Raw genomic sequence first — 57,671 nt, forward strand, 5'->3', positions numbered from 1 at the left:
TCGTTGTTCAGACCTTCCCTAGCAGTTTCATGGAAGAGATCACCCGAAAGAGGAATGGTGCGTGCTGCCGGAGCGACGCGACGCGACGCGGCCGTTGCTGCGATAGCGGCGTGGCGGACTCTACGGAACAGCGCCTGCGTGCGCAGAAGGCGAGCGAACCGGACGCCGTGCCAACGAAGCGGCACTGCGCCGCTGTGTCGTCGTTGCAATGGCGTGCGCAAAACTAAAGCGCAATCTGCGGCGTTTTCATCGCAACGCCGCACCCACTGCGCTTACGCTGAAAAAATGTGCGCGTCATTGCTGACGCGTGGCATTCATCGCTGCGCGCTACACGCCGCGCCAATCAACACGCGTCAGTAACCGTGCACCGGGCGATGCGACTTCACCGCCATGACCAAGCCAAGGCCGGCCAGTAGCGACACCGCCGAGGTGCCGCCGTAACTCATCAGCGGCATCGGCACGCCCACCACCGGTAGCAGGCCGGAAATCATGCCGCCGTTGACCAGCACGTAGACGAAGAACGCCAGGCCGGTGGCGCCGGCAACCAGGCGCGAATAAGTGTCGCGCGCCTGCGAGGCGATCCACAGGCAGCGGCCGATGACGATCAGGTACAAGGTCAGCACGGTGGCGACGCCGATCCAGCCGAATTCTTCGCTGAGCACCGAGAACGCAAAGTCGGTGGTCTGTTCGGGAATGAAGTTCAGGTGCGATTGCGAGCCCAGGCCCCAGCCCTTGCCGTTCAACCCGCCCGAGCCAATCGCGATCTTGGACTGGATGATGTTCCAGCCCGCGCCAAGCGCGTCGTTCTCGGGGTTGAGGAACATCATGATGCGGTCCTTCTGGTACGGCCGCAGCAGCCAGAACCACGCCACCGGCGCAGCCGCAGACACACCGCCCACACCCACGGCCACCCACCACCACGGCAGGCCGGCCAGCAGCAGCACGAACACGCCGCTGGCAGCAATCAACACACCGGTGCCGAAGTCCGGCTGCAGCATGATCAACGCGGTGGGTACGCCGATAATCACGCCGGTCACCAGCACGGTGGAAATGCGCGGCGGCAGCGGCATGCGGTGCAGATACCAGGCCGCCATCATCGGCAAGCTGATCTTGAGCAGCTCGGCCGGCTGCAGGTAGAACACTTTCAGGTCCAGCCACTGCCGGCCGTACTTACCGGTGCCCAGCGCGAAGACCGCCAGCAGCGGCAGCATCGACAAGCCGTACACCCACGGCGTCCAGGCGCGCAGGCGCAGCACCGACATGCGCGAAATACCCCACATCGCCGCCGCCCCGATGATGAAGCGGATGCCCTGCGCCAGCATCAGATGCTCGCCATTGGCAGTGCCGCCGGCGCTCTTGAGCACCGACAGGCCGATGGCCATCAGCCCCCCCAGCGCCAGGCACAGCACCCAGTCCAGGCTGCGCGTAAAGCGCGCGGCCATGTCCACCAACCAGCGCAGGATGTCGCTCAATGGTCGGTCTCCTGCACCGCGTCCGGCACATCCGGCACGACCGGTTGCGCGGGGGTGTTGGGGTCCAGCGCAACGGCGCTGTGGCCGATCACCACCGGCAGTTCGTCCAGCGTGGCAGCGGCCGCGTCGCCGGCTGCGCGCGCGTCGGTGACGCCGGCTTCGAACTGGTTGACACCTACGGCGGTCATGCCGAGCTCGCTGTCCAGCGGCTCCAGACCGGCGGGCATCTTGCCCAGCAGCCAGGCATCGAAGATCTTGCGTGCGATCGGCGCTGCCGAGCTGGTGCCGAAACCGCCGCCTTCCACCGCCACCGCCACCGCGATGACTGGATTGTCGGCCGGCGCGAAACCGACGAACAGGCCGCGGTGACGCAGGTGCAACGGCAGGCTGCGCGGGTCCACCGCCGCCACGCCCTTGCGGCTGACCACCTGCGCGGTGCCGGTCTTGCCGGCCATCTGGTACGGCGCACCCGGGGTGATCGCATAGCCGGTACCGCCGGGCCGCATGGTGTCCATCATGCCCTCGCGTACCACCTGCAGATGCGCCAGGCTCTGGCTGATCGGCTTGCCGGGCGGCTGGATCATCGGCTCCCAGGGATGATCGAAACCGGTACGCTCTTCCAGCACCAGGTGCGGGCGCAGCAGCAGGCCACTGGCGATCGCCGAGACGCCGCGCACCAGTTGCAGCGGCGTGACCTTCCAGTCGCCCTGGCCGATGGCGATGTTGACGGTGTCGCCCGGATACCAGCGCTCCTTGCGCGTCTTGTACTTGTAGGCCGGCGACGGCAGGATGCCGCCGATTTCTCCCAGCAGGTCCACCCCGGTGGGCTGGCCGAAGCCGTATTCGCCCATGTAGTGGTCGAAGCGCTCGATGCCCATGTCCACCGCCAGGCGGTAGTAATAGGTGTTGACCGATTGGGCGATCGACTTGCGCAGGTCGGTCCAGCCGTGGCCGCCGCGGTGCGAGTCGCCCCAGCCGCGGCTGACGCCGGGAAGATAGAACATGCCGGTAGACAGCACCCGGTCTTCCGGCCGGCGCAGGCCGCTATCCAGGCCGGCCAACGCGATCAGCGGCTTGAGCGTGGACCCTGGCGCCACCCCGCCGAGCACCAGCCGGTTGAACTGCGGCCGCGACGGGTTGTCGTTGAGCATCTTGAAATCGGTATGCGAGATGCCGTTGACGAACAGGTTGGGGTCGTAGCTGGGCAGGCTGACCATGCCCAGGATCTCGCCGGTGCGCGGGTCCATCGCGATCGCCGCCCCTTCGTGCTCGCCAAAGGCGGCCACCATCGCGCGCTGCAGGTCGGCGTCTACCGACAGCCGCAGATCCGCACCGGACTGCGGCGCGACCCGGCCGACGGTGCGGATGGCACGGCCCTGGACATTGGTTTCGACCTGCTCGTAACCGACTTGCCCGCGCAGATCCTGCTCGTAGTAGCGCTCCAGTCCGGATTTGCCCATGTGGGTGAGCGCAGCATTGCCCTCGCCCAGCACCGCCAGGTCTTTTTCGTCGATGCGGCCCACATAGCCGATGATGTGCGCGAACAACGGCCCGTAGGGATAACGCCGGGTCAGGTACGGCTCCAGCTCCACGCCGGGAAAGCGCCAGCGCTCCACCGCGAACCGTGCCATTTCTTCATCGCTCATGCGCAGCTTGAGCGTCACCGGCAGGAAGCTGCGGCGCGCGCGGCGCTCGCGGTTGAAGCGCTCCAGATCCTCCGGCGCGATCGGGATCACCTTGCCCAGCGCGTCCAGCATGGCGTTCATGTCGGCGACCTTGTCGGGGGTCACGTCCAGACGAAACGCCGGCACGTTTTCGGCCAGCAGCCTGCCGGTGCGGTCGTAGATCATGCCGCGCCCGGGCACCACCGGTTTGGGCTTGATGCGGTTGGCCTCCGAGCGCGTGGCGTAGACCTCGTGGTCGAGCACCTGCAATTTGAAATACCAGCCGCCCAGGCCCACCAGGCAGATCACCACCATCGCAAAGCCCAGCACCGCGCGGCGGCGGAACTGTTCGGCCTCCGCATGCGGATTCTTGGGATGACGGCGCCCGTGCATGGCTTACTTTTTGCCCCGCTTGCCCAGCCGCACCGCATCCAGCACCACGAACAACGGAGGCCACAGCGCCATGCCCAGCAGCGGCGCCCACCAGTAGCTCCAGGGCAGGGTCGGCTCGCCTACGGCCAGGTGCACCGCCGAAGACACGATGCGGTCGTTGAGCAATAGCCCACCAATGGCCAGCGCCTGCTGCGAGACCGGGAAAAAACGCATGCGCGCGCGGAAGCGCTGCAGGATGAAGGTCATGATCACCAGCCGCAGCGCCTGTTCGCCGAGCAGCCCGCCATACAGCAGGTCGGCCAGCACGCCGGCCACGAAGGCCAGGCCCAGCCCGACCCGGTCCGGCTCCTCGATCACCCAGTACGCCAGCACCAACGCCAGCCAGTAAGGCCGCAGCGGCTGCACCACCATCGGCAACGGCAGCAGGCCCAGGACCAGCGCAATGAAGATGCTCGCTGGCAGGATCCAGGTGTTGCGCATGCGGGTCATAGGTCCGTCTCCTGCGGAGAAGGACGGGATTGGGGATGGGGGATGGGGGATTGGTTAGGAGCGGTGCTCTGCGGCTGTGGGGCGTTGCGGTTGCCGGTTCCCGATCCTGCGTTCCCTGACGCCCGTGAGCCCTGCGGTGACGCGGGGCGGGAATCGGAATTCCGGATGCTGGATGTGTTCGATGCGGGCGGACGGGAGGGCATGCTGGACGGGCGGCCGGGTGCGGGTGCGCTGGCCGGCTGTGTCGGCGCAGACTGGACACGCGGCGTGGTGCCGGCTGCGCTGGCAGCACCCGATGCCGCGCCCGCCGGCGTGCGCGGTGCTGCGGTCACCGGCATGTTCGCTGGCGCGGTGACGGCGGCAGGCGCGGCATTGCCGTTGCCGTTGCCGTTGCCGTTGCCGTTGCCGTTGCCAATCCCGTCTCCCGAATCCCCAATCCCGGCCCCAGGCACTACCCGCAACGGCTTGCCGGCACGCAGCAGCAACACATCGCGGCCGCGATCGAGCTTGGCGGCCGGGGTCAGTTCGCCGACCAGGAAGGCGTGGGTATCGTCGGGATGCAACTCGGAGACCTTGCCGACCGGGAAGCCGGCCGGGAAGCGGCCGCCCAGGCCCGAGGTGACGATTTCATCGCCCACCTGCACGCCGGCACTGAGCGGGATGTCGCGCAATTCCAGGCGGTCGCCGCGCCCGTAGACGATCAGCCGCACGCCATTGCGCGCCACGCTGACCGGCACTGCGTGGTCGGGGTCGGTGAGCAGCAACACGGTGGAATGCAGCGGGGTGACTTCGATCACCTGCCCCATCAGGCCGCCGGCATCGATCACCGCCTGGCCCAGCAGCACCCCTTCGCGGCTGCCGGCGTCCAGCAGCAAGCGTTGGCGCGTGGGATCCAGATCGATGTTCAGGATCGGCGCCAGTTGCACATCCAGACCGCGACGCTCGGCCACGTTGAGCAGTTCGCGCAGTTGCGCGTTATCCAGGGCCGCGGTTTGCAACCGGGTCAGGCGCGCATTGGCGACCAGCAGTTGGTTGCGCAGATCCCGGGTCTCTTCCACCAGCTGCGCATGCGTTGCGGCGTTGTCGCGCACCTGCGAACCGATGCGTCCCGGCAGCCCGGCCACCGCCCAGATCGGCTGGATCAGCAGATTGGCCTGCATGCGCACCTGGCTCAGCCAACCACCGCGGCTATCGAGCGCAATCAGCACGATCGCCAGCACCAGATAGACCAGCAGGCGCAGCGTGGAGGTGACTTCGCCCGGACGGGAGGCGACGGGAGGACCGGCGTAGGAGGGCACTGTCAGGGCCGGGAATGGGGAGTCGGGAATAGGGAATCGGGGAGCAGGTGGCTGCCCACGCCACGGGTAAGGCGAAAACTCACATTGGCGGGACCGCGATGCAACCGCTCAGGGCCGTAGGCAGGAACCGCTCTCACGATTCCTCTTTCCCGATTCCCGATTCCCGAGCGCTTCACTCCGGCGCGAAGAACTCGTTGCCATGCATGTCCACCAGCTCCAGCGCCCGGCCGCCGCCGCGGGCCACGCAGGTGAGCGGGTCGTCGGCCACCTGTACGTGCAGGCCGGTTTCTTCGGAGATGAGCCGGTCCAGATCGCGCAGCAGCGCGCCGCCACCGGTAAGCACGATGCCGCGCTCGGCGACGTCGGCGCACAGTTCCGGCGGGGTCTGCTCCAGCGCCAGCTTCACTGCCGAGACGATGCCCGACAGCGGCTCGTGCAGCGCTTCGAGCACTTCGTTGGAATTGATCTTGATCATCTTCGGCACGCCCTCGGCGAGGTTGCGACCGGAGATTTCCATCTCCTGCACCTCGTCCTGCGGGTAGGCGCAACCGATCTGCAGCTTGATGCGCTCGGCCGTGGCCTCACCGATCAGCATGCCGTGGTTGCGGCGCACGTAATTGGTGATCGACTCGTCGAACCGGTCGCCACCCACACGCACCGACTGCGAATACACGATGCCGTTGAGCGAGATCACCGCCACTTCGGTGGTGCCGCCGCCGATGTCGATGACCATCGAACCGCGCGCCTCGGTCACCGGCATGCCGGCACCGATCGCTGCGGCCATCGGCTCTTCGATCAGATAGACATCGCGCGCACCGGCCTCTTCCGCAGATTCCTTGATGGCGCGGCGCTCGACCTGCGTGGAGCCTGCCGGCACGCACACCAGCACGCGCGGGCTGGGGCGCAGGAAGCGCGATTTGTGCACCTTCTTGATGAAGTGCTTCAGCATCGCTTCGGTGTAGGTGAAGTCGGCGATGACGCCGTCCTTCATCGGGCGAATGGTGGTGATGTGGCCGGGGGTACGGCCGAGCATCTGCTTGGCCTCCGCACCGACGGCAGCGACCGAGCGCGTGCCGCCGATCGCGCGATCCTGACGCACCGCAACCACCGACGGCTCGTTCAGCACGATGCCCTGTCCGCGCACGTAGATCAGCGTATTGGCCGTGCCCAAATCGATGGACAGGTCGTTGGAGAACATGCCGCGGAGTTTCTTGAACATCGAGGGAGTCGTTCCTGGGTAAGTCGCGTGCCCGCCGCCAGACTGGCGAAATTTTGGGCAGAAAACGAAGTCGGCTAGCCTAGCAATCCCCCCCCGGGGTGAGCAAGGAAAAATCGGCGATTTCGCCCCCGTTTTCATGTGGCGGTCACGCCGGCCATGGCATGCGGTTCTGGCTCTGATCGGCCGCAGCCGTTACCCTTTGCGCCGCGGCGCACGCGCCGTCCCGCTGCCATGCCCGGCAATTGGCGGGTTTTCCCAACGCAAAGGCCCGACTCGATGTCCGCACTGATCTGTGGTTCCCTCGCCTACGACACCATCATGGTGTTTCCGGACCAGTTCAAGAACCACATCCTGCCGGACAAGGTGCACATCCTGAATGTGTCGTTCCTGGTCCCGCGCATGCGCCGCGAGTTCGGCGGCTGCGCCGGCAACATCGCCTACAACCTGCATCTGCTCGGTGGCGCGCCGATCCCGATGGGCACCGTGGGCCAGGATTTCGGCCCGTACCGCGAACACTTCGAGACGCTGGGGATCGACCTGTCGCGGGTGAAGATCATCGACGACCTGTTTACCCCGCAGGCCTTCATCACCACCGACCACGACAACAACCAGATCACCGCCTTCCATCCGGGCGCGATGATGCGCAGCTACGAAAACCACGTGAAGGATGTGCCGGGCGTGACCCTGGGCCTGGTCGGCCCGGACGGGCGCGAAGGCATGATCCAGAACGCGGAAGAGTTCGCTGCGGCTGGCATTCCTTTCATCTTCGACCCTGGCCAGGCGATGCCGCTGTTCAACGGCCCGGAGCTGCGCCAGTTCATCGAGCAGGCACAGTACGTGGTGGTCAACGACTACGAGTCGAACCTGTTGCAGGAACGCACCGGCTGGGACGAAAAAGACATCGTCTCGCGCGTGCAGGCCTACATCACCACGCAGGGCCCGAAGGGCGCGCTGGTGCATACCCCGGAAAAAACCTACGACATCCCGCCGGCGCACGAGCGGCGCGTGGTCGACCCGACCGGCTGCGGCGACGCGTTCCGCGCTGGCCTGATCTACGGCATCCAGGGTGGCTACGACTGGTTGACGATCGGCCGCATGGGCAACCTGATGGGCGCGCTGAAAGTGGAACACCCCGGCACCCAGAACCAGCGCTTCGACTTCGCCGAATTCAACGACCAGTTCAAGCAGCAGTTCGGCTATGCGTTGTAGCCGGGAGTGGAGATTCGGGATTCGGGAGTCGTAAAGGCTGGGTCCTGGCGCCTCAAGGCCACGAGAAACCGCGCGATGGCGCGGTTTTTTCGTTTTGGCCCAGGCGAACAAGCAGCCGCCCCCAGCCGAGCCGCTTCTGCCAATCGCCAATCCCGAAACCGCATCCCCGGCGTTTGCTGCACCGCGGTTTGAGCCTCGCCCCGGTTTATGCGTCACTGCCGCTCTGGCCCCGGGTAGGGACCGAGGAAGCGCCACGTGTCGGAAGTGACTGTCGCCAACCTCCTGCAGGCCACGGCTGGGCCCTCGTCCGCTGCCGAGGCGGAATCCGCGTTGCTGGCGCGGATGCGCCGCTTCCGCCAGATCGAACCGCTACCGCCGGCGCTGGCGCGCTCGTGGCAGCGCTGCCTGGACGAATACGGACTGAGTCCGGATGCGTCCCCTTCGCCGATGGTCCACGACGGCAGCGGGCTGCGCGAGCGCCAGCAGCGGCTCGAGGAAGTGCTGCGCATCGCCAAGGTGGAGATGGAGAACCTCTACGAGCAGATCGCCGGCGGCGGCTACGCCGTGGTGTTCGCCGACGCCGAGGCGACCTTGCTGCACAGCGTGCACGACCCGGCATTGCTGCGCGAATTCCGCCAGACCGGGTTGTTCTGCGGCGCCAGCTGGGCCGAGCGCTACCAGGGCACCAATGGGATCGGCACCTGCGCGGTAGAGCGCAGCGCGCTCGGCGTGCACCGCGGCGAGCATTACCTGGCCCGGCACCTGCCGCTGTCGTGCAGCGGTGCGCCAATCCTCGACCCGCACGGGCAATTGCTGGCGGTGCTGGATGCGTCCACACCGGATGCGCGCGACACCAGGCTGGTCCAACGCCACACCAGCGCGCTGGTGCGCATGTCGGCGGCACAGATCGCGCGTTCGTACTTCCTGGCGCAGTACCGGCACGCGTGGATCCTGCGCTTCCACAGCCGCCCGGAGTTCGCCGGCCTGTTGCACGAGGCGCTGATGGCGATCGGCGCCGACGGCTGCGTGCTGGCCGTCAACGAAGCGGCTCTGGAACAGCTCGGCAAGGGCGACCGCAGCCAGCTGGTCGGGCGCGACATCTCGCAGGTGATGCAGCTTGACTTCGACACCGTGGAACAGCGTGCGCGCAACGATGCCAGCACGCTGTGGTCGATCCGCTGCGCCTGCCACGGACGCCGCTTCTTCGCCCTGGCGCAGCCGCCGCGCCGCAACGTGGTTGCTGGCGGCGCGCAGGCCACCACCGCCGACGATGGCGAGGCGGCTTACGCACGCGAACACGTCGGCTCCGATCCGCGCATGCGCCACAACCTGGACAACGCGCTGAAGCTGGCCGCGCATCGCGTGTCGATCCTACTGTGTGGCGCCACCGGCACCGGCAAGGAGGAGTTCGCCAAGGCGGTGCACCGCGGCTCGCCATGGGCGGCGCGGCCGTTCGTGGCGGTGAACTGTGCGGCGATCCCCGAGGCGCTGATCGAGAGCGAACTGTTCGGCTACGCGCGCGGCGCGTTCACCGATGCCGCGCGCGAAGGCCGCCACGGCAAGCTGCTGCAGGCCAGCGGCGGCACCTTATTCCTGGACGAGATCGGCGACATGCCGCTGCCGCTGCAGACGCGGCTGCTGCGCGTGCTGGAAGAACAGAGCGTGACCCCGCTGGGCAGCGACCGCGCAATGCCGCTGGAACTGCACGTGATCAGCGCCAGCCACCGCGACCTGGCGCAGATGGTGGCCGCCGGCGAATTCCGCGAGGACCTGTACTACCGCCTCAACGGCGTGGTGCTGCACCTGCCGCCGCTGCGCGAACGCAGCGACAAGGCCGAGCTGATCCGCACCCTGCTGCGCGAGGAAAACAGCGAGCGCAGCGTGCGCATCAGCGAAGAGGCGCTGCACAAGCTGCTCAGCTACGCCTGGCCGGGCAACTTGCGCCAATTGCGCAATGTGCTGCGCACGGCGGCCGTGCTGTGCAGTGACGAGGTGATTCGCTTGCCGAATCTGCCGCAGGAGATCGTCGACGCGGGCAGCGCACCCTGCCTGGTCGATGGGCGTGCGGTCGCGGCCGACGACATGCCTGGCCGCGTGGCATTGGACCAGGCCGAGCGGCTGGTGCTGCAGCAACAACTCGAACGCCACCGCTGGAATGTCAGCCGCACCGCCGATGCCCTGGGTATCAGTCGCAACACGCTGTACCGCAAGCTGCGCAAGCACGGGCTGGAGACCGGGTGAATCGGGAATCGGGAATCGGGAATGGATAAAAGCAGTGCGCTGACGCTCTACGATTCCCCATTCCCCATTCCCCATTCCCGATTCCCGATTCCCGATTCCCCATTCCCGATTTCCCGCTTCAAAGCGCCCAGCGCACGCCGATCAGGTACTGCCGGGGCACTCCCGGTGCGAGAAAGCGTGCCGGGCCGGTTTCCACTGGCCGATCCTGCGGACGTGCGAGTTCGCCGTCGGGAAACACGTCTTCGGCCACAGCGGCATAGGTGGCGTAGTGGCGGTCGAAGACGTTGTCGATCCGGGCGAACAGCGACACCCGCGCATTGATGGTCCAGCGCGCCTGCAGGTCGACCAGGGCATAGCCGGCGCTGCCGATGTCGAGGCGCTCAGGCGCCGGTTCGCCGGCTTCGGCATTGTCGACCTGGCCGTCTTCGTTTCCGCTCGCCACACGCCCGGAGACTGCGCGCACGCCAGCACCCACGGTCAGCGCATCGCGCTGCCATTCCACACCGAGTTTGAGGTTGTGACGCGGCAACGCAGCGATGCGCAATCCCGGCCGTAGCGCGATCACACGCTCGCCGGAGAGCAGTTCGCCGTCGCTGCGGTACGTTGCATCCAGAAAACTGTAGCCGGCCCACCACTGCCAGTCGCCGCTGCGCAGGCGCAATGCCAGATCCACACCTTGATAGCGCGTGCGGCCGACATTGTCGAAGTAACCCAGCTGCGTATCGGGTGCGCGTAGAAACAGAATGTCATCGCGGTTGTCGGCGCGGTACACCGACAGCGTGGCGGTGCGGTCGGTCGACGGCGTCCAGCGCGCGCCCAGTTCGTAGGTGCGCGAGATGATCTGCTCCAGCCGCGGATCGGCCTGCAGGCCGGTCGGCAGCCGGCACGGCTGGGTGGGATCGGCGCAGCCCAATTCGATGGCGGTCGGTGCGCGGCTGTTCTGCGCGACCGAGCCGTACAGCGTCAGCCCCGAATCGAGCCGATGGGTCAGGCCCAACGACGGATTGGCCTTGGCATAGACGAAGCGCTCGCGCGGGCGATCGCCGTCGTCGGCCGTGGACAGGATGTTGTCCACCACCACCCGATTCCAGCGCACTGCAGCGGTGAGATGGGTCGCATTGCTCAGCGCCCAGGTGTCGGCGAGGAACACGCCCAGCGTCTCGGTGCTGCCGCGTACACCGGAGAAGAAGCCGCGTTCGGCGTCGGGATCGGCAACGACCGAGCGGTCGGATTGCACCCACCCGTCGCGGGCGAACTGCCGGTAACGCACATGGCCGCGATCGAAGGTGACCCCGGCCGTGAGCGCATGCGCGCTTCGCTGCGTGCTCAGGTTGAGCGCAATACCTTGTGCTTGCTGACGCATCTGGGTGGTGTTGAGCGCGCCGGTGGGCAACGTGTCGGCATCGGTGCGGGCGACATCGCAGTCGGCATCCAGCGCGCTGCCATCGGCGGCGTACCCGGACGCGCATTCTTCGACGAACGCTTCGTAGTCTTCGCCGATATCGCCATTGACGGTGTCGCGGCGCCCTACGCGCGAATAAGCGAGAGCGTGCAACGCGGTGTCCTCATCGAAACGATGGTCCAGCTGCACGGTCAATAACGTGTTGCGATTGCGGGTGAGATCGGGCGAGGTGTACACCGAACGCCGATCGGCGCGATACAAGCCGGGCTCCGGCCCCTCGTCGGTATATCGCGTGTCCGGCAGCAGGCCATTGCCGATCAGGCGGCTGCGCCCGTGCAGCAGCGACAGGCTCCAGTCGGTCCGCTCGCCTTGCTTACCGACCTTGCCGAACACGGTGCCGAGCCGGCCCTCGGAGGCATCGCGCCAGCCGTTTTCATCGAAGCCGGTGAGCGCAACAAAGCCATGCCAGCCGTCGGCGCTCGCGACGCCGTAACCGGCATCCAGCCGCTTGCGCGCGCCGCTGCCGATGCTCACTTCGCCCTGTAATCCCGGCGCGGTCAGCCCGGACGCGGTAGACAGCACCACCGCGCCGCCCAGCGTGTTCGGCCCGAACAACGGGTTGGAACCAGGCATCAACGTCACCGCAGTGATCGCCGCTTCGGGCAGCATGTCCCAGCTGACGATATCGGCGAACGGTTCGTTGAACCGTACGCCATCCAGATACACCGACACCCCTTGCGAAGCGCCCGGCAAGGCAGAGGCGCGAAAGCCATGGAAGGTGAGATCGTTCTGGAACGCACTGCCCTGCACGTCGTTGCCGTCCACGCCGACGAAGCGCCGCTGCAGCAGATCGCTCAGGTTGTTGCTGCGCCCTCGCGACAACTCGGCATTGCTTGCCGACTGCACCATGTACGGCAATTGCGCCGCATCGATGGTGGTGCCGGGGATCGGCGTGGCGGTGACCTCGATACGGTCCAACCAGGTGACTTGCGGCGCTTCCGCTGCAACGGCCAATGCGCTGCGTGCAAGCAAGACCATGGCGCATGCGCCTGCCAATCCCTTGCGATGCAGCGTCGCTGTCCTGCATCTGCCTGCTGCCATGTGCATCTCCTTCAATACGCCACGATGGATTTGATGCCGCGCGCCGCACGCAGGTCAGTCAACGCCTGGTTGATGTCATCCAGCGCCAGCGTGCGCGTGATCAACGGCGCCAGCTGGATATCGCCGTGCAGATAGCGTTCGACGTAACCGGGTAGCTCGCTGCGGCCTTTGACGCCGCCGAAGGCGCTGCCGCGCCACACCCGCCCGGTGACCAATTGGAACGGGCGCGTGCTGATTTCCTGCGCGTCGTCGGCCATGCCCAGGATGACGCTCTCGCCCCAGCCCTTGTGGCAACACTCCAGCGCCGCCCGCATCGCGCCGACATCGCCGACGCATTCGAAACTGTGGTCGGCGCCGCCATCGGTCAGGTCCACGATCACCTGCTGGATCGGCGCACCGTAGTCGTGCGGATCCAGGCAATCGGTGGCGCCCAGCGCGCGTGCCAGTGCGAATTTCGCAGGGTCGATATCCACGGCGATGATGCGGCCGGCCTGCGCCAGCAGCGCGCCCTGTATCACCGACAATCCGATGCCGCCCAGCCCGAACACCGCCACGCAATCGCCCGGCCGCACATGCGTGCTGTTGAGCACCGCACCGACGCCGGTGGTGACCGTGCAGCCGAGCAGGCAGGCCTGCTCCAGCGGCGCATCCGGATGGATGCGTGCGACTGCAATCTCCGGCAATACGGTGTATTCGGAAAACGTGCTGGTGCCCATGTGATGCAGGATCGGCCGCCCGTGCAACGAAAACCGGCTGCTGCCGTCAGGCATCAGGCCACGTTCCTGGCTGCTGCGAATCGCCTGGCACAAATTGGTACGGCCGGAACGGCAGAACTTGCACACGCCGCATTCGGGCATGTACAGCGGAATCACGTGATCGCCAGGCCGCACGCTGGTGACGCCGATCCCGACATCTTCGACAATGCCAGCGCCCTCCTGCCCCAGGATCGCCGGAAAGCTGCCGGCATGGCCGTGCGCCAACGCATGCGCATCGCCATGGCAAATGCCGGTGGCCACCAGGCGCACCAGCACCTCGCCGGGACGCGGCGGCTGCAGGTCGACTTCTTCGATGGTCAACGGCTGGTGCGGACCCCAGGCCACCGCAGCGCGTGTCTTCATCCGGCCTCCCTGACGCGCGTCGGCCTGCCGGCCGCTCAGCGCGCGATGATCACGCCCCACGGCAGCTCGCCGACGGGGATCTGGTTGAGTTCGCGCAAGCTGGCGGTGTCGATCACGCTCACGGTGTTGGAGCGCCCATTGGCGACGTAGAGCTTGTCGCCGGTCGGCGTCAGCGCCGGATTCCACGGGCGCTGCCCAACCGGAATCTCGGCCAGCGCGCGCGGTATTAAGATCGATCACGCTGACCGTGCCGGCGCCGCCGTTGGACGCATACAGCCGCGTGCCATCGGCCGACAGCGCGACGCCGGCGGTACGCACCCCGGCGGGCAGACTGGCGCGACGCTGACGCGTCTGCAGGTCGATCACGTCCACCACGTTGGCGGTTTCCTGCGCGATGTACACGCTGCGCCCGTCGGGTGCGAACGCCATGCCGCGCGGATGCCCGCTGGTGGCCACCACACCGCGCGATCGATGGGTGGCCAGCTCGATCATGTCCATGTCGTTGGAGCCTTCATTGCTGGTGAGCAACCACTTGCCATCCGGGGTGTAGGCGCAATGCTCCGGCGCCTGCCCGCGCGTGGCGATCACCTGCTGCACGGTAAATTGCGCCACGTCGATCAGCATCACCTGATTCTGGCCTTCCACGCATACCGCGAACTGCTTGCCGTCCGGCGACAACGCGATGCCTTCGGCGTTCTCGCCGATATCAACGCTGCGCAAGACCGCGTCTTTTTCGCTATCCAGTTCGACCAATCTGTGGTGCTCGGCGTCGATCAGGTACAGATGCCCGTGCGGGCCGGGCAATAGCTGCTGCAGGCGCTTGCCGAGCTGGCCCTGCGCGCTGAGCGTGCGCACCACCGTGTCGGTGTGCGTATCGATCACCGACACGGTGCCACTGCGTTGATTGGGCACATACGCAAGCACTGGCGGCGTTGCCAGCGCCGGTGTTGCGTTGCCGCCCGCCGCAGGTGCGGTGGTGGAGGCCGGTGTGACGGCATCGCGCTGGCAGCCCGCCAGCAGCAACGCACCCAGCATCCCTGCTGCACACATGCGCGACCAGCAAGCAGACGCTGACCTCATTGCGCCTTGCCCGCGGTCTTGTTGATCGAGTGGATGAAAGCGAGCAACTTTTCGGTATCGCCGGGCTTGAGTACCGGTGCGAACGGGGGCATCTGCCCAACCACCTTTTCGTGCCCGATACGGGTCTTGCCGTGGGTGATCATGGCCGCGGTGCCTTCGCTGATCAGCGTGCGCAAGGTGTCGTCGTCGCTGCCATACACCCAGATGTCGTTGGTCAACGGCGGGCACATGCCACCGCCACCGGTACCGCCGTGACAGGCATTGCAGCCGGCCGAAAAATAGATCTTCTTGCCTTCGGCGACCAGCTCGGGCGTGACCTTGACCTCCGGTCCCTTGGGAATCGGCACGATCGTGGCGGGTGGCGCGGCCGGCGTTGCCGGATCCGGGGCTGGCCCCGCTGCGGGGTTGGGCATTGCTGCGGGTGCAGCTGCAGTTGCGGCCGCAGGCGCTGCGCTGCCGGCGACTGGCGCTGGCGCTGGCGCCGGTGCGCTGGCGGCCGCCGGTGGCGGGGGCGGCGGTGCGTCCTTGCCGCATGCCGCCAGCACGACGCTGAACATCAACGCGCACAGCGGTGCGCGGACAGGACGATCGAAGCAACTCTTGGTGGACGTGCGCATGAACGAACCTTTCTGATCGGAGGGAACACCGCGCACCCCGTGCACGCGGCGGGTGACGCAGTCATTTGCGCGCCGGGCGCCTGGCCTGGGTGAGTAGCGTGGCCAGTGCGGTGTCGCCACGTGCCTGCGCCAGATCCGCGGCGGTCTTGCCGTCGCGGTTGCGCGCAGACGGGTCGGCACCTGCGGCCAGCAGGCGGTTGGCGACCGCTTCGCGCCCGGCCGCTGCGGCCAGCATCAGCGCGGTGACACCAGCCTGATTGGCGTGACCGACCTCGGCGCCGCGTGCGAGCACGGCATCGAAAATGGCCGGGTCGTCGCGCGCCACGGCAAACATCACCGGGGTGAATCCGGTGGGATTGGCGCGCCGCACATTCGCGCCCTTGTCCAGCAGCGCCTGCACCACCGCGACATCGGCATACGACACCGCAAGATCCAGTGCGCTCCAGCCATCGCTGGACACGGCATCCACCGGCGCGCGCTTGGCCAGCAGCCTGCTGAGGCTGTCCGCATCATTGGCCCACGCAGCTTTCATCAGCGCGGTCCAGCCGCTGGCATCGCGGGCATCCAGGCGTGCGCCGGCATCCAGCAGCAGGCCGACCAGATCCGGCGCCTGATTGCGGATGGCCTGGTGCAGCGGCGGCTCGCCCAGCAAGTTGGGGTGATTGGCGTCGGCACCATGCCGCAGCAGCCATGCCGCACGCACGGCATCGCCGGCATCCAGCGCATGCGCCAGTTCCTGATTGGGGTCGGCACCGTCGGCGATGCGCAATTGCAGCTGCGCCAGTTCCTGCGATGAGGCCGCCGGGCTGGGCGCAGTGGATGCCGGTGTGGGCGTGACATATGGACCATGCGATGCCAGCTCGCCGGCCACCACGCATTCGCTACAGCGCACCAGCGGCACGTGATAACTGCGCAGGATCTGGGCGATGTTTGCCGCGCTCTGCTGCAACGCCGTGTTCAACGCGTCACGCAGGTCGGCATTCCTGCGCGATACCGCCCAGGCCATCGAATACTCCAGCACCGCATCGTCGATGGTGTTCAAGGGCACCAGACCCAGGCCGCTGCGCTGCGCGTAATATCCGGCGACCGGACCCCAGGATTCGGCCGCATCCAGCGTGTTGGCGGCGACCCGTTCGACGAGCTTGCCGGGGTGTTCTTCCGGTGCGGTGGCCGAGTCGTAGAACAGGTACTGCACCTCACCGCTGATGCCGTGCTCGTACAGCGCCTGACGCGCAGGCGAGCTCTGGAACACGCCCAGGCGCAGCTTTTTCAACGCCGGGTCGTCCAGCGAGCCAGGCCTCAACGACAAGCCTTGACGTGTGACCAGCACATACGCCGAACGATAGACCGGGCGTGTGGTCAGCCCCTGCTCGAAATCGCTGTTGAGGTCCATCAGCACATCGCAGCGGCCCGCATTGATGGTGCTACGCGCCAGGCCGCGCTGGTAATAAGTGCGCCACTCGTATTCCAGGCGCCGGCCCATGGCATCGGCAACCACTTGCGCAATCTTGTTCTGGAAGCCTTCGCCGGCCTTGTTGGACAACGGCATGTTGCCCGGGTCTGCGCACACGCGCAGGACGTGCGGATCTGGCGTAGGTGGCGGCGCGGATGCCGCTGCAGGCGTGGTTGCCGGCGTAGCGGTGGATGCAGGCGCCGCAGCGGACGCCGCATCGGAATGAGAAGCGCGAGCCGTCGGTGAGGACGGCTCGCGTGTGCAGCCTGCGGCGACGAGTCCGAAGCTGCACAGCACCATCACCCGATGCAGGTGCCGGGTGATGCCGCGCACGCCGGCAGCGGATTGCCGTCGTGCGCTTCCAACGCCTTGCATGGATGTCATCGTGCCGTCTTCGCTGCTGCATTGGCGGTACCGCCGCCTGCGGTGGCGGTGGCGGTGGCGGTGGCGGTGGCGGTGGCGGTGGCGGTGGCAGTGGCAGTGGCAGTGGCAGTGGCAGTGGCAGTGGCGGTCACGGTCTTGCCGGCGCCATCGATACGGAAGCTGTGGACCATGCCGCCGAGCGGGATCTTGTCGAAGCCCGCACCGAACGCCAGCCCCGCCGCACCCAGTGCGCCATACGGATCGGACGGATCCAGGCCCGCAGTGACCGGCAAGCCGATCCACCCGCCGATACCGGAGAACACCGCCACGTACTGATGGCCGTTGGCCTTGTAGGCGATGGGGTTACCGATGATGCCGGACGGCAACTTGGTCTCCCACAGCTTCTTGCCGGTGTCCTTGTCCACCGCGCGGAACCACCCATCCAGCGTGCCGTAGAACACCAGCCCGCCGTCGGTGACCAGGGTGCCGCTCCACACCGGGTACTTCTCCTTGATCTCCCACTTGGACTTGCCTTCCACCACATCGAACGCCTTGACGATGCCCAGCGCGCCCGGCTCATTCGGCTTCATCATCACGTTGGCGAACACGTATGGCAGACCCATCATGGTGTTGCCGCGCTCCTGCGGTTCCAGTTCCATGTGCCAGTTATTGGTGCCGCAGAAGAACACCGCCGCATTGGCCGGATCCACCGAGCACGGCTGCTGGTCCTTGCCGCCCATCGCCGAGGGGAAGGCCTGCACCTTCTTGCCGCGTTCCAGCGGCGAATGCGCGGCCACCTTCACCGGGCGACCGGTCTTCATGTCGATGCGTTCGGCCCAGTTGGCCGGCACGAACTTGTGCGCGCGCAGCAGCGTGCCATCGCGCCGATCGAGTACGTAGGCAAAGCCGTTGCGATCGAACTGCACCACCGAAGGAACCTGCTTGCCATCGATGCTCAGGTCGACCAGGATCGGCTCGTTGATGCCGTCGTAATCCCACTGGTCGAACGGGGTCTTCTGGTAGCCCCACACCGCCTCGCCGGTATCGATCTTGCGGGCGAACAAGGTCATCGACCACTTGTTGTCATGCTCGCCGTTGTTGCATTCCTCCTGCGAGGTCTTGCCGCAACGGTACGACGGGCTCCACAGGCCGGGATTGCCGGTGCCGTAGTACACCAGCTTCAATTTCGGATCGTAGCTATACCACCCCCAGGCAGCGCCGCCACCGCGCTTCCATTCGTCGTTGGGAAAGGTCTTGACGCCCAGGTCGCCGAGCTGGCCATGCTGCGGATTGGCCTTGTTGAAATCCGGGCCCAGGCAGATCGCCTTGTCGGTACCGGCCGCATCGCAGGACCATGCCTGCTTACCATCGGCAAGGTTGTAGGCGGCCACGCGACCGAGCACGCCGAACTCGTTGCCGCTGATGCCGGCAACCACTTTGCCGTCGGCGATGATCGGCGCCATGGTGATGGTTTCGCCCTTGTCCGGGTGCGCGAGTTTTTGCTTCCACACTTCCTTGCCGGTCTTGGCGTCGAGCGCGATCACATCGCCGCTGAGGCTGCCGAAGACCAGCTTGCCGTCGGCATACGAGGCGCCGCGATTGACCGTATCGCAGCACGCCACCGCCACCGACCGTTCGTCCTGTTGCGGGGTGTATTTCCACAACACCTTGCCGCCGTCGTCCTGCGCCGCAAGATCGATGGCGAACACGTTGTTCGGATACGCACTGACCATATACATGATGCTGCCGATCACCAGCGGCTGGCCTTCGTGGCCGCGCGTGGCGTCGGTTTTCATCTCCCACGACATCTTCAGGTTCTTGACGTTGTCGCGATTGATCTCGGCCAGCGGGCTATGCCGGGTGAGTGCGAAGTCGCGCCCCACGCCGCCCCAGTTGTCCGCATTGCTGGCATTGGCGGTGAACTCGCTATCGGTGTCGACCACCGCCGCGGCGGCGGGTGCAGCGGCTGTTGCCGGTGCTGCAGTTTCGGTGGGTGTGTCTTTCTTGCAGCCAGACAGAACGGCGCTCAGCGCAAGCATGAGCAGCGCAGCGCTGCGTACGCTGCGACAGGAAGATTGGTGCATGTGCGTCTACCCCTCTCGTTTGAACAACCAGTCGGTTGAAACATCCCGCAGCGCAGGCGCTGTCACCGCCGTGGCGATGCGGACGTAGGAAACGTCGGGAGAGACCTGAGCAAACGGCATGCCAGCACACTGGTGCGCCGCACCACATCGCGTCAGCGAGGGTCGAGGGTGATGACGGCGCGCCGAGCATCTCGCGCTGTCACGGTTTTGGCACAGTTTGCGCCGCACGTGCTGTGACACAGGTGGTGCAGACGGTCCAGTGACGTCTCAGCAACGCCGAGCGTGTCCTGGACTCAGATCGCTGCGCCGCTGATGCAGTGCAATGCGCTATGGCAAGCAGCACTGCGCGATATCGCCAGGCATGCCGGTCGTCTGCCCGCTGGGAGAAGGCGTCAGAAAGGCGAATATGGAGACGGATGCGGCCAATAGACAGGTGCGCCGTTCGCGACGCGTCATCGCGTCGGCGGCTAGTCAACAGTTCCCATGCCCGCTCGGGTGCACGTTACCTCGTTGCACAGGCACAACGCGCCACCCTAGCTCTCCCATTGCGCGAGCAACTGCGTGCAATCGTGCAGGCGCCAGTCCGCAAAACCGGGCCAGGGGTCGCCGGGTGTATTGACCAAGACAGTGCACGCACCGACGGCGCGGCCGCAGGCCAGGTCATTGTGGTGATCGCCGACCATGACCAGCGCGCTGCCCTGCACCGACCAGCGCCGCGCGAAATACTGCAGCCCGTCGGGCGCAGGTTTCGGGGCAGCCTCGTCGCGGCCAACGATTTCGTCCCAGACGAATGCATCGTCCAGACCGATCGCCTGCAACGTGATCTTTGCCAGCTCGCGCGCGTTGCGGGTGAGCATGCCAAGCCGGCAACCGGCGGCATGCAGCGCGCGCACCAGCGCCACTGCGCCCGGCGCGGCGCGTGCGCCTTGGGCGAGCGCACGCTCGTGTTCGAGCAACCAGGCATGCTTGGCCGCCGCTTCGTCGGCCGGTAGCGCTGCCAGGTGATGCAGGATGTCCGCCGCTGGCGGAACGTCCAGCGCGCGGCGGATCAAGGCGAAATCGTGCGCAGCTTCGGTCAGCGTGCCGTCCATGTCGAAGACCCAATGGCGGTAGTCGGACAACGTGGGAGAGAGGCCGGCGCGTGTCATGCTGTCCATCCTTTGCAAAGACATCAAAGTGATCGATTCGGTGCGACAGGCGGCGGTGCGGCCAACCTGCAGCAGTGCGCAATCGGCGACCTCGCCCAAGGCGGTCGACCAGGCGTTTGCGCTCATTGCCAAGCAGGTGCGGGTGGCGCTCGCTCGACATGTCCCTGCGCGGACACGCCAACGCGCGCGCCCCTTCATCCGAACGAATGCGCGCCAGATCTGCTGACCATCCCGAGCGCTGAATGCCGATGCGCTGCACCGCCATCACACCGGGGTACTGTACTGTCGATCAAGCGTGGCAGTGCTGCACCAGCCCGCACACACGATCGGTGTACGCCAGCGCTCATCGCGAGCTCGCCTACTTCCACCCGGGCATCTGCGTGGTGTCCAGGCCGCCGACCTCGAACTCTGCGGTGCGCGTACCGCCGGCCTTGACCGGGAAGATAATGCCGATGCGCTTGGCGTTGCGTACGAGCTTCCACAACGCTTTGTCATCGTCGATGAACATGGCAATGGCTTCGTCGGTATCCGGGCGGTGCGCCGCCATCGGCCGCCACCTGCACCTTGCAGCCACCGTAGCAGTTGAAATCGCCGGCCTTGAGCACGAGGTAGCTGTGGCGCTTCCACTGCGGATGATCGCGAAACACCAGGCTGACCGGCTTGGGTCCGCTGCCATCCACATCCACACGCTGCTTGGCATCGATCATCGCCGAGCGCTGCGTACCGCCCTTGGCCGGCACCTGCGAGTATTGCCACAGCGCCTGCATGCGGCGCAGCTCGCGCGCCTGCTCGCCCTTGGCCTTGATATCGGCATAGTCTGGCTCGATGCGCGTGGCGGCCGCAGTGCCGGCGTAGCCTTCGATCAAGGCCGCGCCATGCGCACGCGCCATGTCCCAGTTCTGTGTCTTGACCGCCTCGTCGTACTGCTTGGCGAGCGCCTCGGCCTGGGTTTCCTTGGCCTGCGCCTGCGCGGTGGCCTGCGCCTGACGTTGCGCCTCGCGGTCGGTGCAGGCACTCAAGGTGGCGACGCACAAGGCCGCGCTCAGCAGGTACTTCATCGTCGACTCCGAAATGCATGAAAAGCAGCGGCAACGATACCAGCCTGCCAGCATGACCCGTGATCAACCGCCGTACACCGTAGGAGCGCACCTGGGCGCGACGGGGTTTCACCGGGAAAGCCCTGTCGCGCCCGGGTGCGCTCCTACGATGGTGGTTGCAGGCACGATGCGGCGATGGAAGCGGCGGGAGGGCGCTGCAACGCCCTCCGCTGCCATTACGGCTGCGCCGGCGGTGCCGCTTTCGCCTTGGCGATCATCTCGGCCACCGATGCGGTGGTGATCGGGTGATAGCTGGGCTTGGCCTTTTCGAAGGCCTGTTCAGCGAACGCGATGCCGTCCGGAGTCTTCAACAATTCGGCGTAGATCGGCAGCACCAGCTTGCGGCGGCCGACGCGTTCGATGAACTCGCCCGCGGCAGCGCGCGCGTCGGTGTAACCGCTGCGGATCGCCAGCGGATACCAGCGCATCGCGATCTCGCCATTCGGCGTGCCGGTGAAGTGATACGCCTCGTCCAGCTGCTTGAGCTGCTCGGGCTTGAGCGTGGCGCCCATGCCGCTGAGGAAGTGCACCCATTCCTGAGTGCCCCACTCGCTGGTGACCTGCTTGTTCGGCAAGGCGCCGCTGCCGCTCCAGGCGATGCGCGCGGTGTCCACGATCGAGAAGCTGCGCGAGCGCGCCTTGGCCGCAAACGCCGGAATGCCAGGCTGCTTCAGCCACGCATCCACGTCGGCCGCGCTCACCGTGTTGGGATGCTTGTCCAGCAGGTTCTTCTTCAGGTAATCGACGAACTGGTCGGTGGTGGCGCTCTGGAAGGCGTGATCGTCGAACCAGCCGCGCAGGAACGGGTCGAATACCTCGCGGCCGAAGCGCTGCTCCAGGAACTGCAGGAACCACGCACCCTTGACGTAGGCGACCTGGCTCAAGGCCTCGTCGGGGTCGCGCTGGGCCAGTGGCGGCAACTCCAGCACCTGGTCGGCCGCCGGCATGTCTTTGACTTCGGCCAGCAGATCGCCCTGGTCGATTTCGCGTTCCATCTCGGCCATCTCGGTACCGTACAGCGCCTCGGTGATGCGGCCCTGCACGTAGGTGGTGAACCCTTCGTTGAGCCAGATGTCCTTCCAGCTCGCATTGGTCACCAGGTTGCCCGACCAGCTATGCGCCAGTTCGTGCGCCACCAGCGACACCAGCGACTTGTCGCCGACGATCACGGTGGGCGTGGCGAAGGTCAGGCGCGGATTTTCCATGCCACCGAACGGGAACGACGGCGGCAGCACCAGCATGTCGTAACGGCCCCAGCGATACGGGCCGTAAAGTTTTTCGGCCGCACCGATCATCTTCTCGGTGTCTTCGAACTCCTTGGCGGCCTTGTCGGCCATGGCCGGCTCGGCCCACACGCCCGAGCGCGCGGAAATCGGCTTGAACACCACATCGCCGGCGGCGATCGCCAGCAGGTAGGACGGAATCGGCTCGGGCATCGTGAAGCTGTAATCGCCGTCTCGTGCCGCCTTGGGGTCGTTGTCGGCGCTCATCAGCACCATCACGTCCGGGCGCGAGGTGACATGTGCGCTGTAGGTGAAGCGCACGCTCGGGGTGTCTTGCAGCGGCACCCAGCTACGCGCGTGAATCGCCTGCGACTGACTGAACATGAAAGGCAGTTGCTTGCCTTCGGTCATCGACGGCTCCAGCCACTGCAGGCCCGAGGCCGTCGGCGCGGTGTGATAGGTGATCACGACCTTGGCCGGTTGATTCGGCGCTTCGATGGTGAGCTTGCTGCCGAAGGTCTTGTCGGCCGGCGCCAGGGCGAACTGCAGCGGCGACAGGCCGCCCTTGCCATCGTCTGCCTGTACCTGCGCGATGCTCAGCTCGCGCGTATCCAGCACCAGTTGCTTGGCGGCCTTGTCCTTCCACGCCAGCGTGTAGGTGGCAGTGCCGCCAATCTGCTTGGCATCGAAATCCAGCTTCAGGTCCAGCGCCAGGTCCTTGATGACCACCAGCTGCGGCTGGGCGTAGGAGCTTTCGTCGTGGTTGCGGGCGTCTGCTTTCACGGGAGCCTTGGCAGTGGCGGCCGGCGCGGTGGGGGATGCCGACGGCGTGGAGTCATTTGAACAGCCGGCCAGCGCGATGGACACGGCCAGGGACAGCGACAGGAACGGGAAGCGCATCGACGGCACCGCAGCAAGGAGAATTAGGCATTTTAGCGCCCTGCGCCGTAGCCTGCCCGTGCCATCGGTGGCCATACGCGCGATAACCTGCCACGCGGTGTCGCAACCGGCTTGCCCAGGTCAGATCACCGGATGGCCGCGCGGAGCGTCGTGCCCGTCGCGCACCAGACGCCGGCCACCGGAGAACTTGGCGCGATACATCGCCGCATCGGCGCGGCGATACAGTTCGGTGGCATCCAGCCCTTGTTCGCACACCGCACTGCCGGCGCTCACATGCAGCGGCGCATCGTCGGCATCCTCGCGCTCGAGCATCGAGAGCCATTGGTTGAGCTTGAGCGTGGCTTCGTCTTCGCTGGCATGGATGCCGATCAGGAATTCGTCGCCGCCCCAACGCCCGACCCAATCCTGCGCACCCAACCAGCCGTAGGCAGAGTCCACCAGGCGCACCAGCACGCGGTCGCCAGCCAGGTGGCCGAAACGGTCGTTGATCTGCTTGAGGTTGTCCATGTCCAGCACGAACAGCACGAACGGCCAGCCTTCGCGTTGCGAGGCGATCACCGAATCGCGCATCGCCTGTTCGCAACCGCGCCGGTTCAGCGCCTCGGTTAGCGGGTCGAACAAGGCGTGTTTCTTGAGATCGCGCATGCCGGCATCGATGCCACGCAGGCTGCGGTTGATGCCGCGCAACAGCCGGCCCAATTCGTCGTCGCCCTGTTCCGGAAGCGTGGGCAGGCGCTGATCGGCATAATACGAATCCAGCGCATCGGCGGCGATGCGCAGCGGCGCCAGCAGCCGATACAGCGCGACCAAGGTCAGCGCCGTGCCGGCCAGCGTGGCCAGCAATGCCACGATCACCACCGACCATAGCGGGCGCCCGTCCAGTTCGCTCTGCGATGCCAACCACGCGATCAATAGCAGCAACGGCAGATGGATGCCCAGAAAGGTCACCGCCAGCAGTTTGGCGCTGAAGGAGCGAGGAAACACGCGCGAGAGCCCGGCGTACAAGCGCATCCAACACTCCGGCAAAAGAGCGCTTAGTGTCGCCGAGAGCGTGTGGAGCCAACGCGACGGAAGTCTCAGAACTTCGCTGGTTGTACACATGTGCGGCACCGGTTCGCCTCAACAAGCGATCCCATGCACGCGGTGGGCGAGCGCCAGCGCACGCTACATGCGCCGACGCCAGCAGGCTCAAAACGCCCTGCTTAGATCTTGTAGCCGGAGTGGATCGCCACGATGCCGCCGGTGAGGTTCTTGAAGTGGCAACGCGCAAACCCGGCCTCGCCCATCATGCCCTTGAGCGATTCCTGCGGCGGATGCTTGCGGATGCTTTCGGCCAGGTACTGGTAGCTATCGGCATCGCGCGCGAACAACTGGCCCAGCCTGGGCAGGATCTTGAACGAGTGGAAGTCGTAGATGGGCTTGAACCAGTCGGCGGTGACTTCGGAAAATTCCAGCACGCGCGCCTGGCCGCCCACTTTCAACACGCGGTACATCTCGCGCAATGCGGCGTCCTTGTCGGTGACGTTGCGCAGACCGAAGGAGATGGTCACCAGATCGAAACTCTGGTCCGGGAACGGCAGCGCTTCGGCGTTGCATTGCACGTAATCGAAGCCGGACACCAGCCCGCGGTTGGTCAGCCGGTCGCGGCCCACCGACAGCATGCCGGCGTTGATGTCGCCCAGCACCACGGCGCCCTCGTTGCCCACGCGCTCCTTGAGCAGCACGGCGATGTCGCCGGTGCCGCCGGCCAGATCCAGCACGCGGTCGCCTGGCTTCACCTGCGCGGTCGCCACGAAGTAGCGTTTCCATGCGCGGTGCACGCCCAGGCTCATCAGATCGTTCATCAGGTCGTAATTGCGGGCGACCGAGGTGAACACTTCACCGACCAGCTTCTGCTTGTCCTTGGCAGCGACATCGCGAAAGCCGAAATGGGTAGTACCGGAGGTATAGGGGGATTCGCTCATGGGCGGATTATCGCACCGCTGACGCCACCATGACCGCAACCGGACCACAATCGCGTTTTCACCTGCGACCGGCCCTGCGAGCATTCAGTGCGCGACAAGTACGTCCAGCGCGACTGGCAGCCCCATGAGCGGCCCACCCTGCCGGGGTCGGCCTCCACCCCCCTGCACCCTACCCGGCGGCGGATCCAGTACGGCCTGGTGGGCGTGGTGGTGGCGCTCACCGGCGGGCTGAGCAATGCCCTGGTCACCGCCAACCTGACCTATCTGCAAGGCACCTTGGGCGCCTATGCCACCGAAATGGCCTGGCTGCCGGCCGCCTACGTGATGACCAACATGTCGGCGAACCTGCTGCTGGTGAAGTTTCGCCAGCAGTTCGGGCTGCGCCGGTTCACCGAAATCTTCCTGGCGCTGTACGCGCTCATCGCCTTCGCGCACCTGTTCGTGCACAACCTGAGCTCGGCGATCACCGTGCGCGCCGCGCATGGCTTGGTGGGCGCCGCCCTCAGCTCGCTGGGCCTGTACTACGTGATCCAGGCATTTCCAACGAAATACCGGCTCAAGGCCGTGGTGCTGGGCCTGGGCATGACCCAACTGGCGTTGCCGCTGGCGCGGGTGTTCTCCACCGACCTGCTGGAATTTGGCGAGTGGCAAGGCCTGTACCTGTTCGAGTGCGGGCTGGCGGTGTTCGCGCTGGCCTGCGTGCTAGCGCTGAAGTTGCCGCCGAGCGATCGCTATCGCGTGTTCGAGCCGCTGGATTTCCTCACCTTCAGTCTGTTCGCCGCAGGCGCCGCCGGCCTGGCCGCGGTGCTCTCGCTCGGGCGCTTGCTGTGGTGGACCAGTACGCCGTGGCTGGGCGTGGTGCTGGCCGCCTCCATCGTGCTGCTGTGCACGGCGGCCTGGATCGAACACAACCGCCGCAACCCGATGATCAACACGCGCTGGCTGGCCAGTGCGGACATGTTGCGGCTGGGGCTGGCGATCCTGTTGATCCGGCTGGTGCTGTCCGAACAAAGCACCGGCGCCATCGGCTTCTTCCAGACGCTGGGCCTGGCCAACACGCAACTGCAGACCCTGTTCGCGCTGATGCTGCTGGGCGCGGTGGTCGGCGTGGCGGCCAGCGCGTGGCTGATCAACCCGGCGCGGGTTGCCGAACATCTGATCATCGCAGTGGCGGCCATCTGTACCGGCTGCTTCATGGATGCCGATGCCACCAGCCTCACCCGCCCCGAGCAGATGTATGCGAGCCAGTTCCTGCTCGCCTTCGGCAGCACGTTCTTCATCGGCCCGGCGATGGTGGCCGGCATCGGCCGGGTGATCGCGCAGCCGGGCAACCTGATCAGTTTCATCGTGCTGTTCGGCATGGCGCAAAACATGGGCGGCCTGCTCGGCAGCGCCCTGCTCGGCACCGTGCAGGTGGTGCGCGAGAAATACCACTCCAGCCAGTTGGTGGAACATCTGGTGCTGACCGACCCACAAGTGGCCGCGCGCGTGCAGGCCTACGCGAGCCTGTATGGCCGCAGCATCGGCGACCCGGCACTGCGTCAGGCCCAAGGCGTGCGCACGCTAGGCACGGTCGCCACGCGCGAGGCCAATGTGCTGGCGTACAACGATGTGTTCCTGTTGATCGGCTGCATCGCCATCGCCACCGGCCTGTGGATCCTGTCGGTGCTGGTGTGGCGCCGCTATCTGCGCCCCTCGGTATCGCCCTCCCCTCCTGTTCCCACTGCGCGCCCATGAATACACCAGCAGATTCCTCACCGCCTGCCGACCGGCAACGTCGTCGGCGCCGCCGTCTCGCCGGCATCGTCGGCTTCGGCGGACTTGCGCTGATCGGCGTGGCGCTGGTGCTGTATGCCTGGCGGTTGCCGCCGTTCGCCAGTGCGATCGAACGCACCGAAAATGCGATGGTGCACGGTCAGATCACCGTGATTGCGCCGCAGGTGAGCGGCTATGTCACGCAGGTGCCGGTGCAGGACTTTGCGCACGTCAAGCGCGGCCAGCTGCTGGCACGCATCGACGACCGCATCTATGCCCAGCAACTCGAACAGGCCAAGGCGCAAGTGCAGACCGCGCAGGCCAACCTCGCCAACTGGGATCAACAACGCCATAGCGCCGAAGCGACGATTGCCGAGCAAAGCGCGGCGCTGAGCAGCAACCAGGCACAACGCGACCGTACCCGTTCGGCCTATGCACGTACGCAGCAGCTGGCCAGCCAGCAGCTGGTCTCCGAGCAGGATCGCGACACCGCATTCGCCGCGCGCGCGCAGGCCGAGGCCGGCGTGGCGCAGGCACGTGCCGCAGTGCAGGCCGCCGAAGAAAACGCGCGCAGCGTGAGCGTCAACCGCGCCGCGTTGGAAGCCGCGGTTGCCAATGCGCAGGCCGCCGTGCAGCTGGCACAGATCAACCTGGACAACACACGCATCCTGGCCCCGCGCGATGGCCAGCTCGGTCAGCTTGGCGTGCGCCAGGGCGCCTACGTCACCAACGGCACGCAGCTGATGTCGCTGGTGCCGGACACGCTGTGGATCGTGGCCAATTTCAAGGAAACCCAGATGGCCAGGATCCGGATCGGCCAGCGCGCCAGCTTCACCGTGGATGCGCTGGACAATGCGCGTCTGCATGGACGCGTGCAGGACATTTCGCCGGCTGCCGGCTCGGAGTTCAGCGTGCTGCCGGCCGATAACGCCACCGGCAACTTCGTCAAGATTGCCCAGCGCATTCCGCTGCGCATCAGCGTCGACCCGGACCAGCCGCTGGCGACGCGGCTGCGGCCGGGCATGTCGGTGGTGGTGGCCGTCGAGACCGACAGCGCGGTCGACTAGGCACAACCTGCACCCGAGCGTGGGCAGCAATGCCGTCGCACGCACGCACGCAGGCGGGTCGGCCAATACCCCATACAGGCATGATTTCGCAGCTCAAACGCGGCACAGCCGCTATCATGCAGTGATGCCCACCATGCCCCTTCCTTCCCTGCACTGGCAGCACCTGCGGTTTGCGCAACTGAGCACCATGCAGCTGTATGCGCTGCTAAGGCTGCGCACGGATGTGTTTGTGGTGGAACAGCAATGCGCCTATCCGGAACTGGATGGCAAAGATACCGATCCCGCCATGCTGCATGTGCTGGGTACCGCCAATGACGCTGCGTTGGCCGCCTACCTGCGCGTGCTGCCCCCAGGCTTGAGTTATTCCGAGCCGAGCATCGGCCGTGTGGTCGTCGCTGCTGCATTTCGTGGCACTGGACTGGCGCACGCGCTGTTGCGCGAAGGCATCGGGTTGGTGCACACGCAGTGGCCGGGTCGCGCGATCCAGCTCGGTGCGCAGGCGCACCTGCAATCGTTCTACGCGGCGCACGGGTTTGCCCCTGCTTCCGCACAGTACCTGGAAGACGGCATTCCCCATCTCGACATGCTGCGCCCCGCCGGCGCGGCCCCTTTGGAGTTCGCATGATCACCACTCCCGACTACCGCGCGTTGCTGGACACCGCCATTGCCGAGGCCCGCCAGGGCCTGGCCGAAGGCGGCATCCCGATCGGCGCGGCGCTGTATCACAACGACGGGCGCCTACTTGGCTGCGGCCATAACCGCCGCGTGCAGGAAAACGACCCCTCGGTACACGGCGAGACCGACGCGTTTCGCAAGGCCGGCCGCCAGCGCCGCTACAAGGACACCATCATGGTCACCACGCTGGCGCCGTGCTGGTACTGCAGCGGGCTGGTGCGCCAGTTCAACATCGGCACCGTGGTGGTCGGCGAATCGGTCACGTTCCAGGGCGGCATCGTGTGGTTGCGCGAGCACGGCATCAACGTGATCGATCTGCAGAGCCAGGAATGCATCGATCTGCTCGGTGGCTATATTTCCGCCAACCCGGATGTGTGGAACGAAGATATCGGCGAGGCCTGAGGTCAGCTAAAGCACCATGGCATTGCCGCACCATCACAGGCCGCGGGCAATGCCGCTGCGCAGCGGGGATGCATTGCCCGATATCACAATGCCGCTCAATGCCAAAGCCCGTCTCGTCCGTCGTGCATGCTGCAAATAAAAAGACCCGCCATTGGCGGGTCTGTTCCATCCCACGCGCAGGTTGCCGTGCAACGTTGTCAGAGGATGTAGCGGCTCAGATCCGGATCCTGCACCAGCTCACCCAGCTGCGCATCCACATAGGCGGCGTCCACGGTCACGCTCTGCCCATCGCGATCCGGCGCTTCGTAGCTCAACACATCGAGCAAACGCTCCAACACCGTATGCAGGCGACGGGCGCCGATATTCTCCTGGCGCTCGTTGACCTGCGCGGCAATCTCGGCAAGCCGGTCCACCGCGTCAGAGGCAAACGTCAACGCCACACCTTCGGTCTGCAACAAGGCTTCGTACTGCTTGATCAAGGCGGCCTTGGGTTCGGTGAGGATGCGGACGAAATCGGCCTTGGTCAGCGCGGTCAATTCCACGCGGATCGGGAAGCGGCCCTGCAGCTCCGGGATCAGATCGCTGGGCTTGGCCAGGTGAAACGCGCCTGATGCAATGAACAGGATGTGGTCGGTCTTGACCGTGCCGTACTTGGTGGACACGTTGGAGCCTTCCACCAGCGGCAACAGATCGCGCTGCACGCCTTCGCGACTGACATCGCCACCGCCGGAGCCGGCTTCGCCGCGCTTGGCCACCTTGTCGATCTCATCGATGAACACGATGCCATGCTGCTCGCACGCTTCGATGGCCGCGGTGCGCACATCGTCTTCGTTGACCAATTTGCCCGCTTCTTCTTCGATCAACAGCGGGCGCGCTGCCTTGATGGTGAGCTTGCGCTTCTGGGATTTGCCGCTGCCCAGATTGGAAAACATCTGGCGCAGTTGCTGGCCCATTTCTTCCATGCCCGGCGGGGTCATGATGTCCATGCTGGCGTTCACCGCCACTTCCAGTTCGATCTCGCGCTCGTCCAGCTCGCCGTTGCGCAGCATGCGACGGAACTTGATGCGGGTGTCGTTGTCCTGCGAGGAGGGCTCGTTGCGCGCCGCTTCCGGATCAAACCCAATACCGGTCGCGCGACGTGGCAGCAATGCGTCCAGGATGCGGTCTTCGGCACGCTCTTCGGCCTGGTTGCGCACGCGCACCTTGGCCTGCTCGCGATACAGCTTGACGGCGGTATCGGCCAGGTCGCGGATGATCTGCTCCACATCCTTGCCCACATACCCCACTTCGGTGAAGCGCGTGGCTTCGACCTTGACGAACGGCGCGTTGGCCAGTGTCGCCAGGCGCCGTGCGATCTCGGTCTTGCCCACACCGGTAGGGCCGATCATCAGGATGTTCTTGGGCATCACTTCGTTGCGCAGTTCTTCCGGCAACTGCATGCGGCGCCAGCGGTTACGCAGCGCGATGGCAACCGCGCGCTTGGCGTCGTGCTGGCCAACGATATGACGGTCGAGCTCCTGCACGATTTCGCGCGGAGTCATGGTTGAGCTATCGGGATTTGGCATTGGGGATTGGGGATTCGTAAGAGCGGAGTAGGAACGATCGAGGCATGTCCAGGTGCAGGGAAAGGAGCGCTTTTGCGAATCCCCAATCCCGAATCCCGAATCACAGCTCTTCGACCACCACGTTGCGATTGGTATAGATGCAGATATCGCCGGCGATATTGATCGCTTCGGCGGCAATGGTCTTGGCATCCAGTTGCGTGTGCGCCAGCAGCGCGCGCGCTGCCGACAAGGCGTACGAGCCACCCGAGCCGATGGCGATGATGCCGTCTTCCGGTTCGATCACATCGCCGGTGCCGCTGATGATCAGCGAGGTCTCTTTGTCGGCCACGGCCAGCAGCGCTTCGAGCTTGCCCAGCCGGCGCTCGGTGCGCCAATCCTTGGCCAGTTCCACGGCAGCGCGCGTCAGCTGGCCGTGCTTGTCGAGCTTGGCTTCGAACAATTCGAACAGGGTGAACGCATCGGCTGCCGCGCCAGCGAAACCGGCCAGCACCTGACCCTCGCGCCCGAGCCGACGTACCTTGCGCGCATTGCCCTTCATGACCGTATGGCCAAGGGTGACCTGGCCATCGCCGGCAACGGCGACATGCCCACCACGTCGAACCGAAATGATGGTGGTGGCGTGAACGATGTTGGGGTTCTGGCTAGGGTCCATGGATCCTCCGGGGGTTTCCAAGGAGGTGGGGACGCCCCTGCCGGGTTCAAGCACGCTGCGACCAGTCGCCGCAGGTTGGTGTGGCAGCGCTCACTTGCGAGACAGCAACACGTTGCACGCGACATGCAGACCGACCTGCGGCAGTGAACTGCAGGAGTCGATGACGCCGGCTGCCGGTCGCTTACAGCTTAGCGCTCACTCTGCAGCTTTCTTGCGCCTGGCACGCGGATGCGCGGCATCGTAGACCTTGGCCAAGTGTTGGAAATCCAGATGCGTGTAGATCTGGGTGGTGGCAATGTCCGAATGGCCCAGCAACTCCTGCACGCCGCGCAGATCGCCGGACGATTCCAGGATATGACTGGCGAAACTGTGCCGCAGCATATGCGGATGCACGTCCTTGAACATGCCCTGGCGCACGGCAAGTTGCTTGATGCGGATCTGCACTGCACGTTGCGAAATCGCACCGCCGGCACGGCCAGGGAAGACGTGGCTGTCGGCGCTTGCACCACTGTCGCGCCGCCATTCGCGCAAGGCGGCGATCGCGTGCGAGCCCACCGGCACCAGGCGCTGCTTGCTGCCTTTGCCGAGTACCATCACCAGGCCGCTGTCCAGGTCCAGGTCGCGCCAGCGTAATGCGCATAACTCGCTCAGGCGCAGCCCGGACGAGTAGAACACTTCCAGCAACGCGCGATCGCGCAGGCCCAGTGGCGCATCGGTCGGCACTTCCACCAGACGCACCGCTTCGTCGGCGTCCAGCACCTGCGGCAACTTGCGCGGCGCCTTGGGCGCACGCAGCGCCGCCGCCGGGCTGGCCGAAATACGGCCATGCTTGAGCAACCAGGCGTAATAACTGCGGCATGCCGACAGACGGCGCTGCAGGCTCTTTGCCGACAGCCCGCGCCGATGTTCTGCCGCAACGAATTGCCGCAAGTGCGCGGTATCGAACTGTGCAGTCTCGGCAGGCACTGCAGCGTCCTGCACGCCATCGTCGGTCGTCTGCTCAGCCGCCCAGACGACCAGGGCAGCAAGGTCGCGCCGATACGCGTCCAGCGTGTGCGCCGATACTTGCCGCTCGACCTGCAGGTATGTCAGGAACTCGTCGACCGATGACACGTCAGCGCCTCCGATATCGCGGCGCGACTGCGGTCACCTGCACATGCGCGCGGAACGCGCGCCCCGCAGGTGCAGACAACCCGGATAGTCGACTGGCACCTCCTCGCCCTCCCCGCTGCCGAAGCAGCGCCATCGCCAACGACCCCGTGCCGCCAACGTCGATGGACGCAGCCATCGGCCTCACACGTCGAAGCGTTGCAACGCCACGCTCAGCGATTCGCCCATCATGCGCAGGAACAGCGTACCCATGCCGGGATAGAACCGGTTGGCATCGCTGCTCCCCACTGCGATCAGGCCGATGCCCGGCAGCGGCAGCAGCGCGGTGGATTGCACCTGCCCCGCCTGTGCGCCGTAAAGCAGCGCGTGTTTTTCAGCCTGCAGGCGGCCGCAGATGGGCTCGCCATCGCTCAGGCAATCGCGGAACGGCGCCAGCCGTGCATCGTCGATGGCGATGATCTGCAGCCAGTCCGCATCCAGCGCATCGATGGGTTTGAGCAACACCAGCCGCACCAGTTCGCCGTTGAAATCTTCTGCCAGCGAGGCGGCCATCGCCTTGAGCGTGTCGGCCGCGCTGGTCTGGCGCATCAACGCAAGCGTGAGTTGATGCGTGCGTACCGCCAGCCGCTCGTTTTCCTGCGCATTGCTGCCCAGCTCGTGCAGGCGCCGCGACAGTTCGCGGTTCTTGTCGCGTAGCACTTCCAGCTGGTAGGTGGCCAACGAGGCGGTGGGGCCGTCATCGCGCGGCACCAGCAAGCTCACCGCCAGATCCGGAAACTGCTTGAGGAAGGTGGGGTGACGTCGCAGCCACGTGGCCACTTCGTGCGCGCCGAATTTGTCCGTGTTCTCGCTCATCGGTTCCACTCTCCATCGAAGACGAACACAGCCGGGCCGGACATCACGACCTGCTCCTGGTCGCCGGGCCAACGAATGCGTAACTCGCCACCGGGCAAGGACACCTGCACGTCGCGCTCGACACGGCCGCGCTGCATCAACACCACCGCAGCCGCACAGGCGCCACTCCCACAGGCCAGCGTTTCGCCAACGCCGCGCTCGAACACGCGCAGGCGCACATGCGCGGGGTCGACCACCTGCGCGAAACCCACATTGACCGAATCGGGAAACGCGGCGTTCTGCTGCAGCAGCGCGCCCACGCGTTCCACCGGCGCTGCATCGACGCGACCGACTTCGACCACCGCGTGCGGGTTGCCCATCGACACCGCACCAAAGCGCACGGTCTCGCCGTGCACCGGCAGCGCATATTCGTCGCGTGCATGGGCAAACCCGGCCAGCGGAATCTGGGTGGGCTCGAACTGCGGGACGCCCATCGCCACCGCGTAACGGTCGCCGTCGAGGCGCTCGACCGCGTGCGCGGTCACCGGACTGTCGATGATGAAGCGCTCGCCCTGGGCGGTGCCGTCGCGCACCAGCCATGCGGCGACACAACGTGCGCCATTGCCGCATTGGCGCGCGGCCGAGCCATCGGAATTCCAGATGCCGTAGGCTGCCGCGGCGCCGTCGCTGCGCGGCGCCTCGATGGTCAGGATCTGATCGCAGCCAACGCCGAAGTGACGGTCGGCCAACTGCGCTGCCAGTGCGGCATCCGGTGGTGGCGTACCGTCGCGCAGGTCCAGCACCACGAAATCGTTGCCGGCGCCATGCATTTTGGTGAAACGCAGACGCCCGCTGCGACCGTCAGCGCTCATTGCCGCTGCTAGCGGGCTGGTCGGTGGTGGATGCAGGCTTGGTGTCGCCATCCACCGGCGCAGGCGTGGACTCGTCCAGCGGTTGCGACGCATCCGCCGGCTGCGGCTGCGGCACCGGCTGGGCTTCCACCGGCACCGGCTTCTGCGGCATCACCAGCGGGCCCTTGTTGCCGCAGGCGGCAAGCAGGACAAAGGTCGCACCAACCAGTGCGAGACGAACAGACGGTCGGGACATAATGCTCATAGGCCGAAGTATAGCCAGAACACCGTTATGGCCGTGCGCTCGGTGGCCCGCTGCGTTCAGTGCGCGCCGGGCAGCGGGCGCGGCGGCGGCTCGGGACGCAACCACAGCCAGATCGCTACCACGACCATGCTGCCGATCGACAGGCACTTGACCCAGAACACCGGCACGCACCACAGCATGATCGCGGCGCAGACCGTCATGGTCAGCGTCGCCATCCACTTGGCCTTGCGGCTGACCGCACGGTAGGTCTGCCATTCCACGATCGCCGGGCCGAAGCGCGGATGCGACAGCAGCCAGTTGTGCAGGCGTTCGGACCCGTGCGAGGCCGCCCAGGCAGAGATCAGGATGAAGACCGTTGTCGGCAGCCCCGGGACGAAGATCCCGACGATACCGGTGGCCAGGCTGGCGTAGGCCAGCAACCACCAGGCCCAGCGGAATCGAGTCGGTCGTGTCATGCGCAAATCATACGGCCAGCGCTGCGGTTTGGTGAGTCGGCCCTGCAGCGGCGATTGTGTCGCTGCGGGAGGGCGCGCTGTCCACAGCGGGCGGTGTGCAGCGCGCCGGCCACCAGAGGTGCCAAGGCGCCCCCAGCCTCTCTGCGGTCAGACACGCAGCCCAATATGCAGCGACGACGGACTGGTACCCGGCTCGGTTCGGGGCGAGGCGACGAACGCAACGCGCCGATAAGGACGAGCGAAGGCCGGGGAGCGGAACATGGAGAGAGGCTAGCCCTCGCATCCCACGAGCAGCCAGCTCCAGCCCACGCCATCTGTTCCAACCAATCCCAAATCCCGACTCCCCAATCCCGGCCCTCCAGCTACTTCACGCCCAGCTGATCCAGCACGAACGCATACGATTCGGCCAGCTCGCGGTAGCGGCGGAAGCGTCCGGATTTGCCGCCATGCCCGGCTTCCATATTGGTGCGGAACACGATGGGCTGGGTGCCGGTGTTGTCGTCGCGCAGCTTGGCCACCCACTTGGCCGGCTCCCAATACTGGACCTGCGAATCCCACAATCCGGTGCCCACGAACAGCGCCGGGTACGCCTGCTCGCGCACGTTGTCATATGGCGAGTACGACAGCATGTACGCGTAATAGTCCGGGGTTTCCGGGTTGCCCCACTCGTCGTATTCGTTGGTGGTGAGCGGAATGCTGGCGTCGAGCATGGTGGTGACCACATCGACGAACGGCACCTGCGCGACCATCACGCGATAGTCCTGCGGCGCCATATTGGCCACCGCGCCCATCAGCAGACCGCCGGCGCTACCACCGGATGCGGCAACGCGGTCCTTGGCGGCGTATCCCTGGGCGACCAGACCGCGGGTGACATCGATAAAGTCATTGAAGGTGTTTTTCTTGTGCAGCAACTTGCCATCGTCGTACCACTGGCGACCCATTTCCTGGCCGCCGCGGATGTGTGCGATGGCATACACCACACCGCGGTCCAGCAGGCTGATCGCCGGCAGATTGAATGCCGGGTCCATCGACATGCCGTAACTGCCATACGCATACTGAAACAGCGCTGCGCTGCCGTCCTTCTTGAAGCCCTTTTTGTACACCAGCGACACCGGCACCTTGACCCCGTCGCGCGCCGTCACCCACACGCGTTCGGTCACGTATTTGCTGGCGTCGTAGCCGATCACCGGTTGCTGCTTGAGCAACCTGCGCTCGCCGGTCTGCGTATTGAGCTCGTAGGTGGTCGCCGGCGTGGTCAGCGAGGTGTAGCTGTAGCGCAGCCAGGCGGTATCCGGCTCGGAGTTGACAGACAGACCCATCGAATAAGCCGGTTCATCGGCCTTGACGTATTGCGGCTCCCCCGCAAGCGCCCCCACCTCCATGTGCGGACCGTTGAATTGAAGGCGCACACGCTCCAGTCCGCCGGATCGCTCTTCGATGGCGGTAAACCCATCGAACAACTCGAAGTCTTCGATGTAGACGTTGTCGTCGTGCGCCACCCAGTCGGTCCACTGCGTGCGTGTGGTCGCATCGGTGGGCGCAGTGACCAGCTTGAAGTTCCTGGCGTCATCGGCATTGGTGCGAATCACCCAGCGGCCATCGAAATGCTCGGCGTGGTATTCCACATCGCGCTCGCGCTTGGCCAGCACCTTGAAGGCGTCCGGCTTGGCGGCCAGCGCGTAGCGGGTTTCCGAAGAGACCGTGCTTTCCACCTCGATGGTGATGTACTTGTCGTCGCGGGTACGGCCGATGCCCATGTAGAAGCTGTCGTCCTTCTCTTCGTACACCAGCACATCGTCCCTGGACGGCGTGCCCAGCACATGCTTTTTCACGCGCACGGTGAGCAGCGTTTCCGGGTCGTTTTCGATATAGAACAGCGTCTTGTTGTCGTCGGCCCACACCACGTTGGCCGAGACGCCTTCCACAGTGTCCGGATAGAGTTCGCCGGTCTCCAGGTTCTTGAAGCGGATGGTGTATTGACGGCGGCCAACGGCATCGTCGGCCCAGGCGAGGATGCGATTGTCCTGGCTCACCGCGGCATCGCCCACGCTGAAGTAGCCCTTGCCCTGCGCCATCTGGTTGACGTCGAGCAGGATCTCTTCCGGCGCCTCCATGCTGCCCTTGCGGCGCGCCTGGATCGGATAATCCTTGCCGGTTTCGAACCGCGTGTAATACCAATAGCCGCGCTCGCGATACGGCACGCTGGCATCATCCTGTTTGATGCGCCCGACGATCTCGGTATACAGCGCTTCTTCCAAGGGTTTCAGCGGCGCCATCACCTTGTCGGTGTAGGCATTTTCGGCGTTGAGATACGCCAGCATCGCCTTGTCTTGGCGCTTGTCGTCGCGCAACCAGTAATAGTCGTCGTTGCGGGTCGCACCGAACGGCGCCTTGACCACATGCGGGTGCTTGGCAACGTCTGGCGGCGACGGAAGAGCGGCGAAAGCAGGGACTGTGGTCATCAGGCTGGCGATCAGGAGAGTGAGGATGGGCTTCATCAGATTGGGATCCATTGGATGAACGCAATGCCATCCCGGTGCCCGAGTGTGGAAGAGACTTCTGTCGGGCGCCATGTGTCCCAGGTCATGCTGGTCTATCATCGAACCAATGGATTCCTCACTTCCGTACGCAGGCGGCTATAGCCGCCGCAGCCAGGACATCGCTCCGTTTCATGTCATGTCGCTGCTGGCACGCGCCAATGCGCTCGAGCAGGCCGGCCACGACGTGATCCACCTGGAAATCGGCGAGCCCGATTTCACCACGGCCGCACCCATCGTCGCGGCCGGCCAGGCGGCATTGGCGGCCGGCCACACCCGCTACACCGCCGCACGCGGGCTACCGGCGCTGCGCGAGGCGATTGCCGGCTTCTATGCGCAGCGCTACGCCTGCCACCTCGATCCGGAGCGGGTTCTGGTGACACCCGGGGGGTCTGGCGCATTGCTGCTGGCCAGCAGCCTGCTGGTGGATCCGGGCAAGCATTGGTTGCTCGCCGACCCGGGTTACCCCTGCAACCGCCACTTTCTGCGCCTGGTCGAGGGCGCCGCGCAATTGGTCCCGGTCGGCCCGGACACCGATTATCAGTTGACCCCTGCGCTGGTGGAGAGCGCCTGGAACGACGGCAGCGTGGGCGCCCTGGTCGCCTCGCCGGCGAACCCCACCGGCAGCGTGCTGTCGCGCACGCAACTGGCTGCGCTTTCGCAGACGCTGCATGCGCGCGGCGGCCACCTGGTGGTGGACGAGATCTACCACGGCCTGACCTACGGCCTGGATGCGCACAGCGTGCTGGAAGTGGACGACAGCGCCTTCGTATTGAACAGTTTTTCCAAGTATTTCGGCATGACCGGGTGGCGGCTGGGCTGGCTGATCGCGCCGCCCGACGCGGTGCCGGAACTGGAAAAGCTCGCGCAGAATCTGTACATCAGCGCCTCGACCATTGCCCAGCACGCCGCACTGGCCTGCTTTACGCCTGAGAGCATCGCCCTCTTCGAAGCGCGCCGCGCCGAGTTCCAGGAGCGTCGCGATTACCTGCTGCCGGCATTGCGCGCGCTGGGGTTGGAGATCGCAGTCGAACCGCAAGGCGCGTTTTATCTGTATGCGGACATCAGCCGGTTTTCAAATGATGCGCAGGCGTTTTGCGCGCATTTCTTGGAAACCGAACATGTTGCGTTCACGCCCGGCATCGATTTCGGCCACTACCGCGCCAATCAGCATGTACGCATTGCCTACACGCAAAGCCTGCCGCGCCTGGAACAGGCGGTGGAGCGGATTGCGCGTGGGTTGAAGCGGTTGTAGTGAACGAAGTCGCCCGCAGTGCGATGCATTGGAAGTGTTTGCCGGATGCGCCGACGTTGCGCATCCACACTCGCAATGCGCGCAGCCGTGGCCGCTTGAGTAGCTGTGTGATTTTTGCCACGCGTCACTCACCGCCGTACGATGCAACAGCTGCGTGGGTGGTGCGTATCCTCATCCTCCCTTCGGGCACCTTCTCTCCCATGAAGGAGGACAATGTCCCGACGGGAGAAGCACGCAGCCAGGGAGCGGCACGTCTGCTGCCACTGCGCCCTGACGGAATAAGGCACGCCATGGCCTGCATGTTTCAACCACGCCCCTAACGACGCCAGGCCGCTGCAGACTGCCAGCGGCCTCGTGCTGCGCGACGCACTGCACACGCAGCCCTAGCCTCAGTCGGCCAACCGCTCCCACAGGAAGCTGTACGCCAGCGCGGCCATATGCGCGGCCTGCGCGTTATTGGCCGCACCGCCGTGGCCACCTTCGATGTTCTCGTAATAGGTCACGTCCTTGCCGGCCTCGATCATCTTGGCGGCCATCTTGCGGGCGTGGCCGGGATGCACGCGGTCGTCGCGCGTGGAGGTCAGGAAGATCACCGGCGGGTAGGTCTTCTTGGCATCGAACAGGTGGTAAGGCGAGAAGGTCTGGATGAACGTCCAGTCGTCGGTGTCGGGGTTGCCGTATTCGGCCATCCACGAGGCGCCGGCCAGCAGGTGACTGTAGCGCTTCATGTCCAGCAGCGGCACCTGCACCACCACCGCGCCGAACAGTTCCGGATACTGGGTGAGCATGTTGCCGGTCATCAGGCCGCCATTGCTGCCGCCCTGCACGCCCAGATGCTTGGTCGAGGTGATCTTGCGTGCCACCAGATCCTTGGCCACCGCGGCCATGTCCTCGTAGGCCTTGTGGCGATTCTGCTTGAGCGCGGCCTGGTGCCAGCGCGGGCCGTATTCGCCACCGCCGCGGATATTGGCCACCACGTAGACGCCACCCTTCTCCAGCCAGGCGCGCCCCAGGCCACCGGAGTAATTGGGCGTCATCGAAATTTCGAAACCGCCGTAGCCGTACAGCAAGGTCGGCGCGCTGCCGTCGAGCTTCAAGGCCTTCGGGCGTACCAGGAAATACGGCACGCGCGTGCCGTCCTTGCTGGTGGCGAAGTGCTGCTCGATGGTGTCCTTGCCGGCCTCGAAGAACGCCGGCATGGTCTTGAGCGGCTGCGGCGCAGCGCCCACGTCCACCCACGACAAGGTCGTGGGGGTCAGGTAATCGGTGACGGTGAGCCACAACGCATCGCTGTCGTCGCTATCCACCGCGCCGACATCCACCGTACCGAAACTCGGCGCGCCGACGAACGCGCTCTTTTTCCAGCCACCGCGCGAGGGTGTGATCACGCTCAGACGGTTCTTGACGTCTTCCAGCACGTTCAACACCAGATGCGACTTGGTCCACGCCATGCCGGCCAGCGAGGTGGTGTCGGTGGGCTCGAACAACACGTCGAAGTTGCGTTTGCCTGCCATGAAATCGTCGAAACGCGTGGCCAGCAAGGTGCCGGGCTTGTAGGTCTTGCCGCCTACCGTCCACGGTTCGCGCAGCTCCAGCGTCAGCCACTGGCGCTTGACCGACTTGCTGGCCGAATTGGGCACATCCACCTTGACCAGCGTGCCGTCGGCGCCCTTGAGATACAGCTCGTCGTTGTAGAAGGCGAGCGTGCGGCTGACGAAATCGCGCTCGAATCCGGGCGTGTCATCATGCATGGCCGCGATGTACATATCGGTCGGCTTGCCTTCGTACACCACGGTCGCGGCAGTCAGAGGCGTGCCGCGCTTCCACTGCTTGGCGATGCGCGGGTAGCCGGAGCTGGTCATGCTGCCGGCGCCGAAATCGGTGAACACGTAGACAGTGTCCCGGTCGATCCAGCCCAGCCCACCCTTGGACTCGGGACGGAAGAAGCCGTCCTTGACCCATTGCTTGCTGCCCAGATCGAACTCGCGCGTGACATCGGCATCGGCACCGCCGCGCGACAACGCGATCAGGCAGCGCTGGTAGTCCGGGCGCAGGCAGTCGGCACCGTGCCACACCCAGTTTTCGCCTTCGGCCTTGTTGAGCGCATCCAGGTCCAGCACCGTTTCCCACTTGGGCGAGGCCTTGCGGTACTCGTCCAGCGTGGTGCGCCGCCACAGGCCGCGCTCGTGCTGCTTGTCCTTCCAGAAGTTGTAGTAGAACGCGCCGATCTTCTGCACGCCGGGAATCTTGGCGTCCGAATCCAGCACTTCGCGGATGCTGGTTTCCATCTGCTTGAACGCCGGCGTGCTGGCCAACCGCGCCTCGGTCTTGGCGTTCTGGGTCTTGACCCAGTCCAGCGGCTTGGCGCCGGTGACATCTTCCAGCCAGGCGTAGGGATCGTTGGACACGGGGGGTTCCTCTGCAGAGACGGCGCCAGCGGTGATCAGGCCGGCAACCAGGCAGATCGAGGCGAACTTGGGCATGAATGTTTCCGGAAAAACGAATGCCCGGAACGTAGCACAGCGCCCTGCCGGCCAACCCTGCCGAAGGTCAGGCTGCGCGCGCCTGTGTCGCCGTACGCGAGGAAGTGCGCCGGCGCTGGGCCTGCGGGCCACGCCGCCGGGGCGCAACACGGCGCGCGCCACGCGCTGCCAAAGACGGCAGGGCAAACCGGTGCAGGCTCCACCATGCCAGCATCGGCATGCCGACCAGCCACAGCGGCAACCAGCCGATCCACTCGCTGCTGCCGCGCGCGGCCGGCCAGACCAGCACCAGGGCCAGCCCGGCCAGGGCGAGCTGCCGCACCGGGCGCAGCACACGCGGGTCGGGACGTTCGGAACGGGAAGCAGGGCGATGCGACATGGCGGCACTCCGTGGCAGGAAGGATCACAACAGGCGCGCAGGATTGCCGCAGCCCATCTCACAGGCTGCGACCTTGACGCGGGCATGTGCGGGGCGCGGTTCGGGCGCCTGCCCAAGCGCGTCACGGGCCTCCACGCGTGCTGCTGCCCCCTGCGACGTCGGCGCCCGGCAACCCGCACGCGGCACAGGGCCGAGGCAACGTGGCGGAGCCAGCCGGCCGCGGCGCCAGCGCCTGATCCAGACCCGCAAGCCGGCCCCGGCCGCCCGGCGTCTGCCGCAGATTCCCCGGCCGCCGATGCCAGGCCCGACCGTTGACGCGAACTTGCCCCCTGCATGCGGTAGTGTGCTGCTCCGATTGCCTCTTTGTGATGTTGCGATGCGCCTGACCGTTACGATCGCCCTCGCTTTTCTGCTCGTCCTCGGCCTGCCCGTGGCGCATGCCAAGGACACGCCCGCCACGGAGCCGGCAATCGATTTGTCCAAGATCATGGGCACCTGGTACGTGATTGCGCGCATGCCCAACGCGGTCGAGCGTGGCCACGTCACCAGCCGCGACGAATACACCCTGGTCGAAGACGGCAAGGTGGCGGTGCGCTATCTGTACCGCGACGGGTTCGGCGAGCCGGAAAAGGAAGTCAATGCGCGCGCCTCGGTGGATGCCGACAGCGGCAACCGCGACTGGCGGGTGTGGTTCTACAAGGTCATCCCGGCCAAGCAGCGCATTCTGGAAATCGCCCCCGACGGCTCATGGATGCTGATCTCCTACCCCGGCCGCGACCTGGCCTGGATCTTCTCGCGCAAGCCGGACATGAGCCGCGACCAGTACCGCATGCTGGTCAACAAGATGCGCGACGACTATTCCATCTATACCGACAAACTCAAGCGGGTGCCGCAGCTGCGCGAGCAGGTGGACCGCCTGGGCTTCGAAGTGCCGAACAAGCGTTAGCGCGATCGAACGTCATCCCCCGGGAGGTATGGCATGAAGGTCCAGTACTTGGAGATCGTGACACACGACCTGGAGGCGGTCTGCGCCGCCTATGCGGTGCAGGGCGCGCAATTCGGCGAGCCGGTGCCCGAACTGGGCAACGCCCGCACCGCAAACCTGGCGGGCGGCGGCATCGTCGGTGTTCGCGCACCTTTGCGCGAGTCGGAACGGCCTGTTGTTCGCCCATACTGGCGCGTCGAAGACATCGAGTCGGCGGTTTCGGCCATCGTGGAGGCAGGCGGCACGGTCGCAGTCCCACCGATGGAACTTCCCGGCCGGGGTCGATGTGCCATCTACCTGCTCGGTGGAAACGATCACGGCCTATGGCAGCTCTAGCGCCTGTGATCGTGTCTGTCGCGCGGCCTGACAATGCGTCCAGGCCGACGCCGCTTCGCGGCTAACGCAGGTGCCAGGGGCCCCATGCCGGAACAGGCGACCGCTGGCAGCAGAGGCCTAGTCGTTCGAGTCGGCACGCGTGTCCAAGTCCTGCATCTCCACCATTCCACTGTCTGCCACCTGCCGCAGCTGGAACGAGATCGACTTTTCTCGATGGTCGGCGACACATTCGAGGTTTACGAGGTGGATCGGTGGGGACAGGCCTGGCTAGAGAAGCAGTGGCATCAGGGTGAGGATCTGGTTGACTCCCACTCCTTGGGCTTGGAGCCGCAGCAGATGCTCGCGGTGCAGGATGGGGCCTGACGCGTGATAAGGACGAACCCGCTTCGCAACTTGGCTTGATTCAGGCCTTGGGCCTGGCCGACCGCATCTGCGCCGACCAGGCCCGATGCGTCTTCCAGACGCGTGCACGTGCCTGCCGCGACCGCGGCCCTGCTCACTGCGTCATCTGTCTGCCAGGCTCAGTCGTAATTGCTCAGCGCCAGCGACAACAACGCCTTGGCCTGCTCGCGCAGCGACATGGGCTCGACAATCTCTGCGTCCGAGCCGTAGTGCAGCACGTCCATCAGCAGTTCGCGCGAGTTGCTGTAGGGCAACTTGAGCTCGTAGCGGCCATCGGGCAGAAAGCGGCCCTGCTGCTTGGAATGCCAATGTTCGTCGGCGACCCAGCGCGCGGCCTTGGAACTGAACACGATGGTCGCCCACCCCTTGGGCGCCCCGGAAAAAATGCCGTAGCTGGCGGCAAGCTGCTCGTCCAGTTCGCTGTCGGGCACATCGCGCGGCGCCGCATCGAGCAGACGCGCGTGGTTGATGCGGTCCACCGCAAAGCTGCGTACGCCGTCGCGCCCGTGATCCCACGCGTCCAGATACCAGTTGTCGCGGTAATGGGTAATGCGTTGCGGCGACACCGTGCGCTTGGTCGATTCGTCGGTGGAACGCGCTCGGTAATCGAAGCTCAGCTGCTTGCGCTCCAGCACGCCGGAGGCCACGGTGCGGAAGCTGGCTTCGTCCAGCTTGCGGCCACGGTGTGGAATGACCCGCACCCGATCCACCGGCCATTGCGAGACGCCGGCCTGGGCAGCCAGCAGTCCTTCGATGCGCTGCTGCAGCGGTGCCAGCATCGAGGACAATACCCCGCCACCGGTGCGCGCGAGCAGCTGTTGCGAGGCCAGCAGCGCGTGCAGTTCTTCCGAACTCAGCCACAGGCCGGGCAATTCGAAGCGGTCGCTTTCGCCGGAGAGATAGCGAAAGCCCGATTCGCCATCGCCTTCCACCGGCGCCATCAGCGCGTCGCGCAGAAACGCCAGATCGCGGTAGACGGTTGCACGGGAACAGCTCAGCTCATCCTGCAGCCGCGCCACCGTGACCGGGTAGCGTGCCGATTTGAGCAAGCGATGCAGGGAGTTGATGCGTTCGTAGCGGTCCATGCGTCGATTATGTCCGAGTCTTTGCGCGGCGGGGTGAGCATTGCGATGTGACGGCGGGTAGACAGCGGCAAGCGCCCAGGGGATGTGCGACGCAGCTGCCGGGTCTGTTGGGTCGGTGGCGGCATCCACCGCGCCGGCATCGCGTGAGCGTTCGCGCAGGCCCTTGGTTGGCAGGCAGCGCTGGCAAATGACGCAATCGGGCCGCTGAGGCTCCTGCCGCGTAGCGGGCCAGAGGTGCTGGTGACATCCTCAGGCCGCCTGGCATGCGCACGCGCGCCCGGGCAGGTCGCTGGGATTCACGCCAGGCACCTGTCCCGAGCCACCTTCATTCTCCTGACAACGACTGCGCAGGTCACACCGGCCCTATCGCCAGCCGCTCCCGGATCGCCCTTCTCCGTCGCGCCCAGTTGAAGCGCTGATCGCCCCAGGCCGCTTGCAGCGTCCCAACCGGCAATGAAGCGGATATTCACTTGGCGATGACGTCACCGCACAGTCCGTTATCATGAAATCGCTTCCACCCCTCCTCCCGCCGTCCAAAGCGAGCTGCCCATGTCCCGCCGTGTCCCGTTGCCTGCCCTGTTGCCGCTGTTGTTGATCACGCCCTCCGTCTGGGCCCAGGCAGTCGCACCGGCGCCGGCAGACCCGGCCGCAGTGGTGCTGCCGTCACCGTGGAGCGGCAGCAGCGGCGAGCTCGGCTACGCAGCGGCGCATGGCAACAGCACCACCGACAGCCTCAACGGCCGCGTGCGCTTGCGCTACACCGATGGCGACTGGATCCACAGCCTGGATGCCACCGCGTTGCGGTCGAGTTCGGAATACACCAACACCAACGACGACGGCAGCACCACGCGCGAGCGCCAGACCACAGCCGAGCGCTACACCGGCAGCGTCGGCAGCGCGCTGCAGCTGGGCGAACACCGCCAGCTCACTGCCACCGGCCGCTACGAACACGACGACTTCGCCACCTACGATCGCCTGGCCACCTTTGGTATCGGCTATGGCACGCGCCTGATCGACGCCGACCGCTTCTACCTGGATGCGCAGGTGGGCCCGGGTGTGCGCCGCGCGCACAACAGCGACGAGGACCGCAACGAAACCGGCCTGATCGGCCGCGGCCTGTTCGACCTGAAGTACACCGTCACCGACAACACCGATCTGATCAACACCCTGCTGGTGGAATCGGGCGAGTACAACACCTACGCGCAAAACGATTTCGGCGTGCAGGTCAGCATGAACTCGCACTTTGCGCTGAAGGCGGCGTGGCAGATGCGTCACAACAGCGACGTCAGCGACGGCGACAAGAAGACCGACACGCTGACTACGGTCAATCTGGTCTACACGTTCAAGTAAGCGGCCGCACTCGCTCGCGGCCGCGACGCCGGCTTCCACGACAGCGCCCTGGCCGCGAGACATGCAGGTACCGCCGCCCGGATTGCGCGTGCAGGAGCGGCCCCGACCGCGATGGCTGCTCGTGTAGGAGCGGCCCCGGCCGCGAGGGCGTTACCGGTGCAGCCTGTCGCGGCCAAGGCCGCTGCTACGCAGAGCGGGCATTGCGCGCGCCCGGCGTGGCGCTCGTGACCGGGTTCGATCCTACGGGCGCAGCGGCGGTTTTCTCCGGTCGACGGGTCTGCACGCGCTCGACTTCGGCAGCAGGCGCGCTGTTCCAGACCCGGCGCTACAGCTCGGCCAGCAGCTGCGCGGCGCCCTTGTCGAACAGTCCTTGCGCAACGCGGCGGCCAAGCGCTTCGGTATCGTCGGCGCTGCCATGCGCGTCGGCATGGATCAGGCGGCCGTCGCTGGCGCTGCCCACCATGCCCTGCAGGAACAGGTCCTGCCCTTCCCAGCGCGCGAAGGCGGCCACCGGCACATGGCAGCTGCCGTGCAGGGCGCGATTCATGGCCCGCTCGGCTTCCACGCAGGCACGCGTGCGATCGGCATCCAGCACCGCCAGCAGGCTGTGGATGCGTGCGTCGTCGCCACGGCATTCCACCGCCACCGCGCCTTGGGCAGGTGCGGGCAGCCATTCCGGCGCGTCCAGCCGCGCGCTGATGCGTGCTTCCAGCCCGAGCCGCTGCAGGCCGGCGCAGGCCAGCACGATGGCGTCGTAGCCGCCGTTGTCGAGCTTGGCCAGCCGCGTGTTGACGTTGCCGCGCAGGTCGATCAATTCCAGGTCCGGGCGCGCGGCACGCAACTGCGCCTGGCGACGCAACGAGGAGGTGCCCACGCGCGCGCCCAGCGGCAGCGCCTGCAGGCTGGCATAGAGATTGGACACCAGCGCATCGGCCGGGTCGCCACGCTCCAGGATGGCCGGCAGCACGAACGGGGCATCCAGTTCCATCGGCACGTCCTTGAGCGAATGCACGGCGCAATCGGCTTCGCCGCGCAACATCGCCAACTCCAGCTCCTTCAGGAACAGGCCCTTGCCGCCGATCGCCGCGAGCGAACGGTCCAGCACTTCGTCGCCGCGGGTGCTCATCGGCACCAGCACCACCTCCAGGCCGGGATGGTGCTGACGCAGCGCGGCGGCGACGTGTTCGCTCTGCCAGAGGGCAAGCGGGCTTTTGCGGGTGGCGATACGGAGCGTGGTCATGCCGGCATTATCGCGGAGCCGGCACCGAACTCACAGTTGACGTAATTGATCGCGCAGGTTGGCCACGCAGCGACGACTCACTTCCAGGGTCTGCGGCACGTTGCGCAGCACCGCGTGGACCTGGCCGTCGCCGCTGCGGCGCAGTTCCACCAGCTCATCGCGGGCGACCAGACAATTGCGATGGATGCGCACCAGGCGGTCGGCGAATTCGTCTTCCAGCGACTTCAGCGACTCTTCGATCAGGTCCTCGCCACGCGTGTGATGGACGATGACGTATTTCTCTTCGGCCTGCAGGTAGCGAATGTCGCCGATGGCGATCAGCCGCAGGCTGCCGCGCAGGCGTGCGCACAGATGGGTGCGCAGCGGCCTGGGCGCGGTGCCGGGCACGCGGCCGGCCAGGAAGGTGGCGACTTTCTCCAGTGCAGACGCCAGGCGTTCCGGGCGCACCGGTTTCATCAGGTAATCCAGCGCGGCCGCGTCGAACGCCGACAAGGCATGCTGGTCGTAGGCGGTGCAGAACACCACCGCCGGCGGCGGCTGGCTTTGCCGCAGCAGGCGCGCAGTTTCCAGGCCGTCGACGCCGGGCATGGCGATGTCCAGCAGCACCAGGTCCGGGTGCAGATGTTCGCATTGCTGCAGCACTTGCTGGCCGTTTTCGGCCTCGCCGATCACCTCGACCTGCGGATGCTCGCCCAGCAGCATGCGCAGGCGCTCGCGCGCCAGTGGCTCGTCATCGGCGATCAGCACCCGCACTTGCGTGGCCGTCATGGACTCCCCCTCGCTGCAGTGACTTTCCCCTCACGGCAGCGGCAATGTGATCTCGCAGGCATAGTAGCCTTCAGCCCAGCTGGCCGCCATCCGTGCCCCGGCGCCGAACTGGAACGCCAACCGGTGCGAGATGCTGGCCTGGGCATGCCCGGCGCCGGCCAGCAGCGGCAACTGGGTGCCGGGCTGCGGCGCCGGGTTGACGATGCGGATCTGCAGCTGGTTGCCGCGCTGACGCAGCGACAGGTACAGCGTACCGCCTTCGGGCATGCGCGAAACGCCATGCAGTACCGCATTTTCGACCAGCGGCTGCAGCACCAGCCGCGGCATCGGCAATTCCCACGGCAACGGTTCCTGGCGGTGCCAGCGTACTTGCAGGCGCTCGCCCAGGCGCAGCGATTCGATTGCCAGATAGCGTTCGGCCAGTTCGCATTCGGCACGCAAGGTGGAGACGCCCTCGCCGGCGCCGAGCGCGGCACGGAACAGATCCGACAGGTCCAGCACCGCCTGCTCGGCGACCACCGGGTCGCGCCGCAGCAGGCTGGCGATGAGGTTCATGCTGTTGAACAGGAAGTGCGGGCGGATGCGCGCCTGCAGGGCATCGGCCTCGGCGCGCGCGTTGGCCTGCACCTGCGCCTCCCAGCGGTCGCTGACATAGAAGTAGCGCAGCGCCAGCGCAGTGATCAGCACCACCGTGGCCGCACTGCCAAGCGTGAACCGCCAGAAGCCGACCTGCGCGCCCAGCGGTACCTGCCCGAGCACCGCATACAGGCCATGCACGATGCCGGCACCGAACATCGCCACCACCGCAGCGATCAGCAAGGCGCTCAGCCCGCCCAGCCGTGGCGGCAATCGCGACAAGGTGGGCCGCAACACGCACAGCAGCACGGTGACCGCCAACGCCAGCCACAGCGCCAGGCCGCTGGCGGAGAGGAACCGCGACAACGTGATGCTGCGCGCGGCGCCGGCATCGGGGACCAAGGTCACCACCAGCACCACCAGCTCGGCCAGGCCCAGCATCGCGCCCAACCGCGGCAGCCGGCACAGGTCCGGCATCCAGGCGATCTGCGGTGCGCGCTGGGCCATGGCCTCAGGCAGCGGTGAAGCGCGCCTGCATCCAGTCGCGCAAGGCCTCAATTTCTTCCAGGCAGACCTGGTGGCCCATCGGGTAGGTGTGCCAATCCAATGCGAAGCCCAGCGTGCGCAAGGTCTGCATGCTGGCCTGGCCGGCCGCGAACGGCACCACCGGGTCGGCCGTGCCATGGGCCATGAACAGCGGTTGGCGCAGGGCAGCCGGCTGCAACTGGCTGGCGGCCGCGGCCGGATCCGGTAGATAGGTAGACATGGCGATCAGCCCGGCCAGCGGCACGCTGCGCTGCAGGCCAACGGCCAGGGTCACCGCGCCGCCTTGCGAGAAGCCGGCCAGCAGGATGCGCTCCGGCGGGATGCCGCGACCCTGCTCATGGGCGATCAGGGCTTCGACCTGGGCTACCGATTCGGCGATGCCGGCCTTGTCCGCGCGCTGGGCGAAATCCATGCCGACGATGTCGTACCAGCCGCGCATGCGCACGCCGTTGTTGATGGTGATCGGGCGGATCGGCGCATGCGGGAACACGAAGCGCAGCGCAGGCCAGTGCGGGCGTACCAGCTCGGGCACCATCGGGGCGAAATCGCTGCCATCGGCGCCCAGGCCATGCAGCCACAGCACGCTCCATTGCGGGTTCGGTCCGGTCTCGCGTTCGATCACTTCCAGCATCATCCAGCTCCGCTTGCGGGCTGGGCATTATGCCTTGCGCGAGGGGTGGGCCAGATCAGCTGGCGCCAGAGGCTCGAGGCCCGCCGATCGCCACCGGCCTGCCGCATGCGATGCCGCCACAGCGCCGGCCACCGAGGCCAGCGCCGATGCACGCTCAGATCAGCGACGGTTCCAGCGCGGCGGCGCGGCGCAATTCGGAGGCACGCACCAGCACCTTGGGCGGGTCGAGCTCTTCGGGAATGCAGAAGATGCCGGCGCGGCGTAGCGCCATGCCGGTGCGACGCAGCGAGGTCAGCGCCACCACCGGGATCGACAACGCCATGCCGACGATCACCGGCCCCATCCAGGCGGCCAGCGCCGGCGAGACCGCGTAGGCCACCGCACCCATGAACAGGCCGAACACGGTCAGGCCGCCATAGCTGCGAAACAGCGCCGGCCACGACAGCTTGCCGTCGTCGCGCACCTGCGCATCCCAGCCCGAATCCTTGCCCGCCAGCACCTCGAACACACCGCGCGACTGCAGGTACATCACCACCGGCGCCATCAGGGCGGCCAGCACGGTCTCCAGCAGGATGCTTACTGCCGCGCGGAAGGCACCGCCGCAGGCGCGCAGTTCGCGCGGGCTGAGCAGCAGCGCGATGTAGCCGAGCAGCTTGGGCGCCAGCAGCACGAACATGGTGCAGACGAAGATCCAGATCGCATTGCCCTGGCTGCTGCCGTGCCAGTAACGGGCGGGCGAGAACGGCAGGTCGCCGGCCAGGTCGATACCGCCGCCGGCCAGTGGAATGCCGATGCCGATCAGCATCAACAGGCCCCACATCGGTGCGGTGAAGTAATGCCCGATGCCGATCAGCATGTGCATGCGGCTGATCCAGTGCAGGCCCTTGGCGCTCACCACCTTGGCGTGCTGCAGGTTGCCCTGGCACCAGCGGCGGTCGCGGATCAGCAGGTCGGTCAGCGTGGGCGGGCCTTCTTCGTAGCTGCCCTGCAGGTACGGCACCATGTGCATGGCCCAGCCGCCGCGCCGCATCAGCGCCGCTTCGACAAAGTCGTGGCTGAGCACATGCCCGCCGAACGGTTTGCGCCCGCGCAGCGAGGGCAGGCCGGCGTGATCGGCGAAGGCCTGGGTGCGGATGATGGCGTTGTGGCCCCAGTAGTTGCTCTCTGCGCCGTGCCACCAGGCCACGCCGAAGGCGATGATCGGCCCGTACACGCGCCCGCCGAACTGCTGCATGCGGGCGAACAGGGTCTGCCCGTTGACCACTGCCGGCAGGGTCTGGATCAGGCCCACGTCCGGGTTGTTTTCCATACCGGCGACCAGCCGCACGATGGTGTCGCCGGTCATCACGCTGTCGGCGTCCAGGATCAGCATCTGCGGGTAGCTGCCGCCGAAGCGACGCACCCAGTCGGCCACGTTGCCGGCCTTGCGCGCGGCGTTGTCGGCACGGCGGCGGTAGAAAATGCGGCCGTGCCCGCCGACGCGGTCGCACAACGCGTTGTAGACCAGCTCTTCGGCGCGGCCGATGTGCTCGCGGGTGGTGTCGCTGAGCACGAAGAAATCGAAATGCTCCAACTGGCCGGTCTCGGCCACCGATTCGTAGATGGCCTGCAGGCCGGCCAGCAGGCGGCGCGGGTCTTCGTTGTAGGTGGGCATCAGCAACGCGGTGCGCGAGCGCAGCGTAGGCAGGGGCTGCTCCGGGTCGATGCCGAGCTTGCGGCCGGCGCGCGCCACCACGGTGACGAAGCCAGCCACGGCGCTGGCGAAGGACATGGCGATCCAGGCGAACAGCAACACGAACAGGCCGAGCAGGCAGCCTTCCAGCACGCTGATGCCGTCGGGCCACAGCACGCTGAGCATCACCCACACGGCGATGGCGGTGGTGGCAAAGGTGCCGCCGATCAAATAGAAGCGGCGCACGCCGATGCCGGGCGGCGACGTGCGCTGGTGGCGCACCTGCAGGCTACCTTCGCGCAGGTTCTGTTCGGGCATCGCCAACGGTGCTTCCGGCGGCAGCGTGGGCGTGCCGGCATCGAGGGCGGAAATGGGGGGCACTGCAGTCGTTGTCGGGGAAGGAGTCACGGTGCCGTCCATCAGGGCTGCCCGTCGCGCGAGGACGACAGGGCGGGCTGACACGGGAGGTCCATCCCCGCCATGCAGTGCGATGTTGCCTGGCACGCGGCCGAACGGGCGAGCCCGACGGTGTACGACCAAGACGCTCTGAAACCACTCCGATGCACAAGTTCTCCTGGCTGCAATCTCACCTCGCAGCTCATCCTAAAGAATCGACCGTTAAAGGAACGAACGCCGCGTACGGTCTTCGCCCTCCCCCCATGAGGACCGCGCGGCAGACTACGCCGCACCGACCGAACGCAACCCCAACAGATTGCAGCCTAGCGCAGACGCTGTCACGGGCCGCTGGCCGGGCCATCCTGCAGGAGAGCTGCAATTGGTGTGCCATGGCGTGCAATCGGTTGCAGCGGCGGGGCATTGGCGTTGCGTCGTGCCGATGCGGTCAGCCGGCTGGGCAAGCGATCGGTTGGTCGCCGTGAATCGCTGAAGACACCCTGGAATTCCAGACGTTGCGGTGGTCGGAGGTTCTCAAGGCCTGCGGCAACGGCGTGATTGGTCGAGCGTGCGGCGTCCTCGCCGCTCCAGGCAGTTGATCGATGGCCAGGAAAGCGGCGCGGCACACGTGGCCTTTGTTTGCTGATGCAACCGCTTGATCGAGGCATCAATGAACGTCGTTGCAGGACTGGGGCTGGAGCGAGCGGGCGATACGTTGAAAACCCGACATGGAGCGCTTGCCCTTAGCGTACGCACCGACGACACGACTGGCCCTTGCCCGCCCACCGGCGCGGGACCCTTGGCGGCATGGACGCCGCCAAGGGGCTTACTAGGACGTAATTGCAATGTGTCCTGCGATCAATGCGTCCTGCGATGGTGGAAAGGCAAGGGCCCCGCAGCAACGCGCAGACTCGCCTCGTGACAACTCCACTCTTCGTCAGTAGCCACCTGAAGATGCTGGGCGTTCGCGTGTGCGAGCGCTCGGCGATCTTCAAGCCTGCCTGTCGCGTGCGCAGTGCCCTCGCCGCGCGCGGACACGCGGTGAATCCAATCCCGAGGCGCGATGGCGGCATCCATGCCGTAACTGGCGAAGACATTGCACACTACGCTCGCCGGCTGGTGTAACCGACAACCAGCAGCACGCGCCGCGTGTCAGGCGAGGCTCTTTCAAAAGTGGCATGTCGCGATGGCACACGCCGCTTTGCGCCAGGGCAGCCGTCCTGGTCCTGGCGCAATGGCGGTGTGCGCCGGCCTTACTTGCGTGCCGCCGCGCTGGCATCGCGGGTGGCGCGGAACTCCGAATCCTGGCTCCAGTTCGGCCACTGGCGCGAGTCGGCCAGCTGCTGGCCCAGTGCATACAGCACGCCCAGGTCGCGGGCGGCGCCGGCGAAGGTCCAATCCGGCTTCCATTCGTCGCCTTGCTGGTGATAGCGCTTGGCGGTGTAGTCGTCGGCGGCTGCCTTTCCTGCCGCCACGCCGCCCACTTCCCAATCCTGGCCGGCTGCATACGACAGCGCCGGTACGCCGCGCTTGGCGAAGGAGAAGTGATCGGAACGGAAGAAATACCCGGCCTGCGGCTTGGGATCGGGCGTGTAACGCAGCTTGGATTGCGCGGCCACGCTCTTGAGTTGATCGAGCAGTTCGAGTTTCGCCGTGCCGTAGATGCCGAAGTCGCGCGAGGGCACGAACGGATTCATGCCGTCCATGTTGATCACCGCCACCGTGGTATCCAGCGGGTACAGCGGCTTGGAGGCGTAGAACTCCGAGCCCAGCAGGCCCTTTTCTTCAGCGGTGACGGCCAGGAACACCACCGAGCGCTCAGGCGTTGGTCCCTTGGCGAAACCACGCGCCAGCTCCAGCAGCGCGGCGGTGCCACTGGCATTGTCCAATGCACCATTGAAGATGGTGTCGCCGCGTGCATCCGGCTTGCCCACGCCAATATGATCCCAGTGCGCGCTGTAGATCAGCGTCTCGTTCGGGTGTTTGCTGCCTTCCAGCCGCGCCACCACGTTGTGCGAGGTGATCACGTCGGATTTGACCTGGTAGCGGGCGCTCAAACGTTGATCCTTGAGCTCGACCGGCTTGAAATCGCGCGTCTGCGCCTGCTTCTTCAAGGTCTCGAAATCCAGGCCGGCGTGCTTGAACAGCTCGGTGGCCAGATCGCGCTGGATCCAGCCTTCCAGCGTGGGATGCGCGCTGCGCGGGTTGTCGCGCACCACGTCGAACATGGTGTTGGTGTTGGAGCTGGCCACCGTGTCCCAGCCGTACGAGGCAGGCGCGGTTTCGTGCACCACCAGCACGCCGAGTGCGCCCTGGCGCGCGCCCTCTTCGTACTTGTAGGTCCAGCGGCCGTAGTAGGTCATGCCGGTGCCGTCGAAGTCGCCCTTGCCGGTTTCAAAGTCCGGCTCGTTGATCAGCACCACCGCGATCTTGCCCTTCAGGTCCACACCCTTGAAATCGTCCCAGTTGCGCTCGGGCGCCTTGACGCCGTAGCCGACGAACACCAGCGGCGCGTTGGCGATCTCCACCTTGGATGAGCCATCCAGCGCGGCACGGATGGCGATTTGCCTGCCTTGGGTCAGCGCTTGCGGCTTGCCGGCGTTCTGCACGGCAATGGTCGGCGTGCCGACGATATCGGCGCGCCGCAACGGCACCGCCTGGGTCCAGGCGCGCTTGCCATTGGCCAGATCGCCGCCCGGCAGCAGACCGGCTTCGGCGAACTGCTTGCTCAGGTAAGCAATGGTCTTTTCTTCACCGGCCGTGGCCGGGCCGCGGCCTTCATAGGCGTCGGAGGCCAGTTCCTTGACGTCGCGCGAGATGCGCGCGCCATCGAAACTCGGCGTGGCCGCCATCAGTGCGGTCGAGACCGCCATCGCCAGAAGTCCTACGGCAACTCGCTTCATTGCACACCCCAGATCTTGGATAGCCCTGGAGTGTAGCCAGCATCGCATGCGGGCCGATACCTGCAGCTGAGCCGATGCCTGCGATGCCTGCGATGCGAGTGCGACAAGTGCTGCAGAAGCGCCGTGTCTGCATCCACGGCAAACAGCTCTGGCCTGCTTCAGCGCCGCGCTGCCGCCTAGAACAGATCGATGCTGCCCACCGGTTGCGCAACCTGCTGCAAGTGCCCGCCGGCAATCAGCTCGGCATACACCGCCGCGCGATTGCGGCCGTTCTGCTTGGCCCAGTACAGCGCCTTGTCGGCTTCGTCCAGCATTTCGCTGATCAGCCGGCCGTGGGTCAGTGCGACGATGCCGGTGCTGAGCGTGACCTGCCCCACTTGCGGGAACAGGTGCTCGGCCACGGCCAGGCGGAATCGCTCGAAAAGATGCACGGCCGTGTCGCGGTCCACGCCGCGCAACACGATCACGAACTCTTCGCCGCCGAAGCGGAACAGCAGGTCGTCCTGGCGAAACGCACGCTGCATCAGCTGCGCGACCAGCAGCACCACCTCGTCGCCATACAGATGCCCGAAGGTGTCGTTGACGCGCTTGAAGTGATCGATGTCCACGATGCCCAGCCACACGCCCTGCTCTGCGGCAGAGTCGGCACCCCCGGCAAACAGCCGCAAGATCAGCTCGTCGAACGTCTTGCGGTTGCGCAGGCCGGTCAGCGCGTCGCGCTGGGCGTCGTCGAGCAGGCTGCGGTAGTTCTGGAAGAAGCGCGCAAAGCCCTGCAGCATCGCTTGCTCGGCCACGCCGGGAATACGCGTCCCGCCCACTCGCAGGCAGGTCCGGATGCCGCGCGCCTCCATCGTCGGGTAGACCAGCAAGGCGCGGCCGTCTTCGTGCAGTTGCACCACATCGCCCGGCCCATGCACCTGGGCCAGCTGGATGCGCGTGCGCGCATCGTGGATCTCGGCCACCGTCAGCGCCAGCCGGCCGTCGTCGCGCAGGCGCGTTTCGGCGATGCTGTTGCTGTCCGGGGCGATGCGCAGCAGCGAAAGTTCTTCGGCCGCGCAGACCTCGCGCACGGTGCGCAACAGGCTCAGATCGAGCAGGTCCGCATCGCGGATGGCGGTCAGGTCCACCATCCGTTCCAGCAACGGCGTGTTGGTCATGGCTGCGCCCTCCGGCGGGCGGACACGAACCCGCAGTGCCGGGCTTGGCACGCAGGCACATATCTCGGGTTGAAACCCACTGGCATCACAGCGACGACCGGCAATGAGGATGCCGAATCATCGGCGTCGCCCGCCGGAACTTGAATTGGTTCGCCACCGCGCTCAGCGCACGCACAGCCCGGCATGACGCCCCGCATGCGTGCCAGGCGCATTCCGCCGCCTAGGGCAGCGACGATTCCAGCGCGTCTTCGCCCAGGGCATGCCGCTGCATCAGGCGTCGGCTGCCGGCATTCAAGCCTTTCACCTGCACTTCCAGACCATGATGGCGCAAACGCTGCACCACCTTGTCCAGTGCCGCCACCGCGGTGATGTCCCAGAAGTGCGCGCGGCCGACATCGATCACCACTGCGCGGCCGGGCACCTCGCGTGCGTCGAAGGCGTCGATGAACACATCGGCCGAGGCAAAGAACACCTGCCCGCGCACGCTGTAGGTGCGCACCCCGTCCGCGCCATCGACATGCGCGATCTGCAGCAGCCCGGCCACCTTGAAGGTGAAGAACACCCCGCTCAGCAGCACGCCAACCGCTACACCTGCCGCTAGGTTGTGCGTAAACAACGTGACCGCCACGGTGGCCAGCATCACCACGCTGGAGGTGCGCGGGTGGGTCACCACGGTGCGCAGCGAGCGCCAGTCGAAGGTCTCCGCCGACACCATCACCATGATCGCCACCAACGCCACCACCGGCACCTGCGACACCCACGGCTTGAGCAGCACCATCAGCACCAGCAGGAACACGCCGGCGAACAACGTGGACAGCCGGCCACGGCCGCCGTATTTCACGTTGCCCACGGTTTGCCCGATCATGCCGCAGCCGGCAATGCCGCCGAACAGGCTGGCCGCTGCATTGGCGATGCCCAGCCCGGTGCATTCGCGGTTCTTGTTGCTGGGCGTATCGGTGAGTTCATCGACCACGCGCGCGGTCATCATCGACTCGAGCAGGCCCACCATGGCAATGGCCAGCGCCGGCAGCGCGATGATGCGCAGCGTCTCCAGCGTCAACGGCACCGCCGGCCATTGCAGGAACGGTAGCGCGTTGGGCAGCTTGCCCAGATCGGCCACCGTCTTGAGCGGCAGATGCAGCGCAGTGCCGGCCACGCTGAGCAACAGGATGCACAGCAAGGGCGATGGAATTGCCGACAGCCCCGGCAGACGCAGACGCGGCAGGCCGTAGATGATGGCAAGACCTGCGCCCAGCATGACCCAGGTGGTCAGGTTGGCGCCGAGCAGATGCGGCATTTGCGCCGCGAAGATGAGCACGGCCAGTGCGTTGACGAAACCGGTGCGCACCGAACTGCTGACAAACCGCATCAGCACGCCCAGCCGCAACAACCCGAACAGGATCTGCACCAGGCCAGCGAGCAAGCCGGCGGCCAGCAGATATGGCAGCCCGTGCGCGGCCACCAGCGGTGCAGCCACCAGCGCCACCGAGCCGGCCGCAGCAGAAATCATTGCCGGCCGCCCCCCACAAAACGCAATCACGATGCCGATCACGAAGGATGCGAACAGGCCCACCTGCGGATCCACCCCGGCGACGAAGGCGAACGCAATCACTTCGGGAATCAGCGCAAATGTGGCGACCGCACCGGCCATGAGTTCGCGCGCGGGGGAGGCGCGCCATTGCGCCATTTCGGCACGCAACAAAGACATTGAGAGACACTCCGGGGGACAAAGAGGACAGCCTGCAGACAGCACGCAGCACGCAGCACGCAGCACGCAGCATCGATAGTGTGCGGGAAAGCGACCTCG

Annotated in this window: 45 protein-coding genes and 2 pseudogenes; 12 read left to right on the top strand and 35 right to left on the bottom strand. The window is 66.1% G+C overall.

Translation table 11 applies throughout. From position 1 onward, the window contains the following. Positions 1-227: hypothetical protein (locus tag J7360_RS11780; protein ID WP_209033904.1), on the top strand; the 227-nt coding region annotated here is incomplete at its 5' end. Positions 228-353: 126 nt separating this feature from the next. On the opposite strand, the gene rodA is transcribed toward J7360_RS11780, so the two are convergent. The 5 genes from rodA to J7360_RS11805 all read right to left on the bottom strand — a co-directional run bounded on the left by rodA (position 354) and on the right by J7360_RS11805 (position 6,535). Next, positions 354-1,472 carry a rod shape-determining protein RodA gene (rodA, locus tag J7360_RS11785; protein ID WP_017155401.1) on the bottom strand — a complete coding sequence of 373 codons (1,119 nt, stop codon included), beginning with the start codon at positions 1,470-1,472 and terminating at the stop codon, positions 354-356. Continuing rightward, complete coding sequence (mrdA, locus tag J7360_RS11790) at positions 1,469-3,529, bottom strand: penicillin-binding protein 2 (protein WP_057664020.1); 2,061 nt, start codon at positions 3,527-3,529, stop codon at positions 1,469-1,471. Before mrdA ends, rodA begins: the two co-directional genes overlap by 4 nt. Before the next feature lie 3 nt (positions 3,530-3,532). Continuing rightward, positions 3,533-4,018: a rod shape-determining protein MreD gene (mreD, locus tag J7360_RS11795; protein WP_005911183.1), complete on the bottom strand. Its 486-nt coding sequence runs from the start codon at positions 4,016-4,018 to the stop codon at positions 3,533-3,535. After that, positions 4,015-5,316, bottom strand: coding sequence for a rod shape-determining protein MreC (gene mreC, locus J7360_RS11800; RefSeq protein ID WP_209028984.1), 1,302 nt, complete (start codon positions 5,314-5,316; stop codon positions 4,015-4,017). The genes mreD and mreC overlap by 4 nt, the downstream gene beginning before the upstream one ends. 172 nt (positions 5,317-5,488) lie before the next feature. Next, positions 5,489-6,535 carry a rod shape-determining protein gene (locus tag J7360_RS11805; protein ID WP_003482734.1) on the bottom strand — a complete coding sequence of 349 codons (1,047 nt, stop codon included), beginning with the start codon at positions 6,533-6,535 and terminating at the stop codon, positions 5,489-5,491. A gap of 276 nt (positions 6,536-6,811) precedes the next feature. Between J7360_RS11805 and J7360_RS11810 the strand changes: the two genes are divergently transcribed. Continuing rightward, a complete protein-coding gene (locus J7360_RS11810) occupies positions 6,812-7,744 on the top strand; it encodes a carbohydrate kinase family protein (protein ID WP_003482735.1) in 933 nt (310 codons plus the stop codon). Positions 7,745-7,999: 255 nt separating this feature from the next. Then, positions 8,000-9,985 carry a sigma-54-dependent Fis family transcriptional regulator gene (locus tag J7360_RS11815; RefSeq protein ID WP_089113128.1) on the top strand — a complete coding sequence of 662 codons (1,986 nt, stop codon included), beginning with the start codon at positions 8,000-8,002 and terminating at the stop codon, positions 9,983-9,985. Positions 9,986-10,103: 118 nt separating this feature from the next. On the opposite strand, the gene J7360_RS11820 is transcribed toward J7360_RS11815, so the two are convergent. The 11 genes and pseudogenes from J7360_RS11820 to ubiE form a co-directional block, all read right to left on the bottom strand. Further along, positions 10,104-12,488: a TonB-dependent receptor gene (locus J7360_RS11820; protein ID WP_057664035.1), complete on the bottom strand. Its 2,385-nt coding sequence runs from the start codon at positions 12,486-12,488 to the stop codon at positions 10,104-10,106. Between the two features lie 11 nt (positions 12,489-12,499). Further along, entirely contained in the window at positions 12,500-13,606 is a 1,107-nt protein-coding gene (locus J7360_RS11825) for an S-(hydroxymethyl)glutathione dehydrogenase/class III alcohol dehydrogenase (protein ID WP_057664037.1), read from the bottom strand. Positions 13,607-13,708: 102 nt separating this feature from the next. Beyond that, positions 13,709-14,686 (bottom strand): annotated as a pseudogene (locus J7360_RS11830) (beta-propeller fold lactonase family protein); the annotation flags it as partial. Continuing rightward, positions 14,683-15,339 carry a c-type cytochrome gene (locus J7360_RS11835; RefSeq protein ID WP_057664027.1) on the bottom strand — a complete coding sequence of 219 codons (657 nt, stop codon included), beginning with the start codon at positions 15,337-15,339 and terminating at the stop codon, positions 14,683-14,685. The pseudogene J7360_RS11830 and the gene J7360_RS11835, both read right to left, overlap by 4 nt. A 25-nt stretch (positions 15,340-15,364) precedes the next feature. Beyond that, a complete protein-coding gene (locus J7360_RS11840) occupies positions 15,365-17,140 on the bottom strand; it encodes a quinoprotein dehydrogenase-associated putative ABC transporter substrate-binding protein (RefSeq protein WP_057664031.1) in 1,776 nt (591 codons plus the stop codon). Next, a complete protein-coding gene (locus J7360_RS11845) occupies positions 17,137-19,203 on the bottom strand; it encodes a methanol/ethanol family PQQ-dependent dehydrogenase (RefSeq protein WP_343237350.1) in 2,067 nt (688 codons plus the stop codon). Before J7360_RS11845 ends, J7360_RS11840 begins: the two co-directional genes overlap by 4 nt. A 533-nt stretch (positions 19,204-19,736) precedes the next feature. Then, positions 19,737-20,360, bottom strand: coding sequence for an HAD family hydrolase (locus J7360_RS11850; RefSeq protein WP_057662414.1), 624 nt, complete (start codon positions 20,358-20,360; stop codon positions 19,737-19,739). A gap of 349 nt (positions 20,361-20,709) precedes the next feature. Next, positions 20,710-21,409: pseudogene (locus tag J7360_RS11855) on the bottom strand (hypothetical protein). A gap of 215 nt (positions 21,410-21,624) precedes the next feature. Continuing rightward, the gene (locus J7360_RS11860; RefSeq protein ID WP_040965228.1) at positions 21,625-23,571 is read right to left on the bottom strand and encodes a M1 family metallopeptidase; all 1,947 of its coding nucleotides are present in this window, start codon (positions 23,569-23,571) and stop codon (positions 21,625-21,627) included. Positions 23,572-23,691: 120 nt separating this feature from the next. Beyond that, positions 23,692-24,582, bottom strand: coding sequence for a GGDEF domain-containing protein (locus J7360_RS11865; protein WP_039731568.1), 891 nt, complete (start codon positions 24,580-24,582; stop codon positions 23,692-23,694). Positions 24,583-24,773: 191 nt separating this feature from the next. Further along, entirely contained in the window at positions 24,774-25,535 is a 762-nt protein-coding gene (ubiE, locus tag J7360_RS11870; RefSeq protein WP_003482754.1) for a bifunctional demethylmenaquinone methyltransferase/2-methoxy-6-polyprenyl-1,4-benzoquinol methylase UbiE, read from the bottom strand. An 87-nt stretch (positions 25,536-25,622) separates the two neighbouring features. Here ubiE and J7360_RS11875 point away from each other — a divergent pair, with 87 nt between their 5' ends. The 4 genes from J7360_RS11875 to J7360_RS11890 all read left to right on the top strand — a co-directional run bounded on the left by J7360_RS11875 (position 25,623) and on the right by J7360_RS11890 (position 29,434). Further along, a complete protein-coding gene (locus tag J7360_RS11875) occupies positions 25,623-27,272 on the top strand; it encodes an MFS transporter (RefSeq protein ID WP_209033905.1) in 1,650 nt (549 codons plus the stop codon). Further along, positions 27,269-28,357: an HlyD family secretion protein gene (locus J7360_RS11880; protein ID WP_209033907.1), complete on the top strand. Its 1,089-nt coding sequence runs from the start codon at positions 27,269-27,271 to the stop codon at positions 28,355-28,357. Before J7360_RS11875 ends, J7360_RS11880 begins: the two co-directional genes overlap by 4 nt. 124 nt (positions 28,358-28,481) lie before the next feature. Beyond that, entirely contained in the window at positions 28,482-28,982 is a 501-nt protein-coding gene (locus tag J7360_RS11885; protein ID WP_057661457.1) for a GNAT family N-acetyltransferase, read from the top strand. Further along, positions 28,979-29,434 (top strand): nucleoside deaminase, encoded by a 456-nt coding sequence (locus J7360_RS11890; RefSeq protein ID WP_209033909.1) that lies wholly within the window; start codon positions 28,979-28,981, stop codon positions 29,432-29,434. Before J7360_RS11885 ends, J7360_RS11890 begins: the two co-directional genes overlap by 4 nt. Before the next feature lie 197 nt (positions 29,435-29,631). On the opposite strand, the gene hslU is transcribed toward J7360_RS11890, so the two are convergent. From hslU to J7360_RS11930, 8 genes are all read right to left on the bottom strand, one after another. After that, a complete protein-coding gene (gene hslU / locus J7360_RS11895; protein ID WP_209033911.1) occupies positions 29,632-30,999 on the bottom strand; it encodes an ATP-dependent protease ATPase subunit HslU in 1,368 nt (455 codons plus the stop codon). 100 nt (positions 31,000-31,099) lie between these two features. Continuing rightward, on the bottom strand, positions 31,100-31,651 hold the full coding sequence (hslV, locus tag J7360_RS11900; protein WP_003482763.1) for an ATP-dependent protease subunit HslV: 552 nt from the start codon (positions 31,649-31,651) through the stop codon (positions 31,100-31,102). Positions 31,652-31,846: 195 nt separating this feature from the next. Then, positions 31,847-32,764: a tyrosine recombinase XerC gene (gene xerC / locus J7360_RS11905; RefSeq protein ID WP_057661448.1), complete on the bottom strand. Its 918-nt coding sequence runs from the start codon at positions 32,762-32,764 to the stop codon at positions 31,847-31,849. 180 nt (positions 32,765-32,944) lie between these two features. Further along, positions 32,945-33,616: a DUF484 family protein gene (locus J7360_RS11910; protein ID WP_007973676.1), complete on the bottom strand. Its 672-nt coding sequence runs from the start codon at positions 33,614-33,616 to the stop codon at positions 32,945-32,947. Further along, positions 33,613-34,467, bottom strand: coding sequence for a diaminopimelate epimerase (gene dapF / locus J7360_RS11915; protein ID WP_022558203.1), 855 nt, complete (start codon positions 34,465-34,467; stop codon positions 33,613-33,615). Before dapF ends, J7360_RS11910 begins: the two co-directional genes overlap by 4 nt. Further along, on the bottom strand, positions 34,457-34,711 hold the full coding sequence (locus tag J7360_RS11920) for a lipoprotein (RefSeq protein WP_022558202.1): 255 nt from the start codon (positions 34,709-34,711) through the stop codon (positions 34,457-34,459). Before J7360_RS11920 ends, dapF begins: the two co-directional genes overlap by 11 nt. Before the next feature lie 56 nt (positions 34,712-34,767). Continuing rightward, positions 34,768-35,166: a YbaN family protein gene (locus J7360_RS11925; protein ID WP_057661446.1), complete on the bottom strand. Its 399-nt coding sequence runs from the start codon at positions 35,164-35,166 to the stop codon at positions 34,768-34,770. Positions 35,167-35,528: 362 nt separating this feature from the next. Continuing rightward, positions 35,529-37,664 carry a S9 family peptidase gene (locus J7360_RS11930; protein ID WP_057661477.1) on the bottom strand — a complete coding sequence of 712 codons (2,136 nt, stop codon included), beginning with the start codon at positions 37,662-37,664 and terminating at the stop codon, positions 35,529-35,531. Positions 37,665-37,773: 109 nt separating this feature from the next. Between J7360_RS11930 and J7360_RS11935 the strand changes: the two genes are divergently transcribed. Beyond that, complete coding sequence (locus J7360_RS11935; protein ID WP_209033913.1) at positions 37,774-38,958, top strand: pyridoxal phosphate-dependent aminotransferase; 1,185 nt, start codon at positions 37,774-37,776, stop codon at positions 38,956-38,958. A 389-nt stretch (positions 38,959-39,347) separates the two neighbouring features. On the opposite strand, the gene J7360_RS11940 is transcribed toward J7360_RS11935, so the two are convergent. Both J7360_RS11940 and J7360_RS11945 read right to left on the bottom strand, forming a co-directional pair. Further along, positions 39,348-41,441, bottom strand: coding sequence for a prolyl oligopeptidase family serine peptidase (locus tag J7360_RS11940; RefSeq protein ID WP_007973684.1), 2,094 nt, complete (start codon positions 41,439-41,441; stop codon positions 39,348-39,350). Positions 41,442-41,508: 67 nt separating this feature from the next. Next, on the bottom strand, positions 41,509-41,820 hold the full coding sequence (locus J7360_RS11945; RefSeq protein ID WP_057661442.1) for a hypothetical protein: 312 nt from the start codon (positions 41,818-41,820) through the stop codon (positions 41,509-41,511). Positions 41,821-42,196: 376 nt separating this feature from the next. Between J7360_RS11945 and J7360_RS11950 the strand changes: the two genes are divergently transcribed. From J7360_RS11950 to J7360_RS11960, 3 genes are all read left to right on the top strand, one after another. After that, positions 42,197-42,766, top strand: a complete 570-nt coding sequence (locus J7360_RS11950; protein ID WP_017155433.1) for a lipocalin family protein — start codon at positions 42,197-42,199, stop codon at positions 42,764-42,766. Positions 42,767-42,799: 33 nt separating this feature from the next. Next, a complete protein-coding gene (locus J7360_RS11955) occupies positions 42,800-43,141 on the top strand; it encodes a hypothetical protein (RefSeq protein WP_057661440.1) in 342 nt (113 codons plus the stop codon). An 84-nt stretch (positions 43,142-43,225) separates the two neighbouring features. Further along, positions 43,226-43,504 carry a hypothetical protein gene (locus J7360_RS11960; RefSeq protein ID WP_057661438.1) on the top strand — a complete coding sequence of 93 codons (279 nt, stop codon included), beginning with the start codon at positions 43,226-43,228 and terminating at the stop codon, positions 43,502-43,504. 158 nt (positions 43,505-43,662) lie between these two features. Here the strand turns inward: J7360_RS11960 and J7360_RS11965 are convergent, their stop codons facing one another. Continuing rightward, positions 43,663-44,628 (bottom strand): YafY family protein, encoded by a 966-nt coding sequence (locus tag J7360_RS11965; protein WP_005916857.1) that lies wholly within the window; start codon positions 44,626-44,628, stop codon positions 43,663-43,665. 549 nt (positions 44,629-45,177) lie between these two features. Between J7360_RS11965 and J7360_RS11970 the strand changes: the two genes are divergently transcribed. Next, positions 45,178-45,978 carry a DUF481 domain-containing protein gene (locus J7360_RS11970; RefSeq protein ID WP_005916853.1) on the top strand — a complete coding sequence of 267 codons (801 nt, stop codon included), beginning with the start codon at positions 45,178-45,180 and terminating at the stop codon, positions 45,976-45,978. 325 nt (positions 45,979-46,303) lie between these two features. Here J7360_RS11970 and hemC read toward each other — a convergent pair whose 3' ends face one another. The 8 genes from hemC to J7360_RS12010 all read right to left on the bottom strand — a co-directional run bounded on the left by hemC (position 46,304) and on the right by J7360_RS12010 (position 57,572). Beyond that, complete coding sequence (gene hemC / locus J7360_RS11975; RefSeq protein ID WP_057661436.1) at positions 46,304-47,218, bottom strand: hydroxymethylbilane synthase; 915 nt, start codon at positions 47,216-47,218, stop codon at positions 46,304-46,306. A gap of 30 nt (positions 47,219-47,248) precedes the next feature. Further along, positions 47,249-47,986 (bottom strand): LytTR family DNA-binding domain-containing protein, encoded by a 738-nt coding sequence (locus J7360_RS11980; protein ID WP_057661432.1) that lies wholly within the window; start codon positions 47,984-47,986, stop codon positions 47,249-47,251. Positions 47,987-48,016: 30 nt separating this feature from the next. Beyond that, positions 48,017-49,069, bottom strand: a complete 1,053-nt coding sequence (locus J7360_RS11985) for a sensor histidine kinase (RefSeq protein ID WP_007965004.1) — start codon at positions 49,067-49,069, stop codon at positions 48,017-48,019. A gap of 4 nt (positions 49,070-49,073) precedes the next feature. After that, positions 49,074-49,742 (bottom strand): alpha/beta hydrolase, encoded by a 669-nt coding sequence (locus J7360_RS11990; protein ID WP_057661430.1) that lies wholly within the window; start codon positions 49,740-49,742, stop codon positions 49,074-49,076. Between the two features lie 151 nt (positions 49,743-49,893). Next, positions 49,894-51,831: a glucans biosynthesis glucosyltransferase MdoH gene (gene mdoH / locus J7360_RS11995; RefSeq protein WP_209033915.1), complete on the bottom strand. Its 1,938-nt coding sequence runs from the start codon at positions 51,829-51,831 to the stop codon at positions 49,894-49,896. 1,226 nt (positions 51,832-53,057) lie between these two features. Next, positions 53,058-54,707 (bottom strand): M28 family metallopeptidase, encoded by a 1,650-nt coding sequence (locus J7360_RS12000; RefSeq protein ID WP_209033917.1) that lies wholly within the window; start codon positions 54,705-54,707, stop codon positions 53,058-53,060. Positions 54,708-54,883: 176 nt separating this feature from the next. After that, a complete protein-coding gene (locus J7360_RS12005) occupies positions 54,884-55,864 on the bottom strand; it encodes a GGDEF domain-containing protein (RefSeq protein ID WP_057661424.1) in 981 nt (326 codons plus the stop codon). Positions 55,865-56,084: 220 nt separating this feature from the next. Continuing rightward, on the bottom strand, positions 56,085-57,572 hold the full coding sequence (locus J7360_RS12010; protein ID WP_057661422.1) for a SulP family inorganic anion transporter: 1,488 nt from the start codon (positions 57,570-57,572) through the stop codon (positions 56,085-56,087). Positions 57,573-57,671 lie beyond the last annotated feature (99 nt).

The sequence above is a fragment of the Xanthomonas sp. D-99 genome, assembly GCF_017746145.1.
In the GTDB taxonomy this organism is placed as follows: domain Bacteria; phylum Pseudomonadota; class Gammaproteobacteria; order Xanthomonadales; family Xanthomonadaceae; genus Xanthomonas; species Xanthomonas cissicola.

Coding starts and splice junctions, on each gene's coding strand:
- dapF (WP_022558203.1), bottom strand. CDS start 34,467: ATGAGCGCTGACGGTCGCAGCGGGCGTCTGCGTTTCACCAAAATGCAT.
- J7360_RS11935 (WP_209033913.1), top strand. CDS start 37,774: ATGGATTCCTCACTTCCGTACGCAGGCGGCTATAGCCGCCGCAGCCAG.
- J7360_RS11890 (WP_209033909.1), top strand. CDS start 28,979: ATGATCACCACTCCCGACTACCGCGCGTTGCTGGACACCGCCATTGCC.
- J7360_RS11945 (WP_057661442.1), bottom strand. CDS start 41,820: ATGTCGCATCGCCCTGCTTCCCGTTCCGAACGTCCCGACCCGCGTGTG.
- J7360_RS11940 (WP_007973684.1), bottom strand. CDS start 41,441: ATGCCCAAGTTCGCCTCGATCTGCCTGGTTGCCGGCCTGATCACCGCT.
- hslV (WP_003482763.1), bottom strand. CDS start 31,651: ATGGACCCTAGCCAGAACCCCAACATCGTTCACGCCACCACCATCATT.
- J7360_RS11820 (WP_057664035.1), bottom strand. CDS start 12,488: ATGGCAGCAGGCAGATGCAGGACAGCGACGCTGCATCGCAAGGGATTG.
- mrdA (WP_057664020.1), bottom strand. CDS start 3,529: ATGCACGGGCGCCGTCATCCCAAGAATCCGCATGCGGAGGCCGAACAG.
- J7360_RS11805 (WP_003482734.1), bottom strand. CDS start 6,535: ATGTTCAAGAAACTCCGCGGCATGTTCTCCAACGACCTGTCCATCGAT.
- J7360_RS12005 (WP_057661424.1), bottom strand. CDS start 55,864: ATGACCAACACGCCGTTGCTGGAACGGATGGTGGACCTGACCGCCATC.
- J7360_RS11990 (WP_057661430.1), bottom strand. CDS start 49,742: ATGATGCTGGAAGTGATCGAACGCGAGACCGGACCGAACCCGCAATGG.
- J7360_RS12010 (WP_057661422.1), bottom strand. CDS start 57,572: ATGTCTTTGTTGCGTGCCGAAATGGCGCAATGGCGCGCCTCCCCCGCG.
- J7360_RS11910 (WP_007973676.1), bottom strand. CDS start 33,616: ATGAGCGAGAACACGGACAAATTCGGCGCGCACGAAGTGGCCACGTGG.
- J7360_RS11985 (WP_007965004.1), bottom strand. CDS start 49,069: ATGGCCCAGCGCGCACCGCAGATCGCCTGGATGCCGGACCTGTGCCGG.
- ubiE (WP_003482754.1), bottom strand. CDS start 25,535: ATGAGCGAATCCCCCTATACCTCCGGTACTACCCATTTCGGCTTTCGC.
- J7360_RS11860 (WP_040965228.1), bottom strand. CDS start 23,571: ATGCGCTTCCCGTTCCTGTCGCTGTCCCTGGCCGTGTCCATCGCGCTG.
- J7360_RS11920 (WP_022558202.1), bottom strand. CDS start 34,711: ATGAGCATTATGTCCCGACCGTCTGTTCGTCTCGCACTGGTTGGTGCG.
- J7360_RS11930 (WP_057661477.1), bottom strand. CDS start 37,664: ATGAAGCCCATCCTCACTCTCCTGATCGCCAGCCTGATGACCACAGTC.
- J7360_RS11825 (WP_057664037.1), bottom strand. CDS start 13,606: ATGAAGACACGCGCTGCGGTGGCCTGGGGTCCGCACCAGCCGTTGACC.
- mdoH (WP_209033915.1), bottom strand. CDS start 51,831: ATGGACGGCACCGTGACTCCTTCCCCGACAACGACTGCAGTGCCCCCC.
- hslU (WP_209033911.1), bottom strand. CDS start 30,999: ATGCCAAATCCCGATAGCTCAACCATGACTCCGCGCGAAATCGTGCAG.
- J7360_RS11980 (WP_057661432.1), bottom strand. CDS start 47,986: ATGACGGCCACGCAAGTGCGGGTGCTGATCGCCGATGACGAGCCACTG.
- J7360_RS11810 (WP_003482735.1), top strand. CDS start 6,812: ATGTCCGCACTGATCTGTGGTTCCCTCGCCTACGACACCATCATGGTG.
- J7360_RS11880 (WP_209033907.1), top strand. CDS start 27,269: ATGAATACACCAGCAGATTCCTCACCGCCTGCCGACCGGCAACGTCGT.
- J7360_RS11950 (WP_017155433.1), top strand. CDS start 42,197: ATGCGCCTGACCGTTACGATCGCCCTCGCTTTTCTGCTCGTCCTCGGC.
- J7360_RS11865 (WP_039731568.1), bottom strand. CDS start 24,582: ATGCGCTTGTACGCCGGGCTCTCGCGCGTGTTTCCTCGCTCCTTCAGC.
- J7360_RS11840 (WP_057664031.1), bottom strand. CDS start 17,140: ATGACATCCATGCAAGGCGTTGGAAGCGCACGACGGCAATCCGCTGCC.
- mreD (WP_005911183.1), bottom strand. CDS start 4,018: ATGACCCGCATGCGCAACACCTGGATCCTGCCAGCGAGCATCTTCATT.
- J7360_RS12000 (WP_209033917.1), bottom strand. CDS start 54,707: ATGAAGCGAGTTGCCGTAGGACTTCTGGCGATGGCGGTCTCGACCGCA.
- J7360_RS11965 (WP_005916857.1), bottom strand. CDS start 44,628: ATGGACCGCTACGAACGCATCAACTCCCTGCATCGCTTGCTCAAATCG.
- hemC (WP_057661436.1), bottom strand. CDS start 47,218: ATGACCACGCTCCGTATCGCCACCCGCAAAAGCCCGCTTGCCCTCTGG.
- J7360_RS11850 (WP_057662414.1), bottom strand. CDS start 20,360: ATGGACAGCATGACACGCGCCGGCCTCTCTCCCACGTTGTCCGACTAC.
- J7360_RS11925 (WP_057661446.1), bottom strand. CDS start 35,166: ATGACACGACCGACTCGATTCCGCTGGGCCTGGTGGTTGCTGGCCTAC.
- J7360_RS11960 (WP_057661438.1), top strand. CDS start 43,226: ATGCCGGAACAGGCGACCGCTGGCAGCAGAGGCCTAGTCGTTCGAGTC.
- J7360_RS11885 (WP_057661457.1), top strand. CDS start 28,482: ATGCCCACCATGCCCCTTCCTTCCCTGCACTGGCAGCACCTGCGGTTT.
- J7360_RS11845 (WP_343237350.1), bottom strand. CDS start 19,203: ATGCACCAATCTTCCTGTCGCAGCGTACGCAGCGCTGCGCTGCTCATG.
- J7360_RS11970 (WP_005916853.1), top strand. CDS start 45,178: ATGTCCCGCCGTGTCCCGTTGCCTGCCCTGTTGCCGCTGTTGTTGATC.
- J7360_RS11955 (WP_057661440.1), top strand. CDS start 42,800: ATGAAGGTCCAGTACTTGGAGATCGTGACACACGACCTGGAGGCGGTC.